Here is a 47488-nt window from a genome sequence, read left to right as displayed (position 1 = left end):
CTCAGCTTTTGTGTAATCCTTCAAAGAGGAATATACTTTGCCCAAATCGTATAAGTTGTAGGCAACTCCCATTTCATTGTTAGCTTTTTCTAGTTCCTTTAATGCTGCATTGTACTTTTCTATGGCTTTATTGCTTTCATTTGTTGTTAGATAAATTTTTGCTTGATAATAGTAAATAGAAGCTAATAAGCTTGTTAGACCTAATTGCTCAAAATAGGTAGTGGATAAATCAAAATGAGACAAGGCTTCTTCATAATTTTTAACATGGTAAGCCGCTACGCCAAGCTTCTCATACGACTGTGCTAAGGATTTAGTATCCTGAATTTTTTCACTTAAAGCCAATGCTTCGTCTATGTAGAATTTGGCCTTCTCAGGATCCCGTCTTGTTTGATGCAGATCACTAATACGCAAATAAGTTAGTATTCTCGAGACCGTATCTTTCTGGTTAAAGCGTAAACTTTTCTGTTCAAATTCTAACGATTCAAGGTGATTACCTGCCACATATTCTTTATTAGCTAAAACGCCGTAAATCAACGCTAAATTCAGGGAGTCTACAGGTTCTTTAATCGCTATTTTTAAAGCTATTTGAGCTAGAGAATCTGATTTGACACGTTCGTTTTTATTTGAATAACCACGTGCCAAACCGACTAAGGCTGTAAGGCGATCATGATCGTTACCATGATTTTTAGCAATTAAATACCCTTGTTGGTAATTGTAAATAACACTATCGTATTTAACAGTAAACATAAAATAGTCTGCTTTTGCAAAATGTAAAGTCATTGTACTCTTTATATCTTGAGTAACATTTAATAGACTATCCGCTTTACGCAAATATTTAGCTGCCTCATTGGGTTTTTGACGTAATAAAGTTTTATAGACTTTTAAAAGTTTAGTGAATTCCTCAGTATCTGAAGTAAATAAGGAATTATCTTTAACGGAGTACTGCGCAAATACATTCAAAAAAAGAAACAGAATAAAATAAATACTTAAAATGACACTCTTCATTTTTGGTGTTGATTATGAGAGTCTTAAGTTACGTAATGAATTTCAAAAATTATAGTTAATCTTAAACTCATTATTAAAATTAAGTAGGCTCTCAAAACATGAATTTTTATAATTTGGTTTAATTTAAAGGGTTATTGACTAAAATATCACGGCCGAAAAGCCTTTTCTTATTTCTAACTCAACTGTATTAAAGAAATCCATTTTGTGATAGACGTCATGTAGAAACGCAAGCGCTTTCATTGTTGCATTATTATTGAAGGAGGGTTGTTGTTGGTCTCTATGTTACTTTGTTGCGGTTGAAGAGTCACAATCTGTTATTTTATAAGCTGTTCTATTACTGTGGATTTATAGGCTATATAAAATTTAGTAACTTCAACAGGGCAAAGGATATTAAGACAAAATTATGCCCATAAGTATATATAGGACAGCGTAAAAGTAATATGTAAAACCACCGTATTTGAAGGTTTTATGATCAAGCAAGAAGGGATTCCAAGCAATAAGATAATTGCGGATAGAATAGATACGATGATAGCTCTTATTGTTTAGACAGCATTTTGTTAACCCATCAAACATAGGCCTAAAATAAAAATGATGGAATAGATGCTTTTATTATGTTCTTTAGTGATTTTAATGCGCTTCCAACCAATTCTCACCAATATCTAAATCTACATCTAAAGGTACAGAAAGCTTGTAAGCATTTTCCATCTCAGTTATTATGAGTGTTTTCATTGTTTCTAGCTCAGGCTTATAAACGTCAAACACTAGTTCATCATGAACTTGAAGTAACATTTTACTCTTAAAATTTCCTGTTTGTAATTTGCGGTGTATTCCAATCATCGCAATCTTTATAATATCCGCAGCGCTTCCTTGAATTGGAGCGTTAACCGCATTTCGTTCTGCAGCACCTCTAACTACCGCATTACGAGAATTAATGTCTTTTAAATATCGACGACGACCTAAAACTGTTTGCACATAGCCATTATCCCTAGCAAAATCCACTTGGTCTTGAATATAATCTCTAAGTTTTGGATAGGTTGCATAATAAGTATCGATTAATTCCTTAGACTCACTTCTGGTTAGATTGGTTTGATTGCTTAACCCAAAGGCTGAAACCCCATAAATAATTCCAAAATTTACGGTTTTGGCATTGCTACGTTGTTCTCTGGTAACTGCATTTAAAGGTACATTAAACACTTTTGAAGCTGTAGAGGTATGAATATCTTCGCCATTTTTAAAGGCTTCAATCATCGTTTCCTCTTTACTTAAAGCAGCGATAATTCGAAGTTCTATCTGTGAGTAATCGGCTGCTAGTAAAATGTAATCTTCACTTCTAGGAACAAAGGCCTTTCTAACTTGGCGACCGCGTTCGGTGCGTATTGGTATATTCTGTAAATTAGGATTATTACTACTCAGTCGTCCAGTTGCAGCAACGGTTTGCATATAGTCGGTATGCACACGATGTGTTTGTGCATTCACCTGTTCTGGTAAAGCATCAACATAGGTGCTTTTTAGTTTACTTAGGCCTCTAAAGTCTAAGATGTTTCTAATGATTTCATGATCTTTTGCTAAATAGCTTAAAACATCTTCTGCAGTAGAATACTGACCGGTTTTGGTCTTTTTCGGCTTATCTACCAGTTTCATCTTTTCAAAGAGTATAACCCCTAATTGCTTGGGTGATGCTATATTGAATTCTTCACCAGCAGCTTCATAAATACTTTTTTCTAGATTGACAATATCCCTATTGAGTTGTTCAGAGAGAGCGTCTAAGAAGTCTTTGTCTAAATTAATACCTTCTAATTCCATGTCGGCTAGAACACGAAGTAGCGGAATCTCAATTTCGTCAAAGAGTTTTTGAGTGTTGGCTTCATTGAGTTCGTTTTCAAAATGTTCTTTAAGTTGAAGGGTTATGTCAGCATCTTCTACTGCGTATTCTGTTTGTTTTTCTAGAGGGACATCTCGCATTGATAATTGATTCTTCCCCTTTTTACCTATAAGCTCTGTAATTGAGATTGGAGTGTAATTAAGATAAGTCTCTGCTAAGACATCCATGTTGTGACGCATATCTGGGTTAATTAAATAATGCGCTATCATCGTGTCAAATAATTTACCCTTTACCTCAATATTGTATTTGGCTAAAACCTTAATATCGTACTTTAAATTTTGCCCAATTTTTTCAACCGTTTCATTTTCAAAGAAGGGGCGTAACTCCTCAATCAGTAATTGTGCTTCATTTCTATCTTCAGGAAAAGGTAAATAAAATCCCTTACCAGCTTCCCATGAGAAAGCAATACCAACCAATTGAGCCTCTAAAGGATCTAAACTTGTGGTTTCAGTGTCAAAACAAACTGAAGCTTGATTCATTAGGTTTTTAACGAAGAGCTTGGTTGCCATGCCTGAAGCAATGCTTTGATAAAAGTGTGATGTGTTTTTAACAGTTTTACGTTGGTAATGGGTGGAAACTTCTTCGGTAGTGCCATTGCCACCAAAAAGTGAAAACTGTCCAGCACCAGCAGTTTGATTCTGTGTTGGACTTGGCTCAGTTGTTAGATCCTTTTGAGTAGCGGATTTTGAAGGAATAGTAGCATCAGGTGAAAAAGTTTTTATAAAATTATCAGTAAGTCGTCTAAACTCTAAATCTTGAAATATTTCCTTTACTTTTTCAATATCTGGGTGATCAAGCTCAAAGTCTTTAGCATCAAATTCAACGGGTACATCGAGCATAATGGTTGCTAATTTTTTAGAAAGTAAACCTAATTCACCATTGGCTTCAACCTTTTCCTTCATCTTTCCTTTTAATTGATCCGTATTGGCTAAAAGCCCTTCCATACTTCCAAACTGATTGATGAATTTTTTTGCGGTTTTTTCACCGACACCAGGAAGTCCCGGGATATTATCGCTTGCATCTCCCATCATTCCTAAAAAATCGATCACTTGATCTGGAGTCTCCACCTCAAATTTCTTTTGTACTTCAGGAATTCCCCAAGTTTCGTAACCACCGCCAAAAACAGGGCGATACATGAAAATATTATCCGTAACTAATTGTGCAAAATCCTTATCTGGGGTTACCATAAAGACGTTGTATCCTTCCTTTTCTGCTTGACGTGATAGCGTCCCTATAACATCATCTGCTTCATAACCCTCTTTAACCATAATTGGAATATGCATGGCCTTAAGAATATTATGAATATGAGGTATGGCGGTTCTTATACCTTCAGGTGTTTCATCGCGATTGGCTTTATAAGCTTCAAACATTTGAACACGGTCTGTACTTCCACCCTTATCAAAACACACCGCCAAGTGATCTGGGCGTTCTCTTTTTATAACATCGAGAAGAGAATTCATAAAACCCATTATGGCTGAGGTATCTTCGCCTTTAGAGTTTATTCTTGGGTTTTTAATAAACGCATAATATCCTCTAAAAATCAAGGCATAGGCATCAACTAAAAAGAGGCGTTTTTTATCGGACATATTTGAGTATTTTGAAGTCTATAAAACTACAAAACTTAAATTTCGAAATGAAAAATTGTGTAGTGAAAAATTGAATAAAAAGAAAGCCGTTCTCTAATCCGGCTTTCTTTGCTCAAAATATATAATTGAAGACAATCAATTATGCCATGTGTAAATTAAAGGCCAATTAGCCTTTGATAAATTTTTAATTGAAAGAGGTGTTTTTGTAATCAAGTTTTAGGGTAGCTACAATGTAATATTTACATCAAAAGCATTTCTTACATCTTTCAATACGGTATGGAAATAGTATATAACACCTAGAATAAGTTCAGATCCCCCCAGTATTAACGGATTTAAATTTCCTAATAATTGCGTTGAAAAATGTCCTGCTAAAAAGCTGGAGTTGATAATTAGAAGCGATACGAGAAGGGATGACGTTTTCATGTGATTATAATTTTGAAATTAGTAGCTACTCAAAATTATCTTTTAACTTTAAAAACGACCTAGATTATTTTTTCAAAAACATGGAGTATTCTGTCAAACAAAAGGAATTAACTACGATTATCAGATTAAATACTTTAAAAGTGGTTATAAATAAATTGTTTGCGAAATTCACTGGGGCTTTCATTAAATTCTTCTTTAAAGGTCTTGCTAAACCAATTTGGGTCATTAAATCCAACGGCATATGCGACTTCTGCGACGGATAAATCAGTGCGCTTTAATAGAGTTTTACCTTTTTCTAAACGCACTTTTCTCATGAAAATAGCAGTACTGGTATTCGAAAGTGCCTTGAGCTTTCTATAGAGTTGCGAATCGCTCATAGCTAAACATTCAGCCAATTCTGTGGGTCCAAAATTTACATTTTCTAAGTGCTCATGAATAGTATTAACAACGGTATTTAAAAAAACAAGTTTTTTATCACTTGTTTTAGGTTGTTCTTCTTTTTGTTCTACAATTGTTTTAACGGTATATCGTTCCTGCAGCTTTTTTTGTTTAGCAATAAGCATTTGCATACGTAATTGTAGTTCCTTCTTATGGAATGGCTTGGTTAGGTAGACATCAGCACCACTTAAAATACCATCTAAACGGTCTTCTTGCATCCCTTTGGCGGTGAGCATAATAATTGGGATGTGATTGGTATTGGAATTATCTTGTAGGTTTTGGGTTAATTCAAAACCGTCCATAATCGGCATCATCACATCTGTGATAATTATGTCTGGAATTTGCTGATTAGCTATTTCTAATCCTTCTTGGCCGTCCTTGGCAAAGTTAATGTTGTAATCTGATTTAATACAAGATGCAATGTAGTGAGCCATATCATTATTGTCTTCTACAATAAGTACTGAATTAGCGTCTTTATCGGTGCTTAGATTTTCTAATTGAGGGACGATAGTCCCAATGTTAAATTGGCTTTTGTCAAAATTAATGGTCGTTTTGGTTGCCGTATTTGTAATGGGTAATAAGATCGTAAAGCGCGTTCCTCCATTGATTTTAGAGTCAACTTCAATATAACCATTCAAACATTCAACTAACTCTTTAGTGAGGGCTAGACCAACTCCTGTACCTTGTGAGATTTTATGACCTGTATGTTCTACTTGGTAAAAACGATCAAAAATAAAGGGTAAGGCTTTAGCCGAAATCCCATATCCCTGGTCCTTAATTGTAATTTGAAGCATTGAAGTATTTAGCGTTGTAAGTTCAATATGTACAGTAGAATCTTGCTTGGAAAATTTTATAGCGTTTGAAATGAGGTTGGTTAAAATTTGACGGATCTTTTCAGAATCATAATCCATAACAATTTTGATTGGTTCGGCGTTAAATTTTAAATCAATTCCTTTATCGGTTGCAATACTTTTAAAGCTAGTCAAGAGGTGCTTTGTAAATGCCGAAATATCATTTTGAATTAGATTAAGATTGAGCTGACCTTTTTCAAGTTTTGCTAAATCTAACATTTGATTAACAAGATCTAATAGATTATGACTATTGTGTTCAATCGTTTCCAACGAAAAGTTGATGTCTTCCTTTTCAGAGAACTGCTCTTTTAAATTATCTAAAAACCCTAAAATAATTGTAAGTGGAGTTCTAAATTCATGGGTGATATTGGTGATAAAACGAGACTTTAAATCGTCAAGATCTTGAAGTCGTTTCGATTCTTGTCCTGCAATTTGGTGTTGTAAATTAATACGATAAAACGCATAAACTAGACCTAGAAATGATAATAGGTAAAATAGATATGCTAAATCACTTTTATACCAAGATGGTACTACAGTTATTTTTAATTGAAGTGGCTCTTGGTTCCAAATAACATCTCTAGATTTTCCTCTTACTTGTAGTATATGCTTCCCTTTTGGAAGATCTAATAATTGGATTTCTTGAGTTGAATTGGTTGGATTCCAATCAGTACCGTTTAGTTTATAGTCAAAAGAGGTGCTTTTTCTAGGTCTTAAATCAGTATCTGAAAATTTTAAAACACATGGAAAATCTAAGTGACTTAAGGTTATTGATTGGGTTTTACTAATAGCATGTTTTAAATTTTTAGATGCAATAATTGGATTTATTGCTTTGCCATTTATGGCCAACTCAGTAAACATTAAGTTGCCTTCTGCGTCTAAAGAGCTGATATTAGAAGGATTGAAGGCGTTAAAACCATTAATCCCACCAAAATAAAGGGTATTAGATTCTTTATCATTAAACGAAGCCCCAAGATTGAATTCCGTACTCTGCACACCATCATTGAGTGAGAATTTTGTAAATAGTTCTTTTTGTTTATCAAATCTGAACAGACCATCATTAGTAGAAACCCATAATTTTTGGTCTTGGTCTTCGAGAATAGCATAAACGTAGGTGTTAGATAAGCCATTTTGTTCATTGTAATGCTTAAAATTATTAGTGGTTTTATCATATTTGTGGAGTCCATTTTGTGTGGCAATCCATAGAGTACCGTTCTTATCTATGTAACTCTGTAAAGTGGTATTACTCTGAAGTGCTTTAGTGTCTTTTGAATCTGCTACAAATCTTTCAAAATTAGGATTTAGGTAATTCTCATTTTCAAATTGAAGTTTATTTAGACCATTCTCTGAAGTAATCCAATAGGTATCACTGTCGTCTTGTGTGATATGAAACACCATGTTAGAACTGAGAGAATTTTTAGAGGGACCATTGCGGTAGCGTTCAAAAGTATAGATTTTTTCCTCTAAATGCCCTGTAAAACGATTTAAACCACCACCATATGTTGTGATCCAAATAGAATTTTGGTGATCAACAAAAATGGAACGTGTTTTATTTTCGCTTAAAGAGGATTCGTTACCTGGTTCATTATAAATGGAACTGATGATAGGTTTTTCTGGATTAAAATTATTAAGAGATATGACTGAAACACCCTTAGTAGTGGCCAACCACAAATTATTCTGTTGATCTAGCGCCATGCCTCTAATTACGTTAAATGCTAATTGTTGATTAGTATTCTCTTTGGTAATTAGTGTTACTTTTCCATTTGTATCAATACAATTAAGACCATCCCTAGTGCCAACAAATAAATAACTTGGAGTCCTGAAGATTGAAAATACGTAGTTGTTATTTAAACGCGGTGCTGAAGAGGTATTTATTGTTTTAAATACTGGTGGTTGTATTGATGCTACATCAAGATTATTGGTGCCAATCCATATTAGAGCATCGTCTACTAAAATATCATATACACGATTAGAAGTGATGGTATTTCTGTTAGCTTTATCTCCAATATAGTGAGTTACATTTTTGAAAGGAGTTGCTACAGAAAATTCATTCAATACGAAAAAGCCATTGTCTGTTCCTACATAAAGCTTGTCTTCAACAACGGTAATCGCTTCTACAACAATATTTTCTATAGACTGGTTGGAGATTGTGCCTAAATCAATAGTGCTTAATTCATTATTTGAATTGAGTGTGTATAGGCCGCGAGAAGATCCTATTAGAAGATGATTTTCTATAAATAACATTTCGTCTATGATGCCAATTTTATCAAATGTATGTCGCTTAACCAACTCATTTTGATCTAGGTCAACTTCGATAACCGAGCCTGTGGATGTTCCTAAATATAATTTGCTATTTATAACAAGGCTACTCGACAAATTCTCCTCATAAAGTGTGTTTTTAAGCAGTGTTTCTGCCTCGTAGCGGCTTTCTCTTTTTTTGAATTGAACAGGCGATTTATCTAAAAAAGTAGCATATATATTACCTTTAAGATCTTTAGATAGACTTGAGCAGTTGCCACTTTGAATCGAAGTTCTAACAAACACATCCTTATTGGGATCATAATAACTCACCCCATGATTGGCAGTGCCTACCCAAATTGTTCCATCACTATTTTCTAAAATATCATTAATAAACTTTCCTTTAATAGCTAGTGTATCATTAGCGCTATGTCTAAACACCTTAAAACTACGACCATCAAATCTATTGAGACCGTCCTGAGTTCCAATCCAAATAAGACCACGAGAGTCTTTTTCAATACATCTAATGGTTTGCTGGGAGATGCCATCTTTTAAACCATAATGAAAGAAATTTAATGCTTGACCAAATACAGGAGCGTATGAAGTCATAAGGACATGAATTAACAATATACTATAAAATGTATTTTTCATAGTATTTATCCTATTGGTGCAATGGTTACGCTATGCTCATTCAAGGAAAATCCCTTTAAGACAATACATTGGTTTTTACTACATATATATTCTGAACATAATAGCATACCTTTTCGATCAGTAATAGTGAGTTTAAAATGACCTTCATAATCTGTAGTTAGTGTAATGGTTTTGTCTTTGTGTTTAGAGAGCATCTTCTTGTTTTCTGCGAATGTAGATACTCTAACAACAGCATGAATTAAAAATGGGTGTGTAGAATAATTTATTTAGCCAACGGCAAATTTAGAGAAGTGAAAATTTACAAGAGATTAAGGTGTTGCATCAAATTGTCTTTATATGTTCGACTAACAGGAACTTTATACCCAGAAATAAATACATACCCTTCTTGTAGTGAATCAATTTTAGTGTAGTTGACAATGTAAGATCTGTGTACTTTTAAAAAAGGCTGTTGCGGTAATTTTTCTGACACATATTTCATTGTATGACTGATGAGTAGTTTTTTTTTGGAGGTGTAGAGTTTGCAATAATTATCATAAGCTTCTAAATACAAGATTTCATCTACAGCGACTTTAACGAGTTCTCCTTTAGTTTTTATAAAAATAGAATCAACATGTGCATTTGCGGTCACACTTGAAACAGAAGCTTTATATTTTTGGTAGGCGAGTTCGATATTAGCTACCAAAGTATTTTCATTAAAAGGTTTTACAATAAATCCTGAAGGATGGGTTTGTGTTACGCGCTTTAAGGTCATTTGATCGGACAGTGAGGTTAAATAAATAAACGGAATATCAAACCTTTTATTGATATGGTTCATCATATCTACACCATCTAAATTACCATCTAACATAATATCTGCGATAATGAGATCGGGTTTAAGCTGTTCGATGTCGAAAATAGCCGCTTTAGCATTGTCATTTTCACCACAAATTACATAACCTTCTTCTTCTAGAAGCGTTTTAATGGTTTCAGCAATAAGAGGTTCGTCCTCAACAAGATATATCTGTAATGATTTCATAGGCCCGTTTATAACATGTCATACTTTCTAATTTGTAACATAGCTTCTGTTCCTCTTTCTTTATTTTCCCTAAGTAAAAAAGTAGCTTTTAGTTTTTTTGCTAAGGCATTGATGAGTTTTAAACCGAATGAAGAGTCTTTCTTATCAGCCGATAATCCATTTCCATTGTCGATTACTTTTAAAACGAGATGCTCATCTTCTTTTTTAAATTGAACACGGATTAAACCATCTTGATTTTTATCTGTAAAGGCATGCTTCAGTACATTTACGATAAGTTCATTAAGGATTAGACCGATTGGTGTAATTGTCTCAATATTTAATACCATAGATTCAATATCTAAATTGTATTTAAGTCCATTAGAATGTTCTTTGTGACTGTCAAAAATATCTTGTAACAGATCTTGAAAATACTCATGGGTTTCAATACCAACAAGCTCATCTTTACTGTATAATTTTTGGTGTATTAATACCATAGAGCGTACACGATTCTGCGCTTCCTTAATAGCCAATTGTGCTTCTTTGTCTTTTATGTTCTTAGACTGAAGGAAGAGTAAGGATGATACTATTTGAAAACTGTTTTTTACTCTGTGATGTGTTTCTCGTAGGAGTGTATTTTTTTCGTCTACGGTTTTCTCTAGTAATTCTTTTTGCTTGGCGAGTTGCTTATTCTTTTGCTTATTCTTTTGATAAGAGTACCCAATCAATCCTGTAAATAATAAACCAGATATAGCCAGAATTAAAAATAGACGTTGTTGTTGTTTTGCTTTTTCTGCTTCAAGGGTTACGACTTTAAGTTGCGCTTCTTTTTTTTCGGTTTCAAATTTGGTCAGCGCTTGGGCCATATTTGCGTCTTGTTGTCGAGAGAGTACAGAGTCTTTAAGATCTTGGGCTGTTATAGCCATATTATAGGCCTCTTTGTAGTTTTTTGTGGCAGAATAATAATCACCCAAGGCATTATAAGACTCCATTAATTGTTCATCATGTTTAATTTCTTTAGCGATGGTTACACCTTCGGTTAAATAGGGTAATGCTTTTTGATAGTCTTTATTTTTGGTAGCACTAATACCAATGCCAGTTTTAGAAACGGCATGTAATAATGGGATTTGCTTTACTGTAACCAGTTCAACAGCCTTTTGGTAATGCTTAGTGGCCTCATTAAAGTGTTCAGAAAAAAGCATGGCATTACCATAGTTCATGTACGTTATGCCTAGTTTTATAGAGTCTTTAACTTCTTTGTAATATGGAATGGCCTTTTTAATTGCTGCTTCTGCCTTGTCATAAAGCTTGTGTTGTGAATACAACATCGCCAAATTATTATTGGTGTTTGCAATCCATGGGCGGTCGTTAATTGCTTCAGAGACTGACAATGATTTTAAGTAATATTCCTCTGTTTTTTCTAGGTCATTTCTTATTAAAGTACAAGCAGCTAAATTATTGTAAATACTTGCGAGTTCAGCACTTGGTGGTAATTGCTCTAGAATTCTTGTAGCTTTTAGATAATAGGTTATCGCTCTATCGTATTCTTCAACAACATAATGTGCCATCCCTTTAAAATTTAGAGCGGTAGCATTAATTTCGGGGTTGTCTATTTTTTTGGCAATAGAATCATAAACCTTGGCATAAAATGCGATTTGCTTTGGATTTGAGTACAACTTACTGTTGATAATTGGAGCCAGAATATTTAATTTTTCTTCATCTGACGGAATAGTATCTAAAATCTTAAGATCTGGAATAGATTGTGAAAAGCCATTGGTTATTTGCAGTACAAATAATAATTGCGGGATTAACAAATAGCGAATAGACATATTGCTTAAAGGTATTTAATACAGCTTAAAACTAGCCAATTATATTATAATTTATGCAATAAATGGGTGAGAGGTAATTTTTTACATGTGCATTAAAATATTAATTGAGTAAAAGAAAGAAGTCGCTTCCTTTTGTAGTTTTACGTTTAAGCTATGCCCATGAGGTTTAACCTTGCCGGACTTGTTAGTGCATATAGTAATTCTGTTATCTGTCGTTCCAAGTCCCATCTAGAGCTTAGAGTTGTGTTTTTAGTGAGTTTTGATTTTAAGGTCTATGTGTATGCCTTTTTTACCATCTCAATTTGATAGAGTTGCGCTGATTATAAGTTTTTCTGTTTTATTCAACACATTAGACAAATAGCCGAAACATTGTTTCGGCTGTTATCGGTTAATAGCATTCTATTTAACAAAGCTTAATGGTCTTTATCTTAATTTGAAGACTTTTTTTGTAAGCTTTAATACTTATAATTTCATTACTCTTCTTTTTATTTATTTTTAACAACTGTGTTTTAACTTTTGCGGTACTTACTTTTTTAGCCGCCTCTGATCTGTCTACTTTAATGATTTGACAAAGATTTAAACCATTTGCAGACCCTAAATCCTGCTGCGAATATCCTGCGAAGGAAATGGTTAACAATATTGATATGATTAAATCTTTTTTCATCACTATTAAATGTTTTTTATACTTTAAAGAAACAATGGGATTTAAGTAGTTGCTCGGATATTTCGACAAACTTTGGTAGAAACTTCGATGAATGGTATTTATTAGGCGTTAGACAGATATGGCTTATTTTTTAAGACCATTCATTGACACTTACTTGAAAATCCGCAACAAAAAAAGCCGAAACTTATGTCTCGGCTTTTCAATGGTTAATAGCATATTAATTAGCAAAGCTTAACGGTCTTAACCTTAATTTGAAGACTTTTTCTATAAGCTTTGATACTTATAATTTCGTTACTCTTTTTACGGTTTATTTTTAAAACTTTTGCTTTTAGTTTAGCAGAAATAATTGATTTTTTTGTTTCAGGCTTTTCAGCTTTAACAGTTGCAATAAGGTCAGCATGAGTATTACTTGGTAACGCTTTTTGAGCGAATCCTGCAAGAGATACAGTTAAAAATGCTATAACGATTAAACCTTTTTTCATTACTGTTAAATTATTTTTTGTTTTAACTTCGATTCAAAGAAACAACCAATTGCATACAGGAGATGAAATTTTTGGATGAAACAAGACGATAATTAGATGATTGACATGTGTAAGTTGAAAATATCGATGAACTGCACAAATTCGGCTCGTAGACCAACAAAAACGCTGTTTTCATAGATGAAAAACTCAAAGATTTAGATCAAATACATAGGTTTGCTAATAACATCGATGAAATGCATCCTAATAATGAATAATTAAATATTAAAGTATAATTATGGTGGATATTGAGATTAACCCTTACTTAAAATTATTCCAAAAGCAAAAAAACAGGCAGCTCAAAATAGGAAGTACCAATTACAAGTATAGAATTGATCAGTTAAATAAACTTCAATTTGCGATAGAAAAAACGTATCGAAAACAAATTATAGAAGCATTACAGAAGGACCTTGGTAAACCCAAAGTAGAATCTGAATTAACTGAGATTTATCAAATTGTGGGTGAAATAAAACACGCCAAAAAGTATTTACATAAGTGGATGCGCCAGCAAAAAGTAAAAACACCGATGGCAATGATTGGTTCAAGTTCTTACTATCTCCATGAACCAAAAGGTGTTTGTTTAATTATATCTCCATGGAATTTTCCGTTTAATCTAACTTTTGGACCGTTAGTATCTGCACTAGCAGCTGGCAATAACATTATTGTTAAACCATCTGAAATGACACCACACTCTTCGGCATTAATGAAAACTATTGTTGATGATCTATTTGATGAAACCGAGGTAGCTTTGGTCGAAGGTGAAGTTGAGGCCTCAACACAGTTGTTGGAATTGCCGTTTAATCACATTTTCTTTACTGGATCACCAAATGTTGGTAAGATAGTAATGACCGCAGCGGCAAAACATTTAGCATCGGTGACCTTAGAGCTTGGAGGAAAGTCTCCAACAATTGTAGATAAATCGGCGAACCTCGATAAGGCAGCTAAAAAAATTATTTGGGGTAAGTTTATGAATGCAGGACAGATTTGTGTTTCTCCAGATTACGTTCTAATTGATGAAGGGATTAAAAGTAAGTTCGTAGAGGCCTGCAAAAAATGGATTACCTACTATTTCTCATCAGCGCCTAAAAGTTCTAGCTCATATGGCAGAATTGTATCTTCTAAGCACTTTGAAAGGTTAAAATCTTATATTGCGAATGCGGAGGACTTAGGTGCAAAAATTGAAGTTGGGGGTGAGACTGAAGCGTCAACACAATTTATTGCTCCAATACTAATTTCGAATTTAAGTGAGGAATCCACTTTACTCAACCAAGAAATATTTGGTCCTATTTTACCAATTGTGACTTATAATTCATTGGAAGAAGCTATTGCGTATATAAATGCCAAGGAACGACCTTTGGCCTTATACATCTACAGTAAAACGCGTTCAACCATACAGCATATTATAAAAAAGACAAAAGCTGGCGGTACCTGTATTAATAATAATGTAGTACATTATACTAATCATAATTTACCATTTGGTGGCGTGAATAATAGTGGAATTGGGAAAAGCCATGGAGTTTATGGATTTAAGGCGTTTAGCAATCAACGAGCTATCGTTAAACAATACACCTTTGGGATCAACGAATTGCTATTTCCCCCATATAGTCGCTTTAAGGAAAAGTTGGCCAAGGTAACCGTAAAATGGTTTTAGGTCTTTAAAAAGTAGTCAGATTGTATCTGTTCGTTAACTCCATTTTGAAATTTAGTCATACTAAACCATTGATGAATTGAGTAACTTCCTGTTTCTCCTTTTTTATTAACGGCAATATAACCTACTTGAAAATCTTTGTAGTTGCTATTGGGCTTATTCACAATTCTGCTTATAGCTTCTTCGCAAGCTTTTTGTGGGGCTTTACCTTGACGCATAAGTTCTACAACTAAAAAGCTACCAACGGTTTTTACAACTTCTTCTCCTAATCCAGTGGCAACACAAGCACCGATTTCATTGTCCACAAATAAACCTGAGCCAATAATTGGGGAATCGCCAACACGTCCTCCCATTTTGTATGCCAGACCACTTGTTGTACAAGCACCTGAAATATCACCATTTTTGTCAATCGCTAACATGCCAATTGTATCGTGATTCTCGATATTGATAATGGGTTTATATTTGGCTTCTACTTTCCATTTTTCCCAGGCTTGTTTTGAGGCTTCAGTTAATAGATCTTCTGGTTCAAACCCTTTTGATATTGCAAATTGCTTTGCGCCTTCACCAGCGAGCATAACGTGTGGTGTGTCTTCCATAACTTTCCTGGCAACAGAAACAGCATGTGTGATATTTTGGAGATAAACCACAGCACCACAATTACCATGCTTGTCCATTATACAGGCATCTAAGGTAACCTTTCCATCACGATCAGGTAAGCCACCTTTTCCAACAGATTGACCTTTTTCATTGGCTTCTTCAATTTTACAACCTTGTTCAACTGCATCCAGCGCATTTCCACCAGCATCTAAGACCTCCATAGCCTTGGCTGTAGCTTCTTTTACAGACCAAGTGGCAATAACTAATGGCAATTTTGATTTAACATTAGCTCCAGTTGTAAGGGCATTGATTTCTGTTGAATGAGTAGATTTGTTTTTGCAATTTGCAAGACTAGATCCTATAGCTATCCCTGCGCTGGTCAAAGCTGTATTTTTAATAAACTTTCTTCGATTCATAATAATTAGATTTTAGTATTCAACACCTTGCTTATCTAAAATTGTTTTAGTTCTAAAGGCATAGAACAATAAGTAGGTAAAACATCCTACGGCAATCCAATAAGAAGATTGAATTGAAAATACATCTGCAAGTTTTCCTTGTAGTGGGGGAATGATGGCACCACCTAAAATCATCATAATTAAAAATGCGGATCCTTGAGATGTGTACTTTCCAAGGCCTGCAATACTCAACGTGAATATACATGGCCACATGATAGAACAGAAGAGGCCACCAGATAAAAATGCAAAAAGCGCAACATTTCCAGAAGCAAATAATCCAATGAGCATTCCTAGCATACCTAAAAGGCTAAATACTTTAAGGGTTTTAACCGGACGATCTCTTGCTAAGAAAAAGCCTAATACCTGAATAGCGATACAAACGGCAAAAAATAGAATTTCTTTAGCCGAAAATTCATTCCCAGCAATGTAGTTAACGGTTAAAATAACTCCAAATGCAATAAATGGAACGATGATTAGAAGAACATTCTTAAGGCCTTTACTTGGGTCAAAAACTGTTATGGCACCAACCCAACGACCAATCATAAGTCCACCCCAATATAAGGATATATAAATTCCGAGTTGCGAATCATTAAGCACTGGAAGACCAAGTGAATTAAGTCCAGAGGTCTCAATCTCTTGCTTTAGTAATTCACCAAGATTACTTCCAATGGTTACCTCTACACCGACATACATGAAAATGGCTAACATCCCTAAAACCAGTTGCGGATATTTCATTGCACCCCAACCTTTATCATTTTTTGCTGCACTAGAGTAGGCGACAAAAACAGTTGCAACTACCGCTAAAAGTGCAACAAATAGGAGTAGCAATCGTGTTTGTTCAATACTTTCAGTAGCTTCTGAATTACCTTTGTAGGTGCTGAATATATAGCCAAAGCAGCTTATAATCACAAGGGTTAAGATGATAAGTAAGTTTCGGGCTTTGTTGGCAGGTTCAAAAGCTAAATCTGATTTCAGTGATGGTAATTGCTTTGAAAAATAAAACAAGCTAGCAGCCACTAAGAACAGAATACCGATACCTATATAAAGAGTTTGCACCGTTTTCAATGAAATTTCATCGTTTAAAATTTTATTGGTAAATTCCTCGTTTGAAAGTGCAGCAGCACCAAAAATAATATAGGATACAACGAGCGGTCCAATCGTAGTTCCGAAGGAATTGATACCACCTGCTAAATTTAGTCGATGCGAGCCCGTTTGAGGATCGCCTAAGGCAATGGCGAAAGGATTTGCAGCCGTTTGTTGTAAGGAAAAGCCCAAGGCAACAATGAAAAGTGCAAAAAGTACAAAATAGAAGATTTCAGTCTGACCTTTTTCAGCACCATTGACTACTAAATACATAATTATCGAGCCTATAGTAGAAATTAAAAGACCGTAAATAATACCATTCTTGTAGCCCCAAATATTAAGAATATCCTTTTTAATAAAACTCGAAAAAATGAATAATAACAGGGCACCTATATAATAGGCTCCATAAAAGGCAAAATCAACCAACTGCGATTGAAACTGGTCAATATTAAAATAGGTTTTACAGAATGGAATGAAGATGTTATTAGACGCTGCAAAAAATCCCCAGAAAAAGAAGACAGTGACTAAGGTTGCTAAGGCCGATTTATTATTTTGATTGTGCATTTATATTGATTTGTTAGTCTTTTATTTAATTGAAATTTCATCCACAAAAATCCAACTTCGTCCATCATATGGATAGCCTAAATGCCATTTGGGCACTTTTCCCATTTTTTTAGCAATGATTTTTACATATTGATACTCACCTTCTGGGATATTAAATTTTATGGTTTTTATTTCGAGTTGGCTATTTCGTTGTGATGCATCTATTTTTTGAGGTGCTAATACTTTAAAGCTTTTATTGTCCGTGGAGATCAAGCATTGTACTTCAGTAGGGTAAAAAATCCAAGCCCCTTGATCTTGTAAGAAATTAACTTTCACTGAAGTAATATCTTTTAAAGATCCTAAATTAACTGTGGCAATCATATCGCGATCATGATAGCCTTGCCAGCTTCCTGTGCGGTAATTTTTTGTGCTTCGTATGCCATCAATGAGCGCATCATTACCACCTGCGGAATACTGATTGGCGAATTCGCTTTCTAAGATGATACTAAGATTTGGATCTATTTTAAAAAATGGAGTCATTAAAATAGGGCTTTTTAAATTACCTTTTTCAGAGTACATACGCACTTCAGTATCTTTAGAGATGATAAAAGGTGCCTTGTATTGTATAAAATTTGAATCATCAAGCGCATAATAAATCGTAGCGTCTTGCTCTGATATATTCAACACCACTTCTGTTTCCCCTCTAAAAGTGATGTCTCCTTCTTCAATGTAAGGAGAAGGTAAAATGATATGATCTGTAATTTCTGTTGATGGCAGCTGTTCATCTCTACTTCCCCAAACTGCTGGGTTGTCATTCATGTAAAATTCTAAAGTCCCTCCGTTCATTATTTCGTGATGAAAGATGTACGATCGGTCCAATTGTTCCCCATTCAAATACACATATTCAATGTACTTGTTAGTATCACTTAAGTCATAACTTTTTACAGTAAATGTATTACCATTTTCTAAGTTAATAGATGCTTTATCAAAAAGTGGAGTTCCAATGATATATTGATTACTTCCTGGTGTTACTGGATAAAAGCCCATAGATGAAAACACATACCAAGCACTCATTTGTCCACAGTCTTCATTACCCGAAATGCCGTCAGGTTTATTCTTGTATAATTCGGTTAAAATCTGATGAACTTTTTCCATAGTCTTATGAGGACTACCCACAAAATTATAGAGGTAGGCCATATGATGGCTTGGCTCATTTCCATGCGCATATTGTCCTACTAAACCAGTGATATCAGATTGATCTCTACCAGAAGTTTCTGTTTTTGCATTGAACAACTCATCAAGTTGAGATTCGAGCTGTGCTTTTCCACCAAGTAATTCCATAAATCCTGAAATATCCTGAGGTACGTAAAAACTGTATTGCCAAGAGTTAGCTTCTGTATAATTAAAATTTACTTCATAAGGATCAAAAGGTGCAAACCAGGTGTTTCTGAATCTTCCTCGCATAAATTTTGTTTCCGGGTCAAAGACATTCTTATAATATTGAGCACGTTGAATGTAGGTTTCATAATCCTCAGATTTATCCATGGACTTTGCCATCTGTGCAATGGTCCAATCATCGTAGGCATATTCTAAAGTTTTAGAAACAGACTCACTTTCTTCATCAACGGGGATAAATCCGAAAGCTTTATAGGCTTTCAATCCAAACTTATCGCGTGTTGCAGAATGTTTCATCGCTTCAAAAGCTTTTTGAGTATCATAGTCTCTAATGCCTTTTAAAAATGCATCAGCAATGACCGGAACAGCGTGATAGCCAATCATACAATCCGTATAATTACCCGCTAAATCCCACATAGGCATAAGACCACCATCATCGTATTTAGCCAAAAACGTGTTAATAAAATGGTTGCTGCGATTTTGCTCAATTATTGTATACAGAGGGTGTGCAGCGCGATAGGTGTCCCAAAGTGAAAACACCGAATAATAGTCAAAATCTGCATGATGAATCTCCAGGTCCATACCACGATAACGACCATCTACATCTTGATAACGATTTGGTGCAATCATAGTATGATATAAGGCTGTATAGAAATTGGTCTTTCTATCTATATCATTTCCCTCAATAACGATTTTCTCTAACTGAGATTCCCAATAATCTTGTGCTTCTTTTTTAACCGTATTAAAATCTTTATCGCCAATTTCAGCAATTAAATTTTCTCTAGCACCTTTTTCATCTATTGCTGAAATTCCAGTTTTAATAAGTAGTGGTTCATTATTAGGATTATCAAATAATAAGATCGCTTTTTTACTTTCAAACTTGTAATTTTTTGAAATTGCTAATCCATCAGCACCTTCATAGACGATGTCTTTTATCGGTTGAGAAAACTTAATATGATAGAATAAACGCTGATCTTTTGCCCAAGCCGAAGAATGTCTATGACCATTAATTTCATACGCATTCAACATATTAATTTTATGATTTAAAATCTTATCACGATGCTGCAGATCCAATACAACATATTGGTTGTCACTTGAAGGATACTGATATTTATGAATTCCACTTCTAAGCGAAACTGTTAGTTCTACATCAATATTTGTAGAGTCTAAATGTACTTTATAAAAACCAGGCTCTGCAGACTCATTATCATGACTAAAATGAGCACGATACCCTTTTTTACCATTGGCACCATTATTAAAGTTAATTTCGTTTGTTGGCATCAAGAGCACATCCCCAAAGTCACTGATACCTGTTCCACTTAAATGTGTATGCGAAAAGCCATAAATGTACTCATCTGTGTAATGATAACCGGAACAACCATCCCAACCTTCTAGTCGTGTATCTGGACTCAGTTGCATCATGCCAAAAGGTAACGTAGCACCTGGATAGGTATGACCATGTCCACCGGTACCTATAAAGGTATTGACATATTTAATTAAAGCTTGGTCTTTTTGTGATGCGGGAATAGGATTAGAGTTGTTGCAACTAAAAAGAAAAGTCAAGGCGACTAAAACAATGGATAGTTTGAGATTCATCAGAAAAGACTGCTAATTTTAACGCCTCTAATATACTAAAATGCATTTCAATTTTTGCATTTAGCTATAGCCATGAAGTTGTTGATTTACTTGTCTTAGTTATACGATCGCTAGTCGTCTTAAATCCGTCACTGAGCGAATTACAACTAACACATATATGGATTTTAATTTATTTTATGAAATGATTAAATCAATTTGAATCATGAAAATAAGTTATTTTGTGTTATGCCTCTTAGTTTTAAGTTTTTGTACCTGTAGTCCTGAGTCTAATAATATTGAAGACCCGCAGTCCGAGGAATCTAGTAATGATATCACTAAACTAAATATTCCTAGGGATTTCAATTATAATACAACCGAAGAGATTGAAGGTGAGATACAAGTTAGGTCCATTGAAAATCAAGCATTACGTGGGGTAAAAGTAAGTTTCTTTACAGATAATCCTGACTTTGGTGGAATATATTTAGCATCAGTATTAACTGATGCGTCTGGACATATAAATACACAAATTCAGATACCAACGTATGTAGAGAATTTATTCGTACAGGTTCAAAGTGTCGGTTTTGCCAATCAGAAAATGATAAATGTGACACCATATATAAATTTGGAGTTTGGCGGTCTGCCATCTGATAGGGCTATTAATAATGACAATCGAATGAATTTCGATCCAATTCCTATATCTGACAATTACTATTATATGGGTAGTTATAATGAAGGCCATTGGAAAGGCTTACCTCATTATCTTGAAGATGAAGGGGATGATTTGAGTCAAGAATTTCTCAATAGTGTTAGTGCGTCACTTCCTGACAGAAGAGTGCCTTGGTATAATCCAGAATATTTAACCACAGGGAATGAACTTGATATTGAGGTAATTGAATCCAGTGAAGTCTTTGTAACTTTTGTTGGTGAGGGTGCTGGTTATCGCAATGCCTTAGGGTATTATGTTTTTGAAACTAACAATCCTCCAGCCAACGTTAGTGAGATAGATTCAATTTTCGTTGTATTACCCAATGCATCATTGGTAAATTCATATGGAGAACTTAATGCAGGAGACAAAATAAAATTAGGGGATTTTGACCCTGGACAGACCATTTCATGGGTGCTTTTTCAAAATGCATGGACAGGAACAGGAGTAGATGTTAATGCGACAAAGTTTTTCTCAAGGATTGATTTCAATACAGTAGAAAGTGATCCGAATAAGCGTCAACATACTGTACAGTTGGCAGACTTTGGAAATCAATTGTTATTGAACGGTTTTGAGGATATGACGCGTTCAACTGGAAGTGATGATGATTTTAATGATTTAATTTTTTATGTTTCTGCGAATCCCTGGGAGGGTATAAATACAGGAGATATGCCTATAACAACTCCTGTGACAGATAACGATGGTGATGGTATAACAGATGAAAATGATGATTTTCCTGATGATCCCTTAAGAGCACTTCGAAACACATACTCGGGTTCGTTGGCCTTTGAAGATCTATGGCCTGCTCAAGGCGACTATGATTTTAATGATATGGTAATTGATTATGAAATAGATCATATTTTAAACGGTAGTAATCTCTTGGTAGATATAGAGGCAGAGTGGACTATAAAAGCGCTATTTGCTAGTTTTGATAATGGTTTTGGGATACAATTAAATAATCTTGCATCTAATGATGTAAATAGCGTCAGTGGTGTGTATTTAAACAATGGATTAATTTCTCAAAACGGAAATGGAACTGAAGCTAATCAGGAAAAAGGAACTGTTATTATTTTTGATAGCGCCTTTGATGCGGTTCAGAATTCAGGTAGTCTTTTCCCTCATACATCACCTACAACAAGTATAAGCACTACGATTAATTTTGATAATCCAGTTTCTCAGAGTATGACAGGATATCCGCCGTATAATCCATTTATTTTTGTTAATGGTAATCGAAGTAAGGAGGTGCACTTACCAGGGCGAGTGCCAACGGATCTTGCAGACTTAAGTTTTTTTGGAACATCTTCGGATGCAAGCAATTTTGATAATGGGTATTATTATAAGACATCGAACGGTTTACCCTGGGCAATTAATATCTCAGAATCATTTGATTTTCCTAAAGCTGGTATTCCAATCAGCGATGCTTATTATAATTTTGCATTATGGGCTACAAGTGGGGGAAATTCTAATGAAGATTGGTACCGCGATCTACCTGGAAATAGAGATCAAAATAAAATCCATTAATCGGGGAGATTTTATAGTTTATGAGATGAGTTTGTACTAATATCACACAAAAACTTAGAGGTTTATGGCCAGTTAAGGATATGATCATATGATCGGATTCAAAGTCTTCAATATAACATATTGATTATCAATAATGTTATTGAGGTCTAAGTCTGAAGGATAGAGGTTGTGATATCATCAATAGAAACTTTTACATATCTGTTGCAAAAAGATTACTAATTTTAATGCATCTAATGTACTAAAATGCATTTCAAGAAAATACTGTTACTCTTTCTTTTTGCCTCAGTTTTATGTGGGTGTATAGAAATGCGTATACCAAATACGACTCCTCAAATTATTCCAATTCCAATCAACCAAGAACTTAAGAGCAATCAATTTATTTTAGATAGTTCTGTGGGAATTTACGCCTCAGAAGAATTCCAGTTATCATCTGCGTTTTTGAAAAATTTCATTGAAAATGGAAGCTCAATTGAAATTCAAAACTCTAATGAAATTGAGTTTATTCTAGTTGCAACATTAAAGCCAGAAGCTTATGAACTTGATATTCAATCAGATAAAATAAGTATAAAAGCGTCAAGCGAGGTAGGAGCATTTTATGCCGTACAATCATTACGACAATTGTTGCCAGTAAGTTTTGAGAACTGTAGTTACATGCATTCAGAAGTTGCCATTCAATGTTTAACCATTAAGGATCAACCAGAATTCAAATACCGAGGTATGCATCTAGATGTCGGCAGACATATGTTTTCTGTGGACTTTATAAAAAGATATATTGATGCCTTGGCCATGTTAAAGATGAATACGTTTCATTGGCACCTAACAGAGGATCAAGGATGGCGCATCGAAATAAAAAAGTACCCAAAACTTCAAGAGGTGGCAGCTTATAGAGATGAGACATTGGTGGGTCATTATAGCGATCAACCACATCAGTTTGATGGAAAAAAATATGGTGGCTACTATACCCAAGAGGAGATTAAGGATATTGTTGCTTATGCTGAGGAACGTTTTGTAACTATAATTCCTGAGATTGAAATGCCCGGTCATAGTCAGGCTGCAATAGCTGCTTATCCAGAATTGGGATGTACCAGAGAGCCTGTGAAAGTGGCCACAAAATGGGGAGTCTTTGAAGAGATTTATTGTCCTAATGAATTTACATTTCAGTTTTTAGAAGATGTATTAGATGAGGTTATGGAGTTATTTCCTAGCCAGTATATCCATATTGGTGGTGATGAGGCTCCAAAAGCTAGATGGAAAAACAGTGAATTTTGTCAGGATTTTATCAAAAATCATAACCTCAAAGATGAACATGGTTTGCAGAGTTATTTTATTCAGCGCATGGAAAAGTATCTTAATTCTAAAGGCAGACAAATTATTGGTTGGGACGAAATTTTAGAAGGTGGTTTAGCACCAAACGCCACTGTGATGTCTTGGAGAGGTGTAGAAGGTGCAGTGGCTGCGGCAAAAGCTGGTCATAATGTGATTATTACTCCAACGTCCCATTGTTATTTTGATTATTACCAATCTGAAAATGATGACGAACCATTAGCTATTGGTGGCTATTTGCCTTTAGAAAAAGTATATTCATTTAATCCTATTCCAGAGGAATTAACAGAAGATGAGTCGAAATATGTTCTGGGTGCCCAAGGCAATATTTGGACAGAATATATGCCAAAAGAAGATCAAGTAGAGTATATGATGTTCCCTCGGGTACTTGCCATGAGTGAAATATTGTGGTCTCATTCTGAGAAACGGAACTATAATGATTTTGTAGGAAGTGTTGAAAATTTCCATAAAAGATTGGAGACTTTAGGTATTAATTATGCCAATCATCTTTATGAAATTGAAGGGCGAATGGTATCATTGAATGGTGATACAGCCTACAGACTTAAGACCTTATCTCAGGGTAAAATGATAAGGTTTACTCTTAACGGTACTCAGCCTAGTGTAAGTTCTGATATGTACACCTCAGAAATTCCAATAACAAAAACCTGTACGCTCAAAGCCGCTGTATTCAATGAAGACAATCAAATAGGTAGTACTTTTACTCAAAAGATCAATTATCATAAGGCTATAGGCACAAAAATTAGTATTGATAAAAATCCTCATGAGGCCTATTCAGGAAGTGGTGCAGAAGGGTTAATAAATGGTGTAAGTGGTAGTGATGCTCGTTATGCTGATAATGAATGGCTGGGCTTTTGGGGAGAGGATATTGAAATTACAATTGATTTAAATGAAGAAAAAAAGATCAATTCTGTTGAGACACGTTTTTATAATGGAAATGGGCAGTGGATTTATGCACCTAAAGCAGTTCATCTTAAATTTACTCTTGATGATGGTACGATTGTAACTGATGTAAAAGAAGTAAACTTAAAAAATGAAAATTTGGTAAACTTTAAATATGATTTTAAAACTCCAGAAGATTTAAAAGTGACCGTAAAATCGTTAAGTTTAATGATTTCCAATTATGGCACAATTCCAGAGGGCAAACAAGGGGCTGGAAACAAGGCCTGGACGTTTATTGACGAAATTATAATCAACTAAGATGTTATTAGAGGTTTGTGCAAATTCTTTCCAATCGGCTAAAAATGCCCAAGTTGCAGGTGCGCATCGTATCGAGTTATGCGAAAATCTTGAAATAGGCGGAATCACTCCATCACATGACTTATTAAGACAAGTTTCTGAAGAATTAGATATTCCAGCCTTTGTATTAATTAGACCAAGAGGTGGTGATTTTGTGTTTTCCAAGGCTGAGTTTGAGGTCATGACATCGGATATTTTACTTTGTAAGCAATTAGGTTATCATGGCATAGTTTCAGGGGTTTTAAATTCTGATTTGACGATTGATATAGAACGAACAGCAGAACTAATAGCCTTATCCAAGCCATTAGAGTTTACGTTTCACCGCGCCTTTGATGAGCTAGTTAATCCAGAGGAATCCTTAGAACAATTAATTGGTATTGGTACGAATCGGATACTAACGTCAGGTCAAGAAGACACAGCTGCTGCAGGAATTCATTTAATTAATACCCTTAATCATTTAGCAAAGAATAGAATTATAATAATGGCAGGAAGTGGCATTAATGCTGACAATGCATTGCGTTTTAAATCTATTGGATTGAAGGAAATTCATGGATCTGCTTCAGTTCTACTTTCAACTAATAATTCAGATAGTAATAGTCCAAAAACTGTTTCGGATGTTTCTAAAATAAGCGCAATTTTGAATGCTGTTTCTACCTAGTTACTTGGGCTTTCCTTAAAAGCTTTAACAATTTGATAAGATATCTGGACACGCAGTTGCTTAACTTTGACAATTAAATTTTGATTATGATTCGTTGGTTGATCTTTATTTTAGTAATTGGAGTTGCCGATTATTACGCATTTCAGTCGCTTAAAACAGTTACGAAAAGTAATTGGTGGTATGCCTTGTATTGGCTTTTTACAGTCGTTGTTATGGGTAACTTTTTAATTCAATTCTATGGATTTAATAGAAGCAATGGGTTTTCTCAAGCCAATTCTCTAGCAGTTGGATTTCTAATTGCTATGGTGGTTCCCAAATTGGTTCTAATTGCAATCATGTTTTCGGAGGATATATTTAGAATTCCACAAGGTATCTACAGCTATTTTATGCAAGATGATAGTGGTAGTGCAAACCAGATCAAACATATTCCTGCAAGACGACGATTCATTAGTCAAATAGCTCTTGGATTGGCAGCTGTACCATTTGCCTCTATCCTTTATGGGATGTATAAGGGTAAATATAATTTTAAAGTTTTGAAATATACGCTTCACTTTGAAGATTTGCCAAAAGCCTTTGATGGTTTTAGACTTACCCAAATTAGTGATGTGCACTCGGGTAGTTTTGATAATATGGACAAGGTATCCTATGCTATAGATCTCATTAACGAGCAGCAAAGTGACGTTGTCTTATTTACAGGTGATATGGTAAATAATAAAGCGGAAGAAATGAAGCCTTATGTGGATATTTTTAAGAAACTTAATGCTAAAGAAGGTTTGTATTCGGTATTGGGGAATCATGATTATGGAGATTATGTACGTTGGAATTCTGATGATGATAAAAAGCAAAATCTTGAAGACTTAAAAGCAATTCAAAAAGAAATTGGATTTGATCTTTTACTCAACGAAAATAGATTTATTGAAAGAGATGGTGAACGTATAGCAATAATTGGAGTTGAAAATTGGGGAAAAGGAGGTTTTAAGAAGGCAGGTGATCTTAAAAAAGCGTCAAGTCGCGTTGCTAAAGATGATTTTAAGATATTGTTGAGTCATGATCCAAGCCATTGGGATGCTGAGGTTGTCAATGATAAGAATCATTATCATTTAACATTGAGCGGACACACACATGGTATGCAGTTTGGAATAGAAATACCAGGTTGGTTTAAATGGAGTCCAGTAAAATGGAGATATAAGCAATGGGCTGGTATTTACGAATCGTTAGGACAATACATTAATGTTAATCGCGGTTTCGGCTATTTGGCCTTTCCTGGAAGAGTAGGCATTTGGCCAGAAATCACAGTGATAGAACTTAAAAAGGGGTCAAAAGAAGCATAATTGCTTACAATTCCTTATTTTTATAATGCTGATAACAAACAAAATACAGTCAGCTTCTAAAAAGTACAACTGGTTTGTAAGCAAGTTTGACTAAATTCATACAGTATGTCAAAATTTGGGGAATTAATAGATGTCGATATTCCAGTCCTATTAGACTTCTATACAGAATGGAACGATCAATCCATTGCCATGCATCCGATTCTTAGAGATGTAGCCGCTGCATTAGGAGATAAGGCCAGAATAATTAAGATTGATGTTGATAAAAACAAAGAACTAGCAGAAGCACTGCGCGTTAAAGGTTTACCAACTTTAATCATTTATAAAAATGGCGAAATGAAATGGCGTCATAGCGGTGAGCAAGATGCCAATACGCTTATTGGTGTTATGCAAGATTATGTTTAGTTAAGGCCTTAAATTGAAACCCTTTTTCACAGTAATATTCCAAGACCTTTGGCAATGTATATTGTAAATTTCGTGAAGCTTTTACACTATCATGAAATACAATGATACTTCCAGAGTTGGCTGCAGATATGACATTATTATAGCATTGTTGCTCAGATACTGATTTATCCCAATCATAAGAAAGGACGTCCCATAAGATAATCTTATAACCTAACTTTTGGAGGGTTTTACTTTGCTTGGTTTTTAATTTACCATACGGAGGTCTAAACAATTTTAAAGTATCTGTACTTAGGCCTTGAGATTTGGAGTTTTGAATTTGAAAGGTCATCACTGAATCACATAACTCTATATTGTTCACATAAATCGTTGTCTTGACTTTCCAGCCTTTTAAGTGGTCATAAGTGTGATTAGCCACCACATGACCTTCTTCAAGGACATTTTGAAAAATTTCTGAATGTGATTCAATATTCTTACCGATGCAAAAGAAGGTCGCTTTAGCATTATAAGCTTTTAATTGCTCAAGTACCCAAGGTGTAATCTCAGGTGTTGGACCATCGTCAAATGTTAGATATAATGTTTTGTCTTCAGTATTTACATTCCATACAAAGTTAGGCAGTAGGGTCTTTACAATTCCAGGTGTTTTTGCAGGAATGATTTTCATTTTTACTCTTCAGGTGCTATAGTATCTTGAATACTATCTTTGAGAATAGTATTAATATCAATGTCATTAAGTGGTTCAACGTCCTCTTCATCAGGACCTAAAAATTCATCTAATAGGCTAAGGAAGTTGTTGTATTTTTTCATTTCTTCCATAGCAAATTCTTTATCCTGATACACAAATAAGATATCTACTAATGCTCTATAACGTTGTATGTCTAAATAAATATCTTCTATTAATCGAATTTGATCATCTTTGTCTAAACCACCATAATAAAGTATGTTTTCTTGGTATATTTTTGAAACCTCTTTAAACAATGCTCTACCTTTTTCTTTATTACCTACTTCGTAATATGCACTGATGTAAGGTTCTAATAAGGAATGGAAACCAAACTTATCAACTGGCATTTTTTCCATTGCTATATCTGCAATCTCTTCAGCTTCTTTCAATTTATCTTCATTAATCAATGACTCAATCAAACGGGCTAAATTTCCTCTAAAGGTAATACCATTACGTCTGGTTTCAATATCATGGTAGATGTCTTCACCGCTTCCGCCCCAGTCCCATGTTTTAACCATGTCGTACATAAGGTCCGGGTCAACACGTCCCATATCATAAGGATTTGCTCTATCTACTGGAGTTTTAATAGGTACCAGTTTGTAACACATACCATCTAATTGTAAATAATCTTTTAGCCAAACATAATCATCAGCACCAAAAGCACCACCAGTAAAATAGATTGGACGTTCCCAATTGTTGTTGGCAATGATATCGAGCATTAACAATCTGTTTTTATAAATGTAACTGCCTTCAATTTCTGCATATAAGTTATCTTCAATCTTATCCGCATCTTTAGATTTTACAATGCCATTTTTAAGTACAGTTTCTTTGTTAACAGGAATACTAATGTGACGTGTTGGGAAATAATTTGTACTTAATAAATGATTTGGATATTGCCTCGGATCTTCGCCCTGACGCTCTAGCACGTATTTAAATTTAGTTGTTGGTTTTTCACTAGAGACAAAGTCCATAAAGTCTTTTATGGATAAGGTGTCTTTGGTAATTTCTCTTCTTATAATAACATCTCTATTACCACCTCGATATTGTTTGTGGGTTAATTGAGAAGGAATAGGATCACTTTCATACGCCTTACGCTTCATCTGATCAATATACCAATCAGTCTGGAACAAACTCGTATTAACGACACGAACATCGGTGCGGACCCCTTCTATTTCTTGTAAATACCAAAGGGGGAATGAGTCATTATCACCTATGGTAAATAGTATAGAATTAGGAGCGCAAGATTCTAAATATTTACGAGCCATAGCATTAGCTGTATATTTTCCTGACCTATCATGATCATCCCAATTGTTAGCGGCTAAAATTCCTGGAATGATAATGATGCACACTAATGTAATTACTGGTGCTAATAATTGTGACTTAACACGAGTCTTCAATAAATCATAAATGGCATAAACACCAAATCCAATCCAAATAGCAAAGACATAGAAGGAGCCAACTACAGAATAATCACGTTCACGAGGTTCAAAAGGTCTAATATTCGTGTAAAATTGAATTGCCAACCCTGTTAAAAGGAAGAATACCAGTAGTACCCAAAACCGTTTTGCATCAGTATACATTAAAAAGAAAAAGCCAATTAATCCTAGAATCAGCGGTAAAAAGTAGTAGGTGTTTCTGGCTTTATTTTCTAAAACCTCTGTTGGTAGGTTGTCTTGAGATACTCCCAAGTGAAGTTCATCAATAAATTTAATTCCTGAGATCCAGTTCCCATTAAAATCATCATATTTTCCTTGAATATCGTTTTGCCTTCCAGTAAAATTCCACATAAAATAACGCCAGTACATGTAACCAAACTGATATTGAAACATATAAGCTAAGTTGTCTGTAAATGACGGTTTTTCTATTTCTAAATACTGTTGTCCATAATTTCTTAAAAAACGGTCGTAACCTTCATAGTCTACCTCACCATTTCTAATATCATTTCTAAATTTATTAACCACCTGATCAATACGTCGCTTCTCTTGGATTGCATATTGTCCAGCTTGTTCGGACACAAACTCGTCAGCTTCAGTTTCGCTTAAACCTTGTTTTAAGGCATCTTGCATGAAAGCATTGTAAGCTTCGTTGTAGGCACGCGTTTGTACATTAGCATTTACTTTGAAATTAATAAGTCCAGTAAACATCATGTAATTTTCAGCATGTTCGCTACTCCACATTCTTGGCAGAATTGAGGCATGATCGTGATTATAATTTTGCTTACTGCCTTCCCATTGATTTATGATTACATATTCTCCTAACTCATCATCGCGCTCATAATTCTTTTTATCATCAACAAATGGTTTATCTTCATCAGCACCAGAGTAGATTTCTGTAAACTGTGGGCCGTAAAACAAATGTGTTTCTGGATACTGTTCTAAGTTATAATAAGCTAAAAGCTCTCGTGCATCCGAAGGATTGTTTTCATTAATAATAACATTAGCATTGGCTCTAATAGGTAGCATCATCCAAGAAGAGAAACCCATAAAAATAAACATTAAGCACAATACCAATGTATTGATATGAATGAGTCCTTTTTTTCTAGTATAGTTAAGCCCAAAGTAAAACAAACCAATGACCATTAAACCCGTAATAATGGTTCCTGAATTAAAAGGCAAGCCAATAGAATTTACAAAGAACACTTCAAGATTTCCAAAAAGTTTAAGTGTTGAGGGTAATAGTAACTTAAAGATAAATAATAAGATGGCAGCCGAAGCAATATTAGCAATGATAAAATTCTTTATGGTAATGGTCTTGTAATTTTTAAAATAGTAGATAAGACCAATGGCAGGAATGGTAAGTAATCCCATAAAATGTACACCAAAAGATAACCCAATGATAAAGGCAATTAAAATTAGCCAGCGATTACCTCTTGGCTTAAGCATGTCCTGTTCCCAGCGTAAGGCAAGATAAAACATTACGGACATGATTAGTGTAGCCATAGCATAAACCTCAGTCTCTACTGCATTAAACCAAAAAGAGTCTGTAAATGTAAACGATAATGCACCTGCCAAGGCACTGCCTAATACAGCTATACCTTTATTAGCATTGGAGTTTTTGTCGTATTTAACCAACTTCACTAAAAGCATACTAATGGTCCAAAACATGAACAAGATGGTAAATGCACTCGCTGTTGCACTCATGAGGTTCATAATCATACCAATTTGCTCAGGTTCTAAGGCAAACATGGAGAAAAAAGCACCTAACATTTGAAATAAGGGTGCTCCTGGTGGGTGACCAACTTGTAATTTAGATGAGGTTAAAATATACTCGCCTGCATCCCAAAAACTAACGGTAGGTTCAATGGTTAAAGCGTATGTTATAAATGCTACTGCAAATGCAAACCACGCTAAAATCGTGTTCCATTTTTTAAAGTTAAAATATGTCATGTAAACCTTGCTTATTAATGCTGGCGAATTTACTAATTATTATAGTAAAGCCTACATTTTTAAGTTAACGTTAAGTAATTTAGATTATTTTTCTTTATTTTTTTTGTCCAAGACAAACTTTGTTTTAAATTTGCACCCTCATTTATGATATTGGCCTATGGTGTAACTGGCAACACGTCTGGTTTTGGTCCAGAAGAGTCTAGGTTCGAGCCCTAGTAGGCCAACAAAAAATCCTAATCGATTCGATTAGGATTTTTTATTTCATTTCGTTTGGCTCAAATCTTAAACGTAATGACTGGCCTGTTGGCATGGTTCACTAAATCTTCACTAATACTGCTATTGAAGAAGTGTGCAATGCCTTGTCTACCATGGGTACTTATTCCAATAAGATCAGCATCAATTTCTTTTGAGAAATTCAAAATACCCTGTTCAACACTCGTGTCATTATGAACGTTAATAGTATACTTTTCAAAGGATTGACCAGAAATAAAATCGCTAATTCTTCTGCGAGCGTCATATGTGGTAATAAAGTTGTTGGCTGTATTAACTAACAATAAATGAATTTTAGCGTTAAAAAGCTCTGCAAATTTAATAGCTTGTTTATAAGTTTCTCTATTATCATTTTTAAAGTCAGATGCAAAAACAAAATCACGAATAATAAAACTCGAATGATGATTCTTAATGACCATAACAGGGACATCGGAAGATCTTACAACTTTCTCAGCATTAGAGCCAATGAACATTTCTTTAATTCCTGATGCACCATGAGACCCCATAACTATCAGGTCGATTTCAAATTCTTTACACGTATCTTTAATTTCATTAAAAGTAATATCTGCCTTTACAGTTTCATGCACAGTAACTCCTTCTAAATAATCACTAGCAATTAAATCTTCGAATTTTTTGTGTGCCAGTTTCATAAAGAATAAGGCTTCGGGAATATCGCTTTGAACTGCACCTGGATCGATATGCTGCATAGGTATTTCCATCATATGTAACAGATATATTTCGGCATCGTATTTTCGTGCTAACATTGCAGCAATTTTAAGGGCATTTTCAGCTTGCTCTGAAAAATCAGTCGGTACGAGAATTTTATTCATAGATCATTGATTTATTAGTCTTATAAATTTAGGAAAATAATTGCATTTTATTAGCCTTTGACAAATACATTAAATGTTGTATATTTGCAACGTTATTTACAAAAATGAATACGCGAGAGGACGAAAAGTCCTCTCTTTTTATATCACATATGTTTAAAAAGACAGTTGAGGATTTATTGCAAAAAGCATTGGAAGAGCGATCTGATCTATTTTTAATAGATTTTAGTATGTCTACTGATAATGCTATTAAAATTGTAATAGACGGAGATAAAGGGGTTTTGGTAGAAGATTGTATGTTTGTAAGCCGAGCCATAGAGCATAACTTAGATAGAGATGAGCATGATTTTGCTTTACAAGTGTTATCCTCTGGTGCTACATCACCTCTCATTATGCCAAGACAGTATAATAAACACGTTGGTAGGCATTTGGAAATAAAAACGGTAGAAGGAAGAATAATCGAAGGGCAACTTATCAATGCAAACGATGACGGTGTTCTTTTAAAGTGGAAAACACGAGAATCCAAGCCAGTTGGGAAAGGGAAAGTGACTGTGACCAAAGAGGCTAACATAGCCTTTGAGAGTATTAAAGAAGCAAAAGTTAAGATAAAATTTTAATTCATATCAATTATGGAAAATGTAGCATTAATTGAATCATTTTCAGAATTTAAGGACGATAAGTTAATCGATAGAGTTACGCTGATGGCGATTCTTGAAGATGTATTGCGTAATGCATTGAAGAAAAAATATGGTGACGATGATAACTTTGATATTATTATCAATCCAGATAAAGGGGATTTGGAAATTTGGAGAAACCGTATTGTTGTTGCAGATGGAGAGGTAGAAGATCCAAATCAAGAAATAGCATTATCTGAAGCGCAGAAAATCGAACCAGATTTTGAAGTTGGTGAAGATGTTGCAGAAGAAGTAAAGTTAGTGGATCTCGGTAGACGTTCTATTTTGGCATTAAGGCAAAATTTAATATCTAAGATTCATGAGCATGATAATACTAACATCTATAAGCAATTTAAAGAATTAGAAGGCGAAATTTATACTGCTGAGGTCCACCATATTCGTCACAGAGCTATTATTCTTTTGGATGATGATGGTAATGAAATTATTCTTCCAAAGGATAGACAAATTCCTTCAGATTTCTTTAGAAAAGGTGAAAATGTTCGTGGAATAATTGAAAGTGTTGAATTAAAGGGAAGCAAACCAGCGATCATTATGTCTAGGACATCACCATTGTTCTTAGAGAAGTTGTTTGAGCAAGAGATTCCAGAAGTATTTGATGGATTGATTACTGTAAAAAAGGTAGTGCGTATTCCTGGTGAAAAGGCTAAGGTTGCTGTGGATTCTTATGATGATAGAATTGATCCGGTTGGTGCTTGTGTTGGTATGAAAGGATCTCGTATTCATGGTATTGTTCGTGAATTAGGAAATGAAAATATCGATGTTATAAACTACACCAATAACTTGCAGCTTTTTGTAACTAGAGCATTAAGTCCTGCGCGTGTAACTTCATTAAAATTAGATGAAGAAAACATGCGCGCAGAAGTGTTATTAAAGCCAGAAGAAGTTTCTAAAGCTATTGGTAGGGGAGGTCACAACATACGTTTGGCAGGCCAATTAACTGGTTATGAGATCGATGTCTTTAGAGAAGGGGCAGAGGAAGATGTTGAATTAAAAGAATTCTCTGATGAAATCGAAGAATGGATCATTAAAGAATTTAGTAAAGCTGGGTTAGATACAGCAAAAAGTATTTTAGAACAAGACGTTACAGATTTAGTGAAACGTACAGATCTAGAAGAAGAAACAATAGAAGAAGTTATTCGAATTCTTAGGGAAGAGTTTGAAGACTAAACAATTTAACTTTAAAAGTAGGTAGAAGTTAAGTTGATAAAACAGATTTAAGTATATTACGGCAATTTATGGCTCAAATTAGAATTAATAAAGTATTAAGAGAACTGAATATCTCATTAGATCGTGCTGTGGATTTTTTAGAATCCAAGGGTATTGAGATTGAGAAGAGTCCTAATACAAAAATTTCGCAAGAGGTTTATGATACGCTTTCTGACGAATTTCAGACCGATGCAACGAAGCGTGAAAAAGCTCAAGAAGTAAGTGAAGCAAAGCTAAAAGAGAAAGAAGAGCTTCGTGAACAACGTGAGCGCGAAATTGAAGAAAAAGAAAAGCAGGAGTCGAAGAAAGAAACAGTTGTTAAGGCTAAGGTAGAATTAAGTGGTCCAAAACAAATTGGTAAAATTGAATTGGATAAAAAGCCAAAAGCTAAACCTGAGGAAAAACCAAAAGAAGAAGCTCCAGTTAAGGAAGAAAAAAAGCCTATTGCAAAGGAGGAAGAACCTGCTAAACCAAGTAAGGAGGAGAAACTTAAGAAAGAAACTGCTAAAGTAGAGGCCCAACCTACAGAGCCTGCTGAGGAAACTATTAAAACACAGTATAAAAAATTATCTGGACCGATAACGACAGGTAAAAAAATAGATCTTTCTCAGTTCAATAAACCTAAAAAGAAGAAAGAGGAGAAAAAACCGGATGCGTCTAATGATGTTAATAAGCGTAAAAGACGTCGTATTAGTAAAGGTGGAAATAATTCAGGAGGAGGGCGACCTAACTTCGATAATAGACGAGGAGGAAAAGGAAGAGGTAATGCAAGACCGAAGGTGGTTAAGGAGGAGCCAAGTGAAGAGGAAGTACAAAAACAAGTAAGAGAAACCCTTGAAAAACTTCAGGGTAAAACAAATAAAGGCAAAGGTGCCAAGTATCGCAGAGAGAAAAGAGATCAGCATCGTCAGCAGACGGAGATGGATCAGGAACTTGCAGCAGCAGAAAGTAAAACGCTTAAAGTAACTGAGTTTGTTACTGTAAGTGAAGTGGCAACTATGATGGATGTTGGTGTTACACAGGTCATTTCTGCATGTATGTCTCTTGGAATGATGGTAACAATGAATCAAAGACTTGATGCAGAAACTTTAACCATAGTTGCTGAAGAGTTTGGTTTTGATGTAGAATTTGTAACGGCTGATATCGAAGAAGCGATAGAAGAAGTTGAAGATAGACCAGAAGATTTAAAACCAAGAGCACCTATTGTTACCGTAATGGGCCACGTTGATCATGGTAAAACTTCTTTATTAGATTACATCCGTGAAGAAAATGTAATCGCAGGAGAATCTGGCGGAATTACACAGCACATAGGTGCTTATGGAGTACAACTTGATAGTGGGCAAAAGATAGCATTTTTAGATACCCCTGGGCACGAGGCCTTTACGGCGATGCGTGCACGTGGAGCTCAGGTTACTGATATTGCCATTATTGTTGTTGCAGCAGATGACGCCATCATGCCACAAACTAAAGAAGCAATTTCTCATGCTCAGGCAGCTGGTGTTCCTATTGTATTTGCAATTAATAAAATTGATAAGCCAGATGCTAATCCTGATAAGGTTAAAGAAGGTTTAGCAAATATGAATTTGCTGGTAGAAGATTGGGGTGGTAAAATCCAATCTCATGATATTTCTGCCAAGTTTGGAACTGGTGTCAACGAACTATTAGAAAAAGTGCTTTTAGAAGCTGAATTACTTGAATTAAAGGCAAATCCTAGTAAGCCTGCTACCGGAACGGTTGTTGAAGCTTATTTAGATAAAGGACGCGGTTATGTTTCGACGATTTTAGTACAAGCGGGTACGTTACGTGTTGGTGATTACGTTCTAGCGGGTAAGAACAGCGGAAAAGTAAAAGCCATGCAGGATGAGCGTGGTAATGACGTTAAAGAAGCGGGACCAGCAACTCCGGTATCAATCCTAGGGCTTGACGGGGCACCGCAAGCAGGTGATAAATTCAATGTCTTTGAAGACGAGCGCGAAGCTAAGCAAATTGCAGCGAAACGCACACAATTACAACGCGAGCAGTCGGTTAGAACAACTAAGCATACCACACTTGATGAAATTGGTAGACGTATCGCACTAGGTAATTTTAAAGAATTAAATATAATCCTTAAAGGTGATGTAGACGGTTCTGTTGAAGCATTAACAGATTCGTTCCAAAAGTTATCTACGGAAGAAATAGAGGTGAAAATTATTCACAAAGGAGTTGGAGCCATCACAGAGAGTGATGTGTTGTTAGCAACAGCATCTGATGCTATTATTATTGGGTTTAATGTAAGGCCAGTAGGTAATGCTCGAAATATTGCAGATAAAGAAGAAATAGATATCAGAACATACTCAATTATCTATGATGCCATCAATGATCTTAAAGATGCAATGGAAGGTATGTTATCGCCTGAGCTTAAGGAGGAGGTCACTGGTACCGCAGAAATTAGAGAAACCTTTAAAATTTCTAAGATTGGAACTATTGCTGGTTGTATGGTTACCAATGGAAAAATATTCAGGAATTCTGGTGTAAGGTTAATCAGGGATGGTGTAGTTGTGCATACTGGAGAATTATTGTCTTTGAAACGATTTAAAGACGATGTTAAAGAGGTTTCTAAAGGCTACGATTGTGGTATGCAAGTTAAAGGCTATAATGACATCAAGGAAGGTGATATCATCGAAGCGTTCCAAGAAGTAGAGGTTAAAAAGAAACTGAAATAAATGGTCTTTTTAAGACATAAAAAGCCGACAATTATTGTCGGCTTTTTTTACATCATAATCTAATTTTGTAGGCTATTTTTTATCAGATTTTGGCTGGAAAATAATAGCATTCATGTAATGCTTTTTGATTTTTAACAACGCTCTGTCCGCTTCTAAACGGGTCGCAAAATTCCCAACCCAAACTTTATAATTAGGTGTGTTCCAAACAATATCTACTGGCCACTTATCATAAGCATTCAAAAAATTAGATTTTTCGCGCTGAGCTTTATCAGGATCAATACTTTGAAACACCTGTATTTTAAATACTTTCGTTGTTTTTATGTCTTTTTTATACTCTAGTAATTTATCGATATCACTATCCTGCTCAATCTTAACCTTTCCTGCTTGGGCTGCTAATGTTAAACTAAACATAAGTGTTAGAAAAGTAATGCTGAATTGTTTGATTTTGAGCGTCATAATTTTGATTTTAAATGCAAAGTTATACTAATAAATGTAAATGCTTAAAATATGTTATTTAGAATTGGTATAAATTATATATTAACACTTCTGTAACATTCCTAAAATCGACTTTATATCTTACTTTTGCATGAGTTTTTAGTAACATGTTTTTTCATGTTTTAAATGAAAAAATCGTACCAAAATTTAGAAGATAATTCAACTAATAATATGAAACAGGTAATCTACCGTAATTTAACCTCAACGATACTTCATTTAGGTTTTATTTTATTACTCACGTTTTCAACCTCAGTTATAGCTCAAGAAGGTGATCCAGCAAACGGAAAGGCTTTATTTAATGCCAATTGTGCGGCATGTCACAAATTAGATAGAGATATGACGGGTCCAATGCTTAGAAATGTAGAAGCGAGATTGGCAGAAGAAGAAGGTTTGGATAGGACTTGGCTTAATTCATGGATTAGAAATAGTTCAGGGTTAATTAAATCAGGTGATGCCTATGCTAATAAAGTTTACAATAAGTGGAACAAAACTGCTATGACAGCGTTTCCGCAGCTAAGTGATCAGGATATCTCAGATATTTTAGCTTACACTGCTCAGCCAAAACCTGAACCTGTAGTTCTTGAACAAGTAAATATTGACGGAGGTGGCGGAGAAGCTGGGGTGTCTAATAATTTAATTCTTGGTGCTCTAGCATTATTATTTGGGTTGTTGGCATTGGCTTTAATCTTAGTAAAACGTACTCTAAATCGTTTTGCAGAAGCTAAAGGATTAGAAGTTGTTAAAGAGAAGCGTACACCGCTTTGGAAGGCCTTTGCCCAAAATCAATTTTTGTTATTAGTAACGGCAATCTTCTTTTTGTTAGCGAGTGGATATTTTGTTTACGGGTACTTAATGCAAGTAGGTGTTGACCAAGGATATGAGCCGGTTCAGCCGATTCATTATTCTCATAGAATTCACGCTGGTGATAATGGTATCGACTGCAAATATTGTCATTCTTCAGCAAGAGTGAGTAAGCACTCAGGAATCCCGTCGTTAAACATCTGTATGAATTGTCATAAAGCCATTGCGAATGTTGCACCAGAGACATTAGCAGAAGGTAAATCAGAATACGGTGTGGATTATGATGCGGAAATTCAGAAATTATATGATGCTGTCGGATGGAATGGCACAGGGTATACTGGAGAATCTAAACCGGTAAAATGGATCCGTATTCATAACCTTCCAGATTTTGCATACTTCAATCACTCACAGCACGTCTCTGTGGCTGGTATTGAGTGTCAGACTTGTCACGGTCCAGTTGAAGAAATGGAAATTATGTATCAGCATTCTCCATTAACAATGGGTTGGTGTATCAACTGTCATAGAGAAACCAATGTAAAAGTTAAAGACAACGGTTACTATACTAAAATTCATGAAGAATTGTCAAAGAAGTATGGTGTTGATCAGTTAACTGCGGCACAAATGGGTGGATTAGAATGTGGTAAGTGCCATTATTAAATTTAATAAGAAGTAATTCATAATTATATGTCATCAAACAAGAAATACTGGAAAAGTGTTGAAGAGCTTAACGAGAATAGCTCTATTGTTGAGACGCTACAACAAAATGAGTTTGTGGAAGAAATTCCAACGGATGAGTTTTTAGGGGATAAAGAATCGTTAGGGTCTTCGTCTACTACGCGTCGTGATTTCTTAAAATACGTAGGTTTCAGTACGGCAGCAGCGTCTTTAGCAGCTTGTGAAGGTCCTGTGATTAAATCAATTCCTTATGTAGTACAACCTACTGAGATTATTCCTGGTGTAGCAAATTACTATGCTACAACTATTGCAAACGGATTTGATTTTGCAAGCGTGTTAGTTAAGACCAGAGAAGGTCGACCTATCAAGATTGAAAACAATACTGATGCGGCAACCAATGGAATGGCTAATGCAAGAGTTCAGGCTTCTGTATTAGAGCTTTATGATAGCCGCAGAGTTAAGACTCCTCAAAAAGGCGAGGTAAGAATTTCTTGGGATGACTTAATGTCTGAGACTACAGCGGCATTAAATGGATTAAGTGACGATAAGCAGATTGTCTTCTTAACGGCAACGATGCCAAGTCCTTCAACGCACAAGTTAATTGCTGAATTCTCAGAAAAATATGGTAATGTGAAGCATGTAGCTTACGATGCTATTTCAGACTCTGCAACATTAGATGCTTACGAAGCAAAATACGGCAAAAGAGGAATGGCTAATTATGATTTCTCAAAGGCCAGAACAATTGTTTCTGTAGGAGCAGATTTCTTAGGGGACTGGCAAGGCGGAGGTTTTGAATCTGGGTACGCTACTAAACGAATTCCAGAGAATGGAAAGATGTCACGTCATATTCAATTTGAATCTAATATGACTTTATCTGGCGCAAATGCAGATAAGCGTGTGCCATTAACACCTAACCAACAAAAATTAGCTTTAGCAAAATTATACAGTTTAGTAGTTGGAGGTTCAGTTAGTGTAGATTTACCAGAAAATATTGCTGCAGCTGTTCAGTCTGCGGCAAATGAAATAAAAACAGCTGGAAGTAATGCTGTTGTGGTAACAGGAATTCAAGATGTTAATGCACAAACTGTTGCATTAGAAATCAATGATCATTTAAATAGTAAAGCATTTGATGCTTCTACAACAATAAAAACTAGACAAGGAAGCGACAAAGCTGTAATGCAACTTGTAGCTGATATGAAAGCTGGCAAAGTTGGTGCAGTGATTATGAATGGTGTTAATCCAATGTATACACTTCCTAATGCAGCTGACTTTAAAGAAGGATTAGATAAGGTGGACTTATCCATTGCATTCGCTTTAAAAGTTGATGAAACGTCCTCAAATTGCGATTATATTGCTGCAGCATCTCATAACCTTGAGTCTTGGGGTGATTTCGAATTAAAGTCTGGACATTATTCATTAATGCAGCCGACTATTCGTCCGTTGTTTGATACGAAGCAATTTCAGGAGGCACTTTTAGTATGGAATGGAAATTCTGCATCATACCGAAATTACTTGAAATCGACATGGACGGCAGATATATTGGATGGTGCATCCTTTAATAAAGCGGTTCAAGCCGGTGTTTTTGTAGGTGCGTCGACATCTAGTGTAGAAGTTGAAGATAATATGACTGATGCTTCAGATGAAGATACATCAGTTGCACCTCGTAGAAATGCAGCAAGAGCACTTGCGCGTTCTGCGAACGCCTCTGGTATGGAACTTTCACTTTACACCAAAACAGGCATGGGTGATGGTCAACAAGCCAATAATCCATGGTTGCAGGAGTTTCCAGACCCTATAACTAGAACAACTTGGGATAACTATTTAACAGTGTCTAAAACTGATGCTGATGCTTTAGGTTTAGAAAACTGGAATGTCGCCAATGGTGGTCTTAATGGTAGTTATGCAAATGTTACAGTTAATGGAGTAACACTTGAGAAGGTGCCAGTAATTGTACAGCCAGGTCAAGCTAAAGGTTCAGTTGGTTTAGCCTTTGGTTATGGTAGAACCTCAGAAGCTTTAATGAAAGAAATGAGAGTTGGAGCTAATGCATATCCACTTTATCAAGGCTTCAATAACGTACAGTCTGTAACTGTTGAGAAAGCTTCTGGTGAGCATGAGTTTGCTTGTGTTCAGTTGCATAATACCTTAATGGGTCGTGGAGATATCATTAAGGAAACAACATTAGAAATATTTAATACTAAGGATAAACACGTTTGGAATAAGGTTCCAGAAGTATCCTTAAATCACATAGAAACTCCTGTAACATCTCCAGATGTTGACTTATGGGAGTCGTTCGATCGTTCAATCGGTCACCATTTCAATTTATCTATTGACTTAAATGCCTGTACAGGTTGTGGTGCTTGTGTAATTGCATGTCACGCAGAAAACAACGTGCCTGTAGTAGGTAAGACTGAAATGAGACGTAGTAGAGATATGCATTGGTTGCGTATTGACAGATACTATTCTTCCGAAGAAACGGGCTTTGAAGGTGATAATGAAAAGAAAGATAATATATCTGGCCTAGGAAGTTCATTGAGTGAGTTTGGTGAGATGGAAAGCCCAGCTGATAATCCTCAAGTCGCTTTCCAACCTGTAATGTGTCAGCATTGTAACCATGCTCCTTGTGAAACTGTTTGTCCAGTTGCTGCAACCGCTCACGGTCGTCAAGGTCAAAACCATATGGCTTACAACCGTTGCGTAGGTACAAGATACTGTGCTAACAACTGTCCATACAAAGTACGTCGTTTCAACTGGTTCTTATATAACAATAACGAAGAGTTTGATTTTAACTATGCGATGAACGATGACTTAGGTAAAATGGTGTTAAATCCAGATGTTACTGTAAGATCTCGTGGTGTAATGGAAAAATGTTCTATGTGTATTCAGAAAACACAAAAGACCATTTTAGATGCCAAAAGAGAAGGTCGACCAGTTAAAGATGGTGAATTCCAAACAGCATGTTCTGCAGCATGTGGGAATGGAGCAATGATATTTGGTGATGTAAATGATAAGGACAGTAAGATTGCAGAATTGAAAGAAGACAACAGAGCGTATCACTTATTAGAGCATGTAGGTACTAAACCGAATGTGGTGTACCAAACTAAGGTAAGAAATACGAAAGAAGCATAAAACTAAAATTAAAGAATCAATTATATAATTATGGCGTCTCATTACGAAGCACCTATTAGAAGACCTTTAGTTACCGGAGAAAAGTCGTATCACGATGTTACTATTGATGTAGCAAGACCGGTTGAAGGCAGAGCAAACAAAGCTTGGTGGATTGTGTTCAGCATTTCTTTGGTTGCATTCCTTTGGGGAATAGGTTGTATTATTTACACTATTTCAACAGGTATTGGAGTTTGGGGTCTTAACAAGACTGTAAACTGGGCTTGGGATATTACTAACTTCGTTTGGTGGGTTGGTATCGGTCACGCTGGTACGCTGATCTCAGCAGTATTGTTATTATTCCGCCAAAAGTGGAGAATGGCAATTAACCGTTCGGCGGAAGCAATGACCATTTTCTCAGTAGTACAGGCAGGTTTATTCCCAATCATACACATGGGTCGTCCATGGTTAGCGTATTGGGTATTACCTATTCCAAATCAGTTTGGATCATTATGGGTTAACTTTAATTCACCATTACTTTGGGACGTATTTGCAATTTCTACATATTTATCTGTATCATTAGTATTCTGGTGGACAGGTTTATTACCGGATTTTGCAATGATAAGAGACAGAGCTGTAAAGCCTTTCCAAAAGAAGATTTATTCATTATTGAGTTTTGGTTGGTCTGGTAGAGCTAAAGATTGGCAACGTTTCGAGGAAGTATCTTTAGTACTTGCAGGTTTAGCAACACCACTTGTACTTTCTGTGCATACTATTGTATCTTTTGACTTCGCAACATCCGTAATTCCAGGTTGGCATACAACGATATTCCCACCGTATTTCGTTGCAGGTGCAATTTTCTCAGGATTCGCAATGGTGAATACTCTGCTCATTATTATGAGAAAGGTATGTAACCTTGAAGATTATATTACTGTACAACACATCGAGTTAATGAATATTGTAATTATGATTACGGGTTCTATTGTTGGTGTGGCTTATATCACAGAGTTATTCATCGCTTGGTATTCTGGTGTAGAATACGAGCAATATGCATTCTTAAACAGAGCAACTGGTCCTTACTGGTGGGCATATTGGGCAATGATGACATGTAACGTATTCTCTCCGCAGTTTATGTGGTTTAAGAAACTAAGAACAAGTATCATGTTCTCTTTCTTTATTTCGATTGTTGTAAATATAGGAATGTGGTTCGAACGTTTCGTAATTATTGTAACGTCATTACACAGAGATTACTTACCATCTTCTTGGACGATGTTTTCCCCAACGTTTGTAGATATTGGAATATTTATAGGAACTATAGGTTTCTTCTTTGTACTTTTCTTACTGTACTCCAGAACATTCCCAGTAATTGCACAAGCTGAGGTAAAGACAATTTTAAAGTCTTCTGGTGAACGTTACAAAAGAATAAGAGAACATGGCGAAAGCTTAGTAGGTACAGGTGCTGATTCAAGAACATCTAATGGGGTTGTTGCAAGTGCGCCTGCAACAAGTACTTCTGATACTGTTGATCATTCTGAGAAGGTTAATAATCTTTTAGGAACTATTGGCTCTTTTGATGCTGAAACGGAAATTGCAGACGATTTAAAGAGGATTAGTGGTGTTGGTCCAAAAATGGAAGATGTACTTAATAGTATCGGTATTTATACTTACCTACAAGTAAGTAAAATGACAAAGGCAGAATACGATTTGTTAGATTCAATCACAGGTTCATTCCCAGGAAGAGCTGAGCGCGATGATTGGGCAGGGCAAGCGAAAAATTTATTAAATAACTAATATAGTCTATGGAAGCTTCAAAAGTAATTCATGCTATTTATACAGATGATGATGTATTAATGTCCGCCGTTAAAAAGGTCAAGGCAGACAACCATCACATTGAGGAGATATATACACCTTTTCCGGTTCACGGATTAGATAAAGCAATGGGCTTAGCTCCAACACGTATCGCAATTACATCATTTATGTATGGATGTGTTGGTTTAACAGTTGCAATTTTAATGATGAATTTTATCATGATTAAAGACTGGCCTCAAGACATTGGTGGGAAACCAAGTTTTAGCTACTTAGAAAATATGCCAGCTTTTGTACCAATTATGTTTGAGCTTACGGTATTTTTTGCTGCGCACTTAATGGTAATTACATTTTACTTAAGAAGTAGAATGTGGCCATTTAAAAAGGCTGAAAACCCAGACCCGAGAACAACAGATGATCATTTCTTAATGGAGATTGCAATTCACGATAACGAATCTGAATTAACGTCTTTGTTGCAAGAAACGGGAGCCGTTGAAATTAATATAGTTGATAAAGACGAAGATGCACATTAATATGAAGACATCCTTAAAATATATCGTAGTACTTGTAATATTAGTAGGACTTGTTTCCTGTAAAAAGGACTCAAGACCAAACTACCAGTATATGCCTAACATGTATGAACCAATTGGTTACGAGGCCTATCAAGAATCTGATGCATTTGCAAATGGTATTGAGGCACAGTTACCAGCAGAAGGAACTATTCCTAGAGGGGATTTTATGCCATACGACATACCAGATACAAATGATGGTTATGAAGAAGCTAAAGTCAACCTTAAGAGTCCATTAGAGTCAACAGAAATAGATTATGCTGAAGCTAAAGTATTATATGAGGTTTACTGTGGCATTTGTCATGGCAACAAAGGAAACGGTAAAGGCTACTTAGTAGAACGTGAAAAGATTTTAGGTGTACCAAGTTATGATGATGTTGGAAGAGCCATCACAACAGGTAGTATATACCATGTTATTTATTACGGAAAAAATACAATGGGATCTTACGCTAACCAATTAAATGAAAATGAGCGTTGGCAAGTAGTGGCTTATGTTGAAAAACTTAAAGCAGATTTAGAAAAATAAGATTTAGATAAAGATTATATAAATGGAATATAAAATTTCAAATCGATTAAGAATAGGCGCAATCATTATGGTGGTTCTAGGACTACTTGGTGTTGGGTATGGCTTCATGGATGCAAATAGTGTCACAGAAGACAACATTTCTGAAGTTTTAGCCGCTGAACATCATGGTCATGGTGATGTTCATGCAACCGGAGCACATGGCGACTCTCATGGAGAAGCCGCTGCACATGGGTCAGAAGCGCATGGTGAAGACCATCATGGCGAAGAAGTTCACGGTAATATGTCGGAGCACGAAGAGCATGCTTTACACCAGATTCATAACAGACCTTGGGCAGCAATATATGTTGGTGCATTCTTTTTCTTTATGATTGCTTTAGGCGTTCTAGCGTTTTATGCGATTCAGTATGCAGCACAAGCAGGATGGTCGCCTGTACTATTCAGAGTAATGGAAGGTATTACAGCCTACGTTTTGCCTGGTGCCGTTATCGTTTTATTAATTGCAGTAGCATCTCACTATCTTGGACATAACAGTATTTTTGTTTGGATGGATCCTGATGTAGTAGCGCATGATAAACTTATACAAGGAAAATCGGGGTGGTTAAATTTACCTTGGTTCATTATTAGAGGTATCATCTTTATTTCAGGTTGGGCATTATATCGTCATTTCTCTAGAAAATTCTCTTTAGCACAAGATGAAGCCGATGATAATAAAAACTTTAAGAAAAACTTTAGAATCTCTGCCGCATTCTTAGTATTCTATATTTATACCGAGTCAATGATGTCTTGGGATTGGATTATGAGTGTAGACCCACACTGGTTCAGTACATTATTTGGATGGTATGTATTTGCAAGTATGTTTGTAAGTGGAATTACAGTTATTGCAATGATATCAATTTACTTAAAATCTAAAGGATTATTAGAATTTGTAAATGATAGTCATATTCATGATTTGGCTAAATTTATGTTTGGTATTAGTATTTTCTGGACATATTTATGGTTCTCACAATTTATGCTCATTTGGTATTCAAATATCCCAGAAGAGGTAACTTATTTTGTGACAAGAATTGAGCATTACAAATTGCCATTCTTCGGAATGTTAGCAATGAATTTTATATTCCCACTATTATTATTAATGAATAGTGACTACAAGCGAATAAATTGGTTTGTAGTTATGGCTGGGATAGTAATTCTATGTGGACATTACTTAGATGTTTTCAACTGGATTATGCCTGCAACCGTAGTGGATAGATGGTTTATTGGCGCACCAGAAATAGGAGCGGTATTATTATTCGGAGGACTTTTCTTATTGGTAGTATTCACTGCATTAGGTAAGGCTCCGTTGCTCGCAAAACGAAATCCATTTATGAAGGAAAGTGAACATTTCCATTATTAATTATTAAAAAAGAACAGAAACGATAATGACTCCTTTATTAACGATTATAATTGTACTCTTTGTAGCTGTTGCAATATGGCAACTTGTAAAGATTTTTGATTTAGCGCAAGCTGGTTCTGAAAACTCATCAATCGCTACCGATAAAGACAATAGGATTAATGGCTATTTAATGATGGGCTTTTTAATCTTTATCTATGTTATTACCATCCTATGTTTTTACTATTTAGGTGATTTACCTTTAATGTCTAACTCAGCATCTGAGCATGGCCCTGAAATTGATAACCTAATGGGTATTTCCATGGTTATCATCTTTATTGTTCAAATAGTAACTCAATTTTTGTTACACTATTTTGCTTTTAAATACAAAGGTGAAAAGGGTAAAAAAGCTGTTTTCTATGCAGACAACAATAAACTTGAGGCTATCTGGACAGGTATTCCTGTAATTGTATTAGCTGGTTTAATTATGTATGGGTTATTTACATGGAATGATATTATGACTATAGGCACAGAAGATGATCCTATGGTTGTAGAATTATATGCTCAACAATTTAACTGGAAAGCACGTTATGGCGGTGAAGACAATGTGCTTGGTAAGGCCAATGTTAGATTAATTGATATAGATAGAGCTAACATTCTAGGAGTAGCAGAAGATGATCCAAATGCTCAAGATGATGTTATTGTTACAGAGTTACATTTACCAGTGGGTAAACCTGTGTTATTTAAAATGCGTTCTCAAGATGTATTGCATTC

At 35.2% G+C, this 47488-nt stretch carries 32 protein-coding genes and 1 tRNA gene; 17 read left to right on the top strand and 16 right to left on the bottom strand.

Going from position 1 to position 47488, the window contains the following annotated elements; all coding sequences use genetic code 11:
• The 9 genes from HRU49_RS03050 to HRU49_RS03010 all read right to left on the bottom strand — a co-directional run.
• Positions 1 to 1005: tetratricopeptide repeat protein (locus HRU49_RS03050; RefSeq protein WP_296354036.1), on the bottom strand; the 1005-nt coding region annotated here is incomplete at its 3' end.
• Between the two features lie 627 nt (positions 1006 to 1632).
• On the bottom strand, positions 1633 to 4473 hold the full coding sequence (polA, locus tag HRU49_RS03045; protein ID WP_296354033.1) for a DNA polymerase I: 2841 nt from the start codon (positions 4471 to 4473) through the stop codon (positions 1633 to 1635).
• Positions 4474 to 4698: 225 nt separating this feature from the next.
• A complete protein-coding gene (locus HRU49_RS03040) occupies positions 4699 to 4896 on the bottom strand; it encodes a hypothetical protein (RefSeq protein ID WP_296354031.1) in 198 nt (65 codons plus the stop codon).
• Between the two features lie 134 nt (positions 4897 to 5030).
• On the bottom strand, positions 5031 to 9071 hold the full coding sequence (locus HRU49_RS03035; protein ID WP_296354029.1) for a two-component regulator propeller domain-containing protein: 4041 nt from the start codon (positions 9069 to 9071) through the stop codon (positions 5031 to 5033).
• 5 nt (positions 9072 to 9076) lie between these two features.
• Entirely contained in the window at positions 9077 to 9265 is a 189-nt protein-coding gene (locus HRU49_RS03030) for a hypothetical protein (RefSeq protein ID WP_296354027.1), read from the bottom strand.
• Between the two features lie 104 nt (positions 9266 to 9369).
• Positions 9370 to 10086, bottom strand: a complete 717-nt coding sequence (locus HRU49_RS03025; RefSeq protein ID WP_296354025.1) for a LytTR family transcriptional regulator DNA-binding domain-containing protein — start codon at positions 10084 to 10086, stop codon at positions 9370 to 9372.
• Positions 10087 to 10094: 8 nt separating this feature from the next.
• Positions 10095 to 11891 (bottom strand): tetratricopeptide repeat protein, encoded by a 1797-nt coding sequence (locus tag HRU49_RS03020; protein WP_296354023.1) that lies wholly within the window; start codon positions 11889 to 11891, stop codon positions 10095 to 10097.
• Positions 11892 to 12294: 403 nt separating this feature from the next.
• The gene (locus tag HRU49_RS03015) at positions 12295 to 12555 is read right to left on the bottom strand and encodes a hypothetical protein (protein WP_296354021.1); all 261 of its coding nucleotides are present in this window, start codon (positions 12553 to 12555) and stop codon (positions 12295 to 12297) included.
• A 221-nt stretch (positions 12556 to 12776) separates the two neighbouring features.
• Positions 12777 to 13037: a hypothetical protein gene (locus HRU49_RS03010; protein WP_296354019.1), complete on the bottom strand. Its 261-nt coding sequence runs from the start codon at positions 13035 to 13037 to the stop codon at positions 12777 to 12779.
• Positions 13038 to 13311: 274 nt separating this feature from the next.
• Between HRU49_RS03010 and HRU49_RS03005 the strand changes: the two genes are divergently transcribed.
• Positions 13312 to 14724 (top strand): aldehyde dehydrogenase family protein, encoded by a 1413-nt coding sequence (locus HRU49_RS03005; RefSeq protein WP_296354017.1) that lies wholly within the window; start codon positions 13312 to 13314, stop codon positions 14722 to 14724.
• Here HRU49_RS03005 and HRU49_RS03000 read toward each other — a convergent pair.
• The 3 genes from HRU49_RS03000 to HRU49_RS02990 are packed head-to-tail and all read right to left on the bottom strand — an operon-like array spanning position 14721 to position 20390.
• On the bottom strand, positions 14721 to 15734 hold the full coding sequence (locus HRU49_RS03000; RefSeq protein WP_296354015.1) for a N(4)-(beta-N-acetylglucosaminyl)-L-asparaginase: 1014 nt from the start codon (positions 15732 to 15734) through the stop codon (positions 14721 to 14723). The genes HRU49_RS03005 and HRU49_RS03000 overlap by 4 nt on opposite strands.
• Before the next feature lie 12 nt (positions 15735 to 15746).
• Entirely contained in the window at positions 15747 to 17420 is a 1674-nt protein-coding gene (locus tag HRU49_RS02995) for an MFS transporter (RefSeq protein WP_296354013.1), read from the bottom strand.
• 21 nt (positions 17421 to 17441) lie between these two features.
• Positions 17442 to 20390 (bottom strand): GH92 family glycosyl hydrolase, encoded by a 2949-nt coding sequence (locus HRU49_RS02990; protein WP_296354011.1) that lies wholly within the window; start codon positions 20388 to 20390, stop codon positions 17442 to 17444.
• A gap of 202 nt (positions 20391 to 20592) precedes the next feature.
• Between HRU49_RS02990 and HRU49_RS02985 the strand changes: the two genes are divergently transcribed.
• From HRU49_RS02985 to HRU49_RS02965, 5 genes are all read left to right on the top strand, one after another.
• Positions 20593 to 22593 carry an LruC domain-containing protein gene (locus tag HRU49_RS02985; protein ID WP_296354007.1) on the top strand — a complete coding sequence of 667 codons (2001 nt, stop codon included), beginning with the start codon at positions 20593 to 20595 and terminating at the stop codon, positions 22591 to 22593.
• A 243-nt stretch (positions 22594 to 22836) separates the two neighbouring features.
• Complete coding sequence (locus HRU49_RS02980; protein ID WP_296354006.1) at positions 22837 to 25134, top strand: family 20 glycosylhydrolase; 2298 nt, start codon at positions 22837 to 22839, stop codon at positions 25132 to 25134.
• Between the two features lies 1 nt (position 25135).
• Entirely contained in the window at positions 25136 to 25831 is a 696-nt protein-coding gene (locus HRU49_RS02975; protein ID WP_296354003.1) for a copper homeostasis protein CutC, read from the top strand.
• An 86-nt stretch (positions 25832 to 25917) separates the two neighbouring features.
• Entirely contained in the window at positions 25918 to 27162 is a 1245-nt protein-coding gene (locus HRU49_RS02970) for a metallophosphoesterase (RefSeq protein WP_296354001.1), read from the top strand.
• Between the two features lie 105 nt (positions 27163 to 27267).
• Positions 27268 to 27564, top strand: a complete 297-nt coding sequence (locus HRU49_RS02965; protein WP_296353998.1) for a thioredoxin family protein — start codon at positions 27268 to 27270, stop codon at positions 27562 to 27564.
• Here the strand turns inward: HRU49_RS02965 and HRU49_RS02960 are convergent.
• Together HRU49_RS02960 and HRU49_RS02955 are read right to left on the bottom strand one after the other, a co-directional pair.
• On the bottom strand, positions 27545 to 28225 hold the full coding sequence (locus HRU49_RS02960) for a polysaccharide deacetylase family protein (RefSeq protein WP_296353995.1): 681 nt from the start codon (positions 28223 to 28225) through the stop codon (positions 27545 to 27547). The genes HRU49_RS02965 and HRU49_RS02960 overlap by 20 nt on opposite strands.
• 2 nt (positions 28226 to 28227) lie before the next feature.
• Positions 28228 to 31668, bottom strand: a complete 3441-nt coding sequence (locus tag HRU49_RS02955; RefSeq protein WP_296353993.1) for a DUF2723 domain-containing protein — start codon at positions 31666 to 31668, stop codon at positions 28228 to 28230.
• A 151-nt stretch (positions 31669 to 31819) separates the two neighbouring features.
• Here HRU49_RS02955 and HRU49_RS02950 point away from each other — a divergent pair.
• Positions 31820 to 31892: transfer RNA gene (locus HRU49_RS02950), tRNA-Gln, on the top strand.
• 51 nt (positions 31893 to 31943) lie between these two features.
• Here the strand turns inward: HRU49_RS02950 and HRU49_RS02945 are convergent.
• A complete protein-coding gene (locus HRU49_RS02945; RefSeq protein WP_296353992.1) occupies positions 31944 to 32768 on the bottom strand; it encodes a universal stress protein in 825 nt (274 codons plus the stop codon).
• Positions 32769 to 32917: 149 nt separating this feature from the next.
• On the opposite strand from HRU49_RS02945, the gene rimP reads away from it, so the two are divergent.
• From rimP to infB, 3 genes are all read left to right on the top strand, one after another.
• Positions 32918 to 33382: a ribosome assembly cofactor RimP gene (rimP, locus tag HRU49_RS02940; protein WP_296354038.1), complete on the top strand. Its 465-nt coding sequence runs from the start codon at positions 32918 to 32920 to the stop codon at positions 33380 to 33382.
• 12 nt (positions 33383 to 33394) lie between these two features.
• Positions 33395 to 34627 (top strand): transcription termination factor NusA, encoded by a 1233-nt coding sequence (nusA, locus tag HRU49_RS02935; RefSeq protein WP_296353990.1) that lies wholly within the window; start codon positions 33395 to 33397, stop codon positions 34625 to 34627.
• Positions 34628 to 34695: 68 nt separating this feature from the next.
• Positions 34696 to 37368, top strand: coding sequence for a translation initiation factor IF-2 (gene infB, locus HRU49_RS02930; protein WP_296353988.1), 2673 nt, complete (start codon positions 34696 to 34698; stop codon positions 37366 to 37368).
• Between the two features lie 72 nt (positions 37369 to 37440).
• Here infB and HRU49_RS02925 read toward each other — a convergent pair whose 3' ends face one another.
• Positions 37441 to 37824 carry an SPOR domain-containing protein gene (locus HRU49_RS02925; protein ID WP_296353986.1) on the bottom strand — a complete coding sequence of 128 codons (384 nt, stop codon included), beginning with the start codon at positions 37822 to 37824 and terminating at the stop codon, positions 37441 to 37443.
• Between the two features lie 210 nt (positions 37825 to 38034).
• On the opposite strand from HRU49_RS02925, the gene HRU49_RS02920 reads away from it, so the two are divergent.
• From HRU49_RS02920 to HRU49_RS02890, 7 genes are all read left to right on the top strand, one after another.
• On the top strand, positions 38035 to 39321 hold the full coding sequence (locus HRU49_RS02920) for a c-type cytochrome (protein ID WP_296353984.1): 1287 nt from the start codon (positions 38035 to 38037) through the stop codon (positions 39319 to 39321).
• A gap of 27 nt (positions 39322 to 39348) precedes the next feature.
• Entirely contained in the window at positions 39349 to 42468 is a 3120-nt protein-coding gene (locus tag HRU49_RS02915; RefSeq protein WP_296353983.1) for a TAT-variant-translocated molybdopterin oxidoreductase, read from the top strand.
• A 30-nt stretch (positions 42469 to 42498) separates the two neighbouring features.
• Positions 42499 to 44235, top strand: coding sequence for an NrfD/PsrC family molybdoenzyme membrane anchor subunit (nrfD, locus tag HRU49_RS02910; protein ID WP_296353981.1), 1737 nt, complete (start codon positions 42499 to 42501; stop codon positions 44233 to 44235).
• Positions 44236 to 44243: 8 nt separating this feature from the next.
• Positions 44244 to 44783, top strand: a complete 540-nt coding sequence (locus HRU49_RS02905) for a DUF3341 domain-containing protein (protein ID WP_296353979.1) — start codon at positions 44244 to 44246, stop codon at positions 44781 to 44783.
• A 1-nt stretch (position 44784) separates the two neighbouring features.
• Positions 44785 to 45345, top strand: a complete 561-nt coding sequence (locus HRU49_RS02900) for a cytochrome c (RefSeq protein WP_296353977.1) — start codon at positions 44785 to 44787, stop codon at positions 45343 to 45345.
• A gap of 22 nt (positions 45346 to 45367) precedes the next feature.
• Positions 45368 to 46738: a quinol:cytochrome C oxidoreductase gene (locus HRU49_RS02895; protein WP_296353975.1), complete on the top strand. Its 1371-nt coding sequence runs from the start codon at positions 45368 to 45370 to the stop codon at positions 46736 to 46738.
• 25 nt (positions 46739 to 46763) lie between these two features.
• Positions 46764 to 47488: cytochrome c oxidase subunit II transmembrane domain-containing protein (locus HRU49_RS02890; RefSeq protein ID WP_296353973.1), on the top strand; the 725-nt coding region annotated here is incomplete at its 3' end.

The sequence above is a fragment of the Winogradskyella sp. genome (assembly GCF_013213975.1).
GTDB lineage: Bacteria > Bacteroidota > Bacteroidia > Flavobacteriales > Flavobacteriaceae > Winogradskyella.
Note: the sequence above shows the minus strand (reverse complement) of the source record. Positions and strands in the feature narration are given on the sequence as shown.

What these genes read in the sequence shown, in the direction of transcription:
- HRU49_RS02920 (WP_296353984.1), top strand. Translation starts at nt 38,035, where the DNA reads ATGAAACAGGTAATCTACCGTAATTTAACCTCAACGATACTTCATTTA.
- HRU49_RS02915 (WP_296353983.1), top strand. Translation starts at nt 39,349, where the DNA reads ATGTCATCAAACAAGAAATACTGGAAAAGTGTTGAAGAGCTTAACGAG.
- HRU49_RS02965 (WP_296353998.1), top strand. Translation starts at nt 27,268, where the DNA reads ATGTCAAAATTTGGGGAATTAATAGATGTCGATATTCCAGTCCTATTA.
- HRU49_RS03005 (WP_296354017.1), top strand. Translation starts at nt 13,312, where the DNA reads ATGGTGGATATTGAGATTAACCCTTACTTAAAATTATTCCAAAAGCAA.
- HRU49_RS02905 (WP_296353979.1), top strand. Translation starts at nt 44,244, where the DNA reads ATGGAAGCTTCAAAAGTAATTCATGCTATTTATACAGATGATGATGTA.
- HRU49_RS02985 (WP_296354007.1), top strand. Translation starts at nt 20,593, where the DNA reads ATGAAAATAAGTTATTTTGTGTTATGCCTCTTAGTTTTAAGTTTTTGT.
- nrfD (WP_296353981.1), top strand. Translation starts at nt 42,499, where the DNA reads ATGGCGTCTCATTACGAAGCACCTATTAGAAGACCTTTAGTTACCGGA.
- polA (WP_296354033.1), bottom strand. Translation starts at nt 4,473, where the DNA reads ATGTCCGATAAAAAACGCCTCTTTTTAGTTGATGCCTATGCCTTGATT.
- HRU49_RS02895 (WP_296353975.1), top strand. Translation starts at nt 45,368, where the DNA reads ATGGAATATAAAATTTCAAATCGATTAAGAATAGGCGCAATCATTATG.
- HRU49_RS02925 (WP_296353986.1), bottom strand. Translation starts at nt 37,824, where the DNA reads ATGACGCTCAAAATCAAACAATTCAGCATTACTTTTCTAACACTTATG.
- HRU49_RS02975 (WP_296354003.1), top strand. Translation starts at nt 25,136, where the DNA reads ATGTTATTAGAGGTTTGTGCAAATTCTTTCCAATCGGCTAAAAATGCC.
- rimP (WP_296354038.1), top strand. Translation starts at nt 32,918, where the DNA reads ATGTTTAAAAAGACAGTTGAGGATTTATTGCAAAAAGCATTGGAAGAG.
- HRU49_RS03025 (WP_296354025.1), bottom strand. Translation starts at nt 10,086, where the DNA reads ATGAAATCATTACAGATATATCTTGTTGAGGACGAACCTCTTATTGCT.
- HRU49_RS02900 (WP_296353977.1), top strand. Translation starts at nt 44,785, where the DNA reads ATGAAGACATCCTTAAAATATATCGTAGTACTTGTAATATTAGTAGGA.
- HRU49_RS02960 (WP_296353995.1), bottom strand. Translation starts at nt 28,225, where the DNA reads ATGAAAATCATTCCTGCAAAAACACCTGGAATTGTAAAGACCCTACTG.
- HRU49_RS03010 (WP_296354019.1), bottom strand. Translation starts at nt 13,037, where the DNA reads ATGAAAAAAGGTTTAATCGTTATAGCATTTTTAACTGTATCTCTTGCA.
- HRU49_RS03035 (WP_296354029.1), bottom strand. Translation starts at nt 9,071, where the DNA reads ATGAAAAATACATTTTATAGTATATTGTTAATTCATGTCCTTATGACT.
- HRU49_RS02970 (WP_296354001.1), top strand. Translation starts at nt 25,918, where the DNA reads ATGATTCGTTGGTTGATCTTTATTTTAGTAATTGGAGTTGCCGATTAT.
- HRU49_RS03030 (WP_296354027.1), bottom strand. Translation starts at nt 9,265, where the DNA reads ATGCTCTCTAAACACAAAGACAAAACCATTACACTAACTACAGATTAT.
- HRU49_RS02945 (WP_296353992.1), bottom strand. Translation starts at nt 32,768, where the DNA reads ATGAATAAAATTCTCGTACCGACTGATTTTTCAGAGCAAGCTGAAAAT.
- HRU49_RS03020 (WP_296354023.1), bottom strand. Translation starts at nt 11,891, where the DNA reads ATGTCTATTCGCTATTTGTTAATCCCGCAATTATTATTTGTACTGCAA.
- HRU49_RS02990 (WP_296354011.1), bottom strand. Translation starts at nt 20,390, where the DNA reads ATGAATCTCAAACTATCCATTGTTTTAGTCGCCTTGACTTTTCTTTTT.
- HRU49_RS02995 (WP_296354013.1), bottom strand. Translation starts at nt 17,420, where the DNA reads ATGCACAATCAAAATAATAAATCGGCCTTAGCAACCTTAGTCACTGTC.
- nusA (WP_296353990.1), top strand. Translation starts at nt 33,395, where the DNA reads ATGGAAAATGTAGCATTAATTGAATCATTTTCAGAATTTAAGGACGAT.
- HRU49_RS03015 (WP_296354021.1), bottom strand. Translation starts at nt 12,555, where the DNA reads ATGAAAAAAGATTTAATCATATCAATATTGTTAACCATTTCCTTCGCA.
- HRU49_RS02980 (WP_296354006.1), top strand. Translation starts at nt 22,837, where the DNA reads ATGCATTTCAAGAAAATACTGTTACTCTTTCTTTTTGCCTCAGTTTTA.
- HRU49_RS03000 (WP_296354015.1), bottom strand. Translation starts at nt 15,734, where the DNA reads ATGAATCGAAGAAAGTTTATTAAAAATACAGCTTTGACCAGCGCAGGG.
- HRU49_RS02955 (WP_296353993.1), bottom strand. Translation starts at nt 31,668, where the DNA reads ATGACATATTTTAACTTTAAAAAATGGAACACGATTTTAGCGTGGTTT.
- infB (WP_296353988.1), top strand. Translation starts at nt 34,696, where the DNA reads ATGGCTCAAATTAGAATTAATAAAGTATTAAGAGAACTGAATATCTCA.
- HRU49_RS03040 (WP_296354031.1), bottom strand. Translation starts at nt 4,896, where the DNA reads ATGAAAACGTCATCCCTTCTCGTATCGCTTCTAATTATCAACTCCAGC.